The sequence below is a fragment of the Salinibacterium amurskyense genome (genome assembly GCF_002797685.1).
In the GTDB taxonomy this organism is placed as follows: Bacteria; Actinomycetota; Actinomycetes; order Actinomycetales; family Microbacteriaceae; genus Rhodoglobus; species Rhodoglobus amurskyensis.
The window spans coordinates 1377382-1435052 of sequence record NZ_PGFH01000001.1; the positions used below are offsets into that span (position 1 = coordinate 1377382).

General features: G+C 61.9%; 53 protein-coding genes (2 of these 53 only partly in view). 38 read left to right on the forward strand and 15 right to left on the reverse strand.

All coding sequences use genetic code 11. The annotated features are described in order from the left end of the window. On the reverse strand, positions 1-552 hold the start of the coding sequence (locus CLV85_RS06600; RefSeq protein WP_100388760.1) for an SDR family oxidoreductase. 927 nt of this gene lie to the left of the window's left edge; only the first 552 of its 1479 coding nucleotides appear in the window; the start codon lies at positions 550-552; its stop codon lies off the left edge, out of view. Positions 553-621: 69 nt separating this feature from the next. Here CLV85_RS06600 and CLV85_RS06605 point away from each other — a divergent pair, with 69 nt between their 5' ends. The 3 genes from CLV85_RS06605 to CLV85_RS06615 all read left to right on the forward strand — a co-directional run bounded on the left by CLV85_RS06605 (position 622) and on the right by CLV85_RS06615 (position 5613). Next, positions 622-1515 (forward strand): EamA family transporter, encoded by an 894-nt coding sequence (locus CLV85_RS06605; RefSeq protein WP_100388761.1) that lies wholly within the window; start codon positions 622-624, stop codon positions 1513-1515. An 83-nt stretch (positions 1516-1598) separates the two neighbouring features. Beyond that, entirely contained in the window at positions 1599-4148 is a 2550-nt protein-coding gene (locus CLV85_RS06610) for a DEAD/DEAH box helicase (RefSeq protein WP_100388762.1), read from the forward strand. A 79-nt stretch (positions 4149-4227) separates the two neighbouring features. Further along, the gene (locus CLV85_RS06615) at positions 4228-5613 is read left to right on the forward strand and encodes a DHA2 family efflux MFS transporter permease subunit (RefSeq protein WP_100388763.1); all 1386 of its coding nucleotides are present in this window, start codon (positions 4228-4230) and stop codon (positions 5611-5613) included. Positions 5614-5617: 4 nt separating this feature from the next. Here the strand turns inward: CLV85_RS06615 and CLV85_RS06620 are convergent, their stop codons facing one another. Further along, on the reverse strand, positions 5618-6439 hold the full coding sequence (locus tag CLV85_RS06620) for a UbiA family prenyltransferase (protein ID WP_100388764.1): 822 nt from the start codon (positions 6437-6439) through the stop codon (positions 5618-5620). A gap of 68 nt (positions 6440-6507) precedes the next feature. Between CLV85_RS06620 and CLV85_RS06625 the strand changes: the two genes are divergently transcribed. After that, positions 6508-6978 carry a hypothetical protein gene (locus tag CLV85_RS06625; RefSeq protein ID WP_229820270.1) on the forward strand — a complete coding sequence of 157 codons (471 nt, stop codon included), beginning with the start codon at positions 6508-6510 and terminating at the stop codon, positions 6976-6978. A gap of 33 nt (positions 6979-7011) precedes the next feature. Then, positions 7012-8202: a glycoside hydrolase family 3 N-terminal domain-containing protein gene (locus CLV85_RS06630; RefSeq protein ID WP_100388766.1), complete on the forward strand. Its 1191-nt coding sequence runs from the start codon at positions 7012-7014 to the stop codon at positions 8200-8202. On the opposite strand, the gene CLV85_RS06635 is transcribed toward CLV85_RS06630, so the two are convergent. The 4 genes from CLV85_RS06635 to CLV85_RS06650 form a co-directional block, all read right to left on the reverse strand. Beyond that, positions 8203-9246, reverse strand: coding sequence for an FUSC family protein (locus CLV85_RS06635; protein ID WP_100388767.1), 1044 nt, complete (start codon positions 9244-9246; stop codon positions 8203-8205). It lies immediately after the preceding gene. Then, the gene (locus CLV85_RS06640) at positions 9243-11039 is read right to left on the reverse strand and encodes a glycoside hydrolase family 15 protein (RefSeq protein WP_100388768.1); all 1797 of its coding nucleotides are present in this window, start codon (positions 11037-11039) and stop codon (positions 9243-9245) included. The genes CLV85_RS06635 and CLV85_RS06640 overlap by 4 nt, the downstream gene beginning before the upstream one ends. Positions 11040-11120: 81 nt before the next feature. Then, positions 11121-12173, reverse strand: a complete 1053-nt coding sequence (locus CLV85_RS06645; RefSeq protein ID WP_100388769.1) for an App1 family protein phosphatidate phosphatase — start codon at positions 12171-12173, stop codon at positions 11121-11123. 59 nt (positions 12174-12232) lie between these two features. After that, positions 12233-12916: an SOS response-associated peptidase gene (locus CLV85_RS06650; RefSeq protein ID WP_100388770.1), complete on the reverse strand. Its 684-nt coding sequence runs from the start codon at positions 12914-12916 to the stop codon at positions 12233-12235. Positions 12917-13019: 103 nt separating this feature from the next. Here CLV85_RS06650 and CLV85_RS06655 point away from each other — a divergent pair, with 103 nt between their 5' ends. The 5 genes from CLV85_RS06655 (at position 13020) to CLV85_RS06675 (ending at position 16964) form a co-directional block, all read left to right on the forward strand. Beyond that, entirely contained in the window at positions 13020-13670 is a 651-nt protein-coding gene (locus tag CLV85_RS06655) for a TetR/AcrR family transcriptional regulator (RefSeq protein ID WP_100388771.1), read from the forward strand. Positions 13671-13799: 129 nt separating this feature from the next. Beyond that, on the forward strand, positions 13800-14627 hold the full coding sequence (locus CLV85_RS06660; protein ID WP_100388772.1) for an ABC transporter ATP-binding protein: 828 nt from the start codon (positions 13800-13802) through the stop codon (positions 14625-14627). After that, a complete protein-coding gene (locus CLV85_RS06665; protein ID WP_100388773.1) occupies positions 14624-15301 on the forward strand; it encodes an ABC transporter permease in 678 nt (225 codons plus the stop codon). The genes CLV85_RS06660 and CLV85_RS06665 overlap by 4 nt, the downstream gene beginning before the upstream one ends. Next, entirely contained in the window at positions 15298-16050 is a 753-nt protein-coding gene (locus tag CLV85_RS06670; protein ID WP_100388774.1) for an ABC transporter permease, read from the forward strand. Before CLV85_RS06665 ends, CLV85_RS06670 begins: the two co-directional genes overlap by 4 nt. 2 nt (positions 16051-16052) lie before the next feature. Then, positions 16053-16964 (forward strand): ABC transporter substrate-binding protein, encoded by a 912-nt coding sequence (locus tag CLV85_RS06675; RefSeq protein ID WP_100388775.1) that lies wholly within the window; start codon positions 16053-16055, stop codon positions 16962-16964. An 83-nt stretch (positions 16965-17047) separates the two neighbouring features. Here the strand turns inward: CLV85_RS06675 and CLV85_RS06680 are convergent, their stop codons facing one another. Together CLV85_RS06680 and CLV85_RS06685 are read right to left on the reverse strand one after the other, a co-directional pair. Next, positions 17048-17743 (reverse strand): DedA family protein, encoded by a 696-nt coding sequence (locus CLV85_RS06680; protein ID WP_229820482.1) that lies wholly within the window; start codon positions 17741-17743, stop codon positions 17048-17050. A 58-nt stretch (positions 17744-17801) separates the two neighbouring features. After that, on the reverse strand, positions 17802-18566 hold the full coding sequence (locus tag CLV85_RS06685; RefSeq protein WP_100388777.1) for an aminotransferase class IV: 765 nt from the start codon (positions 18564-18566) through the stop codon (positions 17802-17804). A gap of 11 nt (positions 18567-18577) precedes the next feature. Here CLV85_RS06685 and CLV85_RS06690 point away from each other — a divergent pair, with 11 nt between their 5' ends. The 6 genes from CLV85_RS06690 (at position 18578) to holA (ending at position 28733) form a co-directional block, all read left to right on the forward strand. Beyond that, complete coding sequence (locus tag CLV85_RS06690) at positions 18578-20008, forward strand: anthranilate synthase component I family protein (protein ID WP_100388778.1); 1431 nt, start codon at positions 18578-18580, stop codon at positions 20006-20008. 175 nt (positions 20009-20183) lie between these two features. Beyond that, positions 20184-22790: a leucine--tRNA ligase gene (gene leuS, locus CLV85_RS06695; protein ID WP_100388779.1), complete on the forward strand. Its 2607-nt coding sequence runs from the start codon at positions 20184-20186 to the stop codon at positions 22788-22790. Positions 22791-22852: 62 nt separating this feature from the next. Continuing rightward, positions 22853-23443, forward strand: coding sequence for a ComEA family DNA-binding protein (locus tag CLV85_RS06700; RefSeq protein ID WP_100388780.1), 591 nt, complete (start codon positions 22853-22855; stop codon positions 23441-23443). Next, positions 23440-25815, forward strand: a complete 2376-nt coding sequence (locus tag CLV85_RS06705; protein ID WP_100388781.1) for a ComEC/Rec2 family competence protein — start codon at positions 23440-23442, stop codon at positions 25813-25815. Before CLV85_RS06700 ends, CLV85_RS06705 begins: the two co-directional genes overlap by 4 nt. 147 nt (positions 25816-25962) lie before the next feature. Next, the gene (locus CLV85_RS06710; RefSeq protein WP_157847483.1) at positions 25963-27597 is read left to right on the forward strand and encodes a DUF2142 domain-containing protein; all 1635 of its coding nucleotides are present in this window, start codon (positions 25963-25965) and stop codon (positions 27595-27597) included. Positions 27598-27704: 107 nt separating this feature from the next. Next, on the forward strand, positions 27705-28733 hold the full coding sequence (gene holA / locus CLV85_RS06715) for a DNA polymerase III subunit delta (RefSeq protein WP_100388783.1): 1029 nt from the start codon (positions 27705-27707) through the stop codon (positions 28731-28733). Positions 28734-28846: 113 nt separating this feature from the next. On the opposite strand, the gene rpsT is transcribed toward holA, so the two are convergent. Beyond that, positions 28847-29107: a 30S ribosomal protein S20 gene (rpsT, locus tag CLV85_RS06720; RefSeq protein WP_100388784.1), complete on the reverse strand. Its 261-nt coding sequence runs from the start codon at positions 29105-29107 to the stop codon at positions 28847-28849. 480 nt (positions 29108-29587) lie between these two features. Here rpsT and CLV85_RS13485 point away from each other — a divergent pair, with 480 nt between their 5' ends. From CLV85_RS13485 to CLV85_RS06735, 3 genes are all read left to right on the forward strand, one after another. After that, entirely contained in the window at positions 29588-30127 is a 540-nt protein-coding gene (locus CLV85_RS13485; protein WP_205030340.1) for a DUF4190 domain-containing protein, read from the forward strand. 110 nt (positions 30128-30237) lie between these two features. Continuing rightward, on the forward strand, positions 30238-32106 hold the full coding sequence (gene lepA / locus CLV85_RS06730; protein ID WP_100388785.1) for a translation elongation factor 4: 1869 nt from the start codon (positions 30238-30240) through the stop codon (positions 32104-32106). A gap of 4 nt (positions 32107-32110) precedes the next feature. Continuing rightward, positions 32111-32707, forward strand: coding sequence for a DUF1990 domain-containing protein (locus CLV85_RS06735; protein WP_100388786.1), 597 nt, complete (start codon positions 32111-32113; stop codon positions 32705-32707). A gap of 42 nt (positions 32708-32749) precedes the next feature. On the opposite strand, the gene CLV85_RS06740 is transcribed toward CLV85_RS06735, so the two are convergent. Next, positions 32750-33421 (reverse strand): HAD family hydrolase, encoded by a 672-nt coding sequence (locus CLV85_RS06740; RefSeq protein ID WP_229820480.1) that lies wholly within the window; start codon positions 33419-33421, stop codon positions 32750-32752. A 104-nt stretch (positions 33422-33525) separates the two neighbouring features. On the opposite strand from CLV85_RS06740, the gene hemW reads away from it, so the two are divergent. Continuing rightward, entirely contained in the window at positions 33526-34776 is a 1251-nt protein-coding gene (gene hemW, locus CLV85_RS06745) for a radical SAM family heme chaperone HemW (RefSeq protein WP_100388788.1), read from the forward strand. A 32-nt stretch (positions 34777-34808) separates the two neighbouring features. Here hemW and CLV85_RS06750 read toward each other — a convergent pair whose 3' ends face one another. Together CLV85_RS06750 and CLV85_RS06755 are read right to left on the reverse strand one after the other, a co-directional pair. Continuing rightward, positions 34809-35183: a DUF4870 domain-containing protein gene (locus CLV85_RS06750; protein WP_229820268.1), complete on the reverse strand. Its 375-nt coding sequence runs from the start codon at positions 35181-35183 to the stop codon at positions 34809-34811. A 91-nt stretch (positions 35184-35274) separates the two neighbouring features. Continuing rightward, on the reverse strand, positions 35275-35673 hold the full coding sequence (locus CLV85_RS06755; protein ID WP_100388789.1) for a DUF4870 domain-containing protein: 399 nt from the start codon (positions 35671-35673) through the stop codon (positions 35275-35277). 211 nt (positions 35674-35884) lie between these two features. Between CLV85_RS06755 and hrcA the strand changes: the two genes are divergently transcribed. From hrcA to leuA, 9 genes are all read left to right on the forward strand, one after another. After that, positions 35885-36907, forward strand: a complete 1023-nt coding sequence (gene hrcA, locus CLV85_RS06760) for a heat-inducible transcriptional repressor HrcA (protein WP_100388790.1) — start codon at positions 35885-35887, stop codon at positions 36905-36907. Between the two features lie 23 nt (positions 36908-36930). After that, positions 36931-38031, forward strand: a complete 1101-nt coding sequence (gene dnaJ / locus CLV85_RS06765) for a molecular chaperone DnaJ (protein WP_100388791.1) — start codon at positions 36931-36933, stop codon at positions 38029-38031. Between the two features lie 6 nt (positions 38032-38037). Continuing rightward, positions 38038-38769, forward strand: a complete 732-nt coding sequence (locus CLV85_RS06770) for a 16S rRNA (uracil(1498)-N(3))-methyltransferase (RefSeq protein ID WP_100388792.1) — start codon at positions 38038-38040, stop codon at positions 38767-38769. A 17-nt stretch (positions 38770-38786) separates the two neighbouring features. Then, entirely contained in the window at positions 38787-39137 is a 351-nt protein-coding gene (locus CLV85_RS06775) for a histidine triad nucleotide-binding protein (protein ID WP_100388793.1), read from the forward strand. After that, entirely contained in the window at positions 39127-40176 is a 1050-nt protein-coding gene (locus CLV85_RS06780) for a PhoH family protein (protein WP_100388794.1), read from the forward strand. The genes CLV85_RS06775 and CLV85_RS06780 overlap by 11 nt, the downstream gene beginning before the upstream one ends. Before the next feature lies 1 nt (position 40177). Continuing rightward, positions 40178-40636 carry an rRNA maturation RNase YbeY gene (gene ybeY / locus CLV85_RS06785; protein ID WP_100388795.1) on the forward strand — a complete coding sequence of 153 codons (459 nt, stop codon included), beginning with the start codon at positions 40178-40180 and terminating at the stop codon, positions 40634-40636. A 9-nt stretch (positions 40637-40645) separates the two neighbouring features. Next, a complete protein-coding gene (locus CLV85_RS06790) occupies positions 40646-41956 on the forward strand; it encodes a hemolysin family protein (protein ID WP_100388796.1) in 1311 nt (436 codons plus the stop codon). Next, complete coding sequence (gene era, locus CLV85_RS06795) at positions 41953-42852, forward strand: GTPase Era (protein WP_100388797.1); 900 nt, start codon at positions 41953-41955, stop codon at positions 42850-42852. The genes CLV85_RS06790 and era overlap by 4 nt, the downstream gene beginning before the upstream one ends. Positions 42853-43071: 219 nt before the next feature. Then, positions 43072-44850: a 2-isopropylmalate synthase gene (leuA, locus tag CLV85_RS06800; protein ID WP_100388798.1), complete on the forward strand. Its 1779-nt coding sequence runs from the start codon at positions 43072-43074 to the stop codon at positions 44848-44850. Between the two features lie 95 nt (positions 44851-44945). On the opposite strand, the gene CLV85_RS06805 is transcribed toward leuA, so the two are convergent. Both CLV85_RS06805 and CLV85_RS06810 read right to left on the reverse strand, forming a co-directional pair. After that, on the reverse strand, positions 44946-45602 hold the full coding sequence (locus CLV85_RS06805; protein WP_100389291.1) for a trimeric intracellular cation channel family protein: 657 nt from the start codon (positions 45600-45602) through the stop codon (positions 44946-44948). A 361-nt stretch (positions 45603-45963) separates the two neighbouring features. Next, entirely contained in the window at positions 45964-46710 is a 747-nt protein-coding gene (locus CLV85_RS06810) for an SDR family oxidoreductase (protein ID WP_100388799.1), read from the reverse strand. 191 nt (positions 46711-46901) lie between these two features. Here CLV85_RS06810 and recO point away from each other — a divergent pair, with 191 nt between their 5' ends. From recO to CLV85_RS06845, 7 genes are all read left to right on the forward strand, one after another. After that, positions 46902-47630, forward strand: coding sequence for a DNA repair protein RecO (gene recO, locus CLV85_RS06815; RefSeq protein WP_100388800.1), 729 nt, complete (start codon positions 46902-46904; stop codon positions 47628-47630). After that, a complete protein-coding gene (locus CLV85_RS06820) occupies positions 47627-48439 on the forward strand; it encodes an isoprenyl transferase (protein WP_100388801.1) in 813 nt (270 codons plus the stop codon). The genes recO and CLV85_RS06820 overlap by 4 nt, the downstream gene beginning before the upstream one ends. A gap of 81 nt (positions 48440-48520) precedes the next feature. Continuing rightward, complete coding sequence (locus CLV85_RS06825) at positions 48521-49237, forward strand: NUDIX hydrolase (RefSeq protein WP_100388802.1); 717 nt, start codon at positions 48521-48523, stop codon at positions 49235-49237. Further along, positions 49224-50513 (forward strand): quinolinate synthase NadA, encoded by a 1290-nt coding sequence (nadA, locus tag CLV85_RS06830; protein WP_100388803.1) that lies wholly within the window; start codon positions 49224-49226, stop codon positions 50511-50513. Before CLV85_RS06825 ends, nadA begins: the two co-directional genes overlap by 14 nt. A 2-nt stretch (positions 50514-50515) precedes the next feature. Then, positions 50516-52081 carry an L-aspartate oxidase gene (nadB, locus tag CLV85_RS06835; RefSeq protein WP_100388804.1) on the forward strand — a complete coding sequence of 522 codons (1566 nt, stop codon included), beginning with the start codon at positions 50516-50518 and terminating at the stop codon, positions 52079-52081. Continuing rightward, complete coding sequence (nadC, locus tag CLV85_RS06840; RefSeq protein ID WP_100388805.1) at positions 52078-52935, forward strand: carboxylating nicotinate-nucleotide diphosphorylase; 858 nt, start codon at positions 52078-52080, stop codon at positions 52933-52935. The genes nadB and nadC overlap by 4 nt, the downstream gene beginning before the upstream one ends. Then, positions 52935-54149: a cysteine desulfurase family protein gene (locus CLV85_RS06845; protein ID WP_100388806.1), complete on the forward strand. Its 1215-nt coding sequence runs from the start codon at positions 52935-52937 to the stop codon at positions 54147-54149. The genes nadC and CLV85_RS06845 overlap by 1 nt, the downstream gene beginning before the upstream one ends. 34 nt (positions 54150-54183) lie before the next feature. Here the strand turns inward: CLV85_RS06845 and CLV85_RS06850 are convergent, their stop codons facing one another. Further along, positions 54184-55134: a LysR family transcriptional regulator gene (locus tag CLV85_RS06850; RefSeq protein ID WP_100388807.1), complete on the reverse strand. Its 951-nt coding sequence runs from the start codon at positions 55132-55134 to the stop codon at positions 54184-54186. Between the two features lie 81 nt (positions 55135-55215). On the opposite strand from CLV85_RS06850, the gene CLV85_RS06855 reads away from it, so the two are divergent. Then, positions 55216-56262: an aminotransferase class V-fold PLP-dependent enzyme gene (locus CLV85_RS06855; RefSeq protein WP_100388808.1), complete on the forward strand. Its 1047-nt coding sequence runs from the start codon at positions 55216-55218 to the stop codon at positions 56260-56262. 55 nt (positions 56263-56317) lie between these two features. Beyond that, positions 56318-57671, forward strand: partial view of a glycine--tRNA ligase gene (locus CLV85_RS06860; protein WP_100388809.1) — the 5' portion only. The gene runs 32 nt beyond the window's last position; only the first 1354 of its 1386 coding nucleotides appear in the window; the start codon lies at positions 56318-56320; its stop codon lies beyond the right edge, outside the window.

Sequence of the window (57671 nt, forward strand, 5' to 3'; positions counted from 1 at the left end):
CCGCGGAAAGCGCGTCGTGATGGTCGTGTGCGCGCCATCCCGCAGCAAACGCAGCGCGATGTACATACCGATCTTGGCGCGGCCGCCGGTGAGCAGCGCACGCTTGCCCGTGAGATCAGTGCGGGCGTCACGCTTAGCGTGATTGAAGGCCGCACAACTCGGGCAGAGCTGATGGTAAAACGCATCGACGGTGGTGTACGGCTGCTTGCAGATGTAGCACGGGCGAGCCTTGATCAGTTCGCCGGCGGTCGGCGTCGTCGTGCTGGTGGAGATGGGGATGCCGCGGGTCTCATCATCTATACGGTCAGTCGCGCCCGTAGCGGTTGCTGCAATCACTTCGCGGTCGGCGTCAGCGATGGCAGCACGCTTCTCGAGGCGGCGCTCTTTCTTGACCGCCTTAAACATGGCGGCGGTCGCCCGGCGCACGGTCACAAAGTCGGGGTGCTCTTCATCCATGCCCACCATCTGATTGAGCACTTTGAGGGCAACCTCAAGCTCGGCGGGGTCAAGACCGCTGGGGCCGTGGTCGGGGGCGGATGAAGAATTAGGCACACCCGATTCTACCCGCGCGTCCGGGCGCACCGTGCTCTCGGCGGTCTCGGCTGGCTCTATGCTGACGAGATGATCCTCAGCGTCGTTCTCGCCCTCGCCGGCTCGCTGTTTTACGGCGTCTCCGACTTCTTTGGCGGCTTGAGTACACGACGCCTGCAGGTGGTGCCGGCGACCACGATCATCCACGTCTTCGCCACCGTGTCCTTGCTCATCGCGATGCTGTTCGTCACCGTGAGCTTCGAGCCAGGCGCCATCCTGTGGGGTGGTATTGCCGGAGTAGCCGCCATCGTCGGGTTGCTGACGTTCTACGCGGCGCTCGCCGATGGGCCGATGAGCCTCGTTGCTCCCCTCATCGCGGTCGTCGGAGCCGTCGTGCCGGTCGCCTTTGCCGTGGTGTCGGGCGAACGCCTGCCCGTGCTCGCGTGGGTCGCCATCGTGTTGGCCATCGTCAGCGCTTTACTCGTGTCGGTCACCCGTTCGGATGCCGCTGCGCGCGTTCGCCCGCGAACGGTCGTGGTGGGCGTTGTCTCGGGCATCGGTCTCGGTACAGCTCTCATTGCGCTCGACCAGGCCCCGGAATCTGCGGGTCTCGCGACCGCCGTCGTCGAGATCGCGGTCGGCCTCGCCGCCATGCTGGTCCTGCTCGCGCTCACTCGCCTCAGCACGCCCATCCGCCGCTTCTTTGCGCAGTTCGATCACCAGCCCGAGGGCGGTGCCGTCGTGAGTGTGAGTCGGGCCCGGATGCTGGCTGCCGCCGGTGGTGTTCTCGTCGGAGCATCCAACGCCTTCGTGCTGTTTGCGCTGCAGGCCGGAAGCCTCGCTGTCGTCTCGGTGCTTGTGAGTCTGTACCCGCTGGCGACCATTGTGTTGGCACGCTTCACGCTGCACGAGAAGGTGAGCCGGGTGCAATTGCTCGGAATGGCGCTCGCGCTCGTCGCCTCGGTGATGCTTGCTCTGAGCTAGTGAGGTGCTGGTTGCGCGCTCGGTACCTGCGCGTTGCGTGCTCGCCGTGCTCCGATGTCCTGTGACCCGGCTACGGTGGAACAATGCCCTCACTCTTGGATGCGCTTCCGACGCCCTTTGACGCAGACGCAACCTATGACGCTTTCGTCGGCTGGGCAGCCGGCCGAGGCCTCGATCTTTACCCTGCTCAGGATGAAGCGGTCATCGAGCTCGTCTCGGGTGCCAACGTCATCTTGTCCACGCCCACGGGCACGGGAAAGTCGCTCGTAGCGATTGCCGCCCACGCGATTGCGCTTGCCCAAGGGCAGCGCACGTTCTACACCGCGCCCATCAAGGCTCTCGTGAGCGAGAAGTTCTTCGCGCTTGTTGAGGTCTTCGGTGCCGAGAACGTCGGCATGGTCACGGGGGATTCCTCGGTAAACGCCGATGCGCCCATCATCTGCTGCACCGCGGAAATCTTGGCGAATCTCGCGCTGCGCGAGGGGGCGGATGCTCGTGTCGATCAGGTTGTGATGGATGAGTTCCACTTCTACGCGGATCCCGATCGCGGCTGGGCCTGGCAGGTACCGCTGCTGATCCTGCCCAAGGTGCAGTTTGTGCTGATGTCGGCGACGCTCGGCGACATGCAACCGCTGGCGGATGACCTGAGCCGCCGTACTGGCCGCGAAACAAGCCTCATTACGGGTGTCGAACGCCCCGTGCCGCTGCACTACTCGTGGGCCCTCACTCCTATCCACGAGACGGTGGAAGAGCTGCTCTCCACCGGCCAAGCGCCGATCTACATTGTGCACTTCTCGCAAGCCGCCGCTCTTGAGCGCGCGCAAGCGATGACCAGCATCAAGGTTGTCTCCCGCGAACAGCGTGACCAGATTGCTGACGCGATCGGTGATTTCCGCTTCACGACGGTATTCGGCAAGACGCTCTCGCGCCTCATCCGCTCCGGCATCGGCGTGCACCACGCGGGCATGCTGCCCAAGTACCGCCGCCTCGTCGAGCAACTTGCTCAGCGCGGGTTGCTGCGCGTGATCTGCGGAACCGACACTCTCGGCGTGGGTATCAACGTGCCCATTCGTACCGTGCTGCTGACGCAGCTCACCAAGTACGACGGCACCCGAATGCGCCAGCTGACCGCCCGTGAGTTCCACCAGATCGCGGGGCGGGCCGGTCGCGCTGGTTTCGACACGGCAGGAACCGTCGTCGCTCAAGCCCCCGAGCACGAGTCGGAAAACGCCAAGCTCGTCGCCAAAGCCGGTGACGATACCAAGAAGCTACGCAAGATCGTGCGCAAGAAGCCTCCCGAAGGTTTTGTCACGTGGAGCGAGACCAGCTTTGAGCGCATGATCGCCGCAGAGCCCGAACAGCTCACAAGCAACATGCGCATGAACCACGCGATGATCCTCAACGTGATCGCTCGCGGCGGCGACGTGTTCTCCAACGTGCGCACTCTTGTCGAAGACAACCACGAACCCCGTCACAAGCAACGTGAACTCGCAAAGCAAGCGCTCGCGATCTACCGCACTTTGCGCACCGCTGAGATCGTCGAAGAGCACCGCGTTGCCGACACGATGATCGTGGATGGCGAAGAAGTTGAGAGCTTCGACGAACGCACCGAGATTCGCCTCACGGTCGATCTGCAAGCCAACTTTGCGCTCAACCAACCGCTCTCGCCGTTTGCTGTGGCGTCGTTCGATTTGCTTGATCGCGAGTCGCCGACCTATGCCCTCGACATGATCTCCGTGCTCGAAGCGACGCTCGATGACCCGCGCCCGATCCTCTCGCAGCAACAGTTCATGGCTCGTGGCGAGGCCGTCGCGGCGATGAAAGCCGAAGGCATCGAGTATGACCAGCGCATGGAGCTGCTCGAAGAAGTCACGTGGCCCAAACCGCTCGAAGAGCTGCTGGATGCCGCCTTCGACATGTACCGAGCGAGCCAGCCGTGGATCGGCGACTTCGCCCTCAGCCCCAAGAGCGTCGTGCGTGACCTCTACGAACGCGCGATGACCTTCGCTGACTTTGTCGGCTTCTACGGCCTGGCCCGAAGCGAAGGCCTCGTGCTGCGCTACCTCTCCGACGCCTACCGTGCCACCCGTCAGACCATTCCGGATGACGCCAAAACCGACGAACTACTCGACCTCATCGAGTGGCTCGGCGAACTGGTTCGCCAGGTCGACTCGAGCCTCATCGACGAGTGGGAGGCCATGACGAACGGGGTCGACTCCGCCACTAGTGGTGAGCCGGTCTTGCCGCCTGCTCCGGCATCCGTCGTCACGAATGCTCGCGCGTTTCGTGTTCTCGTGCGCAACGAAATGTTCCGTCGCGTGCAACTCGCGGCTCGCGACGACGCGGTCGCTCTCGGCGAGCTGGATGCCGCAGCCGGCTACGACGAAGAAGCGTGGGGCGAGGCGCTCGACCGCTACTTTGACGAGCACGACTCTCTCTCCACGGCGGGTGATGCGCGGGGTCCCGCGATGATCACCATCACCGAGGAGCCGGGGCAATGGCACGTGCGGCAAATCATCGAAGACCCGGAGGGCAACCACGACTGGTCGATCAACGCGACCGTGGATCTCGCTGAGTCCGCTGCCGAAGGTATCGCGGTCGTTCGCGTGACGGGTTTCAGCCGCCTCGACTAGTCGGCGTCGAGAGCAGAAGTGACGTCAGCGGCGGTACCAGCTGGGCATAACGTGTCGTTCGCGGGTGTTGAATAGAACCATGACCCGCGATCAACGTTTTGTGCTGACCATCGCGATTCTGGCGTCGTTTGTTGCCTTCCTCGATGGCTCCGTGATTAACGTTGCGCTTCCTGCGATTAGCTCGGAATTGGGCGGTGGACTGAGCACCCAGCAGTGGGTTGTCGACGCCTATCTGATTACGCTGGGCTCACTCATTCTGCTCGCGGGTTCCCTCTCCGACGTGTTTGGTCGGCTCGTTATTCTGCGGATCGGTCTCATCGGCTTTGGCGTTGCATCGCTGCTCATCGCCCTAGCGCCCAACGCCGAATTGCTCATTGTGTTGCGCGGCGTGCAGGGCATCGCCGGTGCGTTGTTGGTGCCGAGTTCCCTAGCCTTGATCATGTCAACGTTCCGCGGCACAGCGCAGGCTCATGCCATTGGGCAGTGGACGGCCTGGACGAGTGCCGCGTTTATCGTGGGCCCCGTGCTCGGCGGTGCCTTTGTCGACCTGCTCAGCTGGCGCCTCGTCTTCGCCATCAACGTCGTCCCGATCGCAATCACGCTGTGGCTGCTCGTGAAGCTCGGTCACCGGGATGAACGCAAAGCACACACGCGCATCGACTTTCTCGGCGCCGCCCTCGGAATCGTCGGGCTTGGCGGCCCTGTCTTCGCGCTCATCGAGCAGGGAAATTTGGGCTGGGGTAGCCCCGCCGTCTACGTACCACTCGTGGTCGGCATCCTGAGCTTCATTGCTTTTATCGTGTGGCAGCGCCGCGCGACGCAGCCGATGCTGCCGCTCGAGTTGTTCCGCCACCGCAATTTCAGCATGGGGAATATCGCGACATTCTTTATCTACGGCGCGCTCGGTCTCGGCGGTTTCATTACGGTCGTGTACCTGCAAGAGGTGGCTGGATACTCGGCCACCTTCGCGGGCTTCGCGTTCTTGCCCTCGTCGCTCGGAATCATTCTGCTCTCCTCGTTCTTTGGTCGTTTGAGCGGCAAGTACGGTCCGCGCTTGTTCATGACGCTCGGTCCGTTTCTCGGCGGAGTCGGCTACGTGACGTTCTTAGGGCTAGGGGAGTCAGTCAACTACGTGACCGAAGTGCTGCCCGGTGTGCTGCTGTTCTCGGTCGGGCTCTCGATGACGGTCGCCCCGCTCACCTCTGCCATCTTGGGAGCGATTTCGGCCGAGCAAGCGGGGATCGGCTCAGCCGTCAACAACGCGGTGTCACGGATTGCCGGGCTCGTCACAGTCGCGCTCATCGGAGTGATCACGGTCGGTTCGCTTTCGCCCGACAACTTTCACCGCGTCGTGATCGTGACAGCGGCCCTGCTGTTCGCCGGCGCTCTCACCTCGCTGCTGGGCATCCGCAAACCGGCTGCCGCGGCAGACGAACCGAGCGATATCGCCCCGCCGTTGGCGTAGAGCGTTAGCTCAGTTGCGGTGCCGACAGCACGAGAAGCGCGGCCGTGATGGCGGCGGCGGCGATCGTTAAGCGGAAGAGCAATCGCTGAAGTGTTCCCCGCGCGATCAGCACCACGCTCACTCCCGCAATGGCGATGATGGCGACGAAGCCGATAAGAGCAAGAGCGCTCGGAGCGGTGCCGGGCCCGAACACCACCGCGATGCTCGCGCCGATCAGCCCGACGGCGATCGCAGTGGCGGAAAGCCGGGTGCCCAGAGCGTGCGGCAACCCGCGCACCCCGGTGCTCGAATCGTCGTCTAGGTCGGGCAGTACGTTGCTGAAGTGGGCCGCAACTCCCAAGAGCGCTCCAGCCGCAATCGCCCATGGTGCAGCAAGCTGCGGAGTACCGGCAGCAAGCGTCACGATGGCGGGCAGAGATCCGAATCCCGCGATGTACGGCACAACGGAGAAGAGTGTCGCCTTAAGCCCTAGGTTGTAAAGCCAGCCGCTGGCAAGAAACACTGCATGGGCAAGAGCCGCAAGCGGCCCGAGAAGCAACGAAAGAACAATGGATGTCGCGGCAAGCCCAAGGGCGATGCCCGCAACCCGCGTGGCGGAGATTTCGCCGGACACGACGGGTTTATCAGTACGGCCGGAGGCACGGTCGCGCTCAGCGTCAAGCCAGTCATTCGAGAGTCCTACCGACAACTGATTGGCCAGAATCGCGGCGGTCAGGATGGCGATTCGCCACCCCTCGAGGCCGTAACCCCACGCGAGTGCCAACACGATCACGGTCACCGCGGCAGTGGGGCCGGGGTGAGACGACCGGAGGAGAGCGCGCATCATGCGCCAAGAGTAGTCGCAGACTCGAGTCGTGATGCGGACTCTCAGCCGCGGTGTTCTATGTTGAACTCGTGAGTGAAGTTTTTGATGCTTCGGTGCTAGCCGCCAAGCTGCCCGGCACCTGGTGCGTTGAGGCGACCAATTTTCCGATGTGGCTCGATGGAACGCGCCATAACCCGGAGTTTAGCTACGAGACCGCCGAGGGTGACGAGCTCACTTTCGCTGACACCGTGAGCTACACGACTCGCGATGGCGACCAGAAGACCATCGTGGGTACCGACCGTTTGCGGGGCGATGAATTCGTCTGGCGCGGTCAAGGCTGGTTGAAGGTGCTCACGAGTCGCTGGCAAGTTGTCGGGGCTGACGATGCTTTTGACACCATCGTGCTGCGGTTTTCACGATCGCGCCTCACGCCCGCCGGTATCGACGTTCTCACGCGCAAGGGCGTGGAAGTGCCTGTCGTACGAACAACCGTCGCTCACGCCACCGATCAGTTCGGTCTCACCGCAGAAGATTTCGCTTCGTTGACCTGGCTCTCCTGACCCTCTCGCGTCGAAGCCGGGTACGATCGCTGCATGATGATCGCGCGACGAATCCCTGCGATCGCCGCCGCTGTAGCCGCGACGCTCGTACTCGCGGGGTGTACTGCCGCTGCTCACCCCGACGTTGTTCCTGCTCCGACCTTCGCGCCGCGACCTGAGGCACGACCGGTAGATCCGATCGCTCAGTACGCGACTGACCGACTCTCCACCATGTCGCTCCGCCAGAAGGTGCTCAGCATGCTCATGGTGCACGTTCCCGGCGAATCACCGGCCGAGCGAGTGAGTAGCGCTCTCGACGGCGTCGGCGGTTTCATTCTCATGGGGGATAACATCCCGGGCAGCTTGGGCGAGTTGAAAGCCGATACGGCCGCGCTGAGCTCAGAGGCGGGCTTGCCTGTGCTGGTCGCTACTGACCAAGAGGGCGGCATCGTCCGCCGTGTTCCAACGGACGACGCAGCATCGGCGCTACAACTTCGCTCTCAAGCCCCCGACGCAGCCTTCGAGGCCTTCGCCCAGCGCGGCGCCTTGCTCGAATCTGTCGGCGTCTCGGTGAACTTCGGCATTGTCGCCGATATTGCCAGCGACTCGTCCAGCTTCATTTACGAGCGATCGTTCGGAGCAACGGGCGCGGATGCCGGGGCGCGCGTTGCGGAGGCCGTGCAGGGGGAGTCGATGGTGCTCTCAACTCTCAAACACTTCCCGGGCCACGGAGCGGCCGCGGGAGACTCGCACTCAAGCATCCCGACGACGTCGCTGTCCTTCGCCGACTGGGAAAAGACGCACGCTGTTCCTTTCGAGGACGGCATCGAAGCGGGCGCACCCCTGGTGATGTTCGGCCATCTGAAATTCACTGCGGTGGATGAGGAACCGGCGACGTTCTCGACCCGCTGGCATGAGATTCTGCGTGACGATCTCGGTTTCGACGGCATCGCGATCACGGATGACATGGGCATGCTGGAGCGCTCCGGCGTGGCCGAATACTCCAACCAGATCAGCAACGCGGTGCGGGCGATTGAAGCCGGAAACACGATGCTGCTCTATGTCGGAGCAGTCGATACCGAAGGAATCGTCGCCGCCGTCACCGAGGCCGTCGACGAGGGCGAACTCGATGAGGCGCTCATCGACGATGCCGCGGGGCGATTGCTTGAGCTGCGGCGCGAACTTTCCGGTGAGACGGGGCGCTTCGTTGCCTGTCTCGCGCAGTGCAGCGCGCTCGTCAGCTAACTAGCTCGTGCCGTCGTCGCCCACGATTTCTTCATGAACTCGGCGGACGTCTTCGAGCAGTGAGCCGATCAGAATCCAGTGCTGCGGATGCGGGGTCAATACCGTCAGCGGAGCGGTGAGCGTCAGCAGTTCCCGCGTCGGTGGCGCAGCTTCTCGTTCGCTGGGGGAACGGCCGCGCAGCCTCAGGTCATGAGCGGCCCTTTCCAGTTCTTGCGCGATTGACAACGCCACGGGGTCGGTCGCAAGGTCGGAGTCGTAGCGGTCGTGAATAGCGCGCGCCATTCCGAGGGTGCGTGTGACCAATACGGTGAGCATCGCGAAGAGTTCGCGGTCGCGGTGCAGAATTCGGTGGTGCTTGCTGCGTCGCGGATTCAGCGTGAGACTGTCGGCGCCCTTGCGCAGGGCGGCGGAGGCCACGTCGCGCAGCTCCTTGAGGTGGCGAGAGTCGGCGAGCAGAACGTCAAGTTCAGCATCCGTTTTGGGTACACGGAGGGCTGACGCCAACGACTCGAGCGCGGCCGCCGTGTGCTTGGTGAGAAGTAAAACTGCGGTGTGCGCGGGGCTCACGATAACGGGCGCGACGATGGCGAGATTCACGATCAAACCGATCATGGCGCCAATGATCGTTTCTATGATGCGATCAACGGCATATTCGGCATTTTGCCCGCCGAGAGCGATCACGAGCATCGCACTGATGGGAATCTGGTTGGCAGATCCGGCGCTCAGTTTCAGCAGCCACGCGACGAGAACCGCCAGAACGATCACCATCAAGATGACCCAGCTGGAAGTGCCAAAGATCTGGCCGGCGCCGAGCGCAATGACCACGCCCGCAACGACGCCGATACTGCGCTCGAGGCCCTTTTCGATCGACTGCGTCACGCTAGGCTGCACGACGAGAAGCGCAGCAATCGCGGCAAATATCGGTAGCGGTTGTTGCACGACGAAGCCGGCAACGACCCACGCGACTACCGCGGCGACAGATGTTTTGAGCACCTGAAGCAGCGGTGAACGACGCGCAATCACCAGCGTCGTTACAAACTTCACTGCGGTGTCTTTGCTTCCGAGATCGCGTCGGCGGCGCGCACGAGGGCCAAGTGGCTGAGCGCTTGCGGAGTGTTTCCGGCCTGGCGATTGTTGGTGGTGTCGTATTCCTCACTAATGAGCCCGACATCATTGGCGAAACCAACGAGGCGATCCATGAGCACGGTCGCGTCATCGACGCGGCCCGAGGAGGCGTACTGCTCTACCAACCAGAACGAACACGTCAAGAACGGGTTCTCGCCGTCGGGCAAGCCGTCGACGCCACTCTCGGTGCGGTACCGCAGCACGAGGCCATCGTGCAGCAATTCTTCTTCGATGGCAGCGACAGTGCCGAGCATCCGCGGGTCGTCAGCTTTGAGGTAGCCGACCTGAGGCAGTTGCAACAGCGATGCGTCTACGCCGGTGCCGCCGTAGTACTGCGTGTACGTGCCGCGTTCGGCATCCCAACCATCGCGTTCGATCTCTTGACGAATTTCTTCGCGGATGCCGATCCACTTGTCGACGGGGCCTTCGAGTCCGAACTCTTCCACGGCCGTGATTGCACAGTCCATCGCAGCCCAGAGCATCACTCGGGAGTGCGTGAAGTGGCGCTCGGGACCACGAATTTCCCAGATGCCGTTGTCGGGACGGTTCCAGTTGTCTTCGACGTGAGACATCAGGGCGCGCTGAAGCGGCCAGGAGAAGTCATTCTCGTGAACGCCGGAACGTCGTGCAGCCTGCAGCGCGATCATGACTTCGCCAAAGACATCGCCTTGGAACTGGTCGAAAGCGCCGTTGCCCACGCGAACGGGGGAAGCGCCTTCGTAGCCCGGCAACGAAGTGAGCTCGCGCTCTTCAAGCCAGCGTTCACCCGAGAGGCCGTACATGATCTGCACGTCGGCGGGGTCGCCCGCGATCGCGCGCAGCAGCCAGCGGCGCCACGCTTCAGCCTCGGCAACGTAGCCGTGGTCGAGAAGAACGTGGAGAGTGAGGGCAGCGTCGCGCAGCCAGACGTAGCGGTAATCCCAGTTGCGGGTGCCACCGAACCACTCGGGGAGGCTCGTCGTTGCCGCAGCAACGATTCCGCCAGTGTCTTCATGAGTGAGTACCCGAAGTACGAGCAGCGATCGCTTGACGATCTCGCGGTACTGTTCGGTCGGTTCGCAGTGCGCCGACCAGTTGAGCCACCACTGGCTCGTGGTTTCGAGCACAGCATCCACGTTGACCTGGGGCGGGGGATTGCGGTGCGCGGGGTACCAGGTCATGGTCAAGTCGCGAACCTCGCCCGCGCTCACCGTGAACTCGCCGCGGTGAGTGTGCTCGGAGGCGTGCATTTCCACACCGCGTGCGACGATCGCATCGGGGCCAGCAACACCGATGATGGCGTGGCCGCCTGATTCGGGTGCCTGGTGCAACCACGGCAGGGCAGTGGCATAGCCGAAGCGGATCAGCATCTCGGCGTACATCTCGACCGTGCCACTGATGCCGCGGACGCGACGGATGACATCGGCTCGACGGTTGCCGTGAGGCATGAAGTCAGTGACTTCGACTTCGCCGGTCTCGGTCACCCAATTGGTGACGAGGATAAAGGTATTGGGTTGGTACTTGCGTGTCACCGTGACGGTGGCGGGAGCATCCACACTCGCTCGCGGAGCCACTAGCCAGCGGCCATGGTCTTCGTTGCCGAGCAACGCTCCAAACATTGAGGCGGAGTCGAAACGCGGGAAGCAGAGCCAGTCAATGCTCCCGTCTTTTCCGATGAGGGCAGCAGTCTGACAGTCGCCGATGAGGGCATAGTCTTCGATTGGTAACGCCATTAGTCAATCATTGCAGCGTCGCGGCTCGTGTTCCTGTACATCGCGGCATTCGTGCGCGAAATTTAACAAAGCGATTCTGCTTTAGTCGTTGATCAGGCCCAGCTCGCGAAGTTCGATCGCCAAACGGGCGCCATCGGGGGCATACCGCCACGGAACGGATGACTCACGCTCGCGTTCCGCAATCTTGCTGCGGCCACCCGCGAGTACAGCTTCACCGGTCGAGAGCTGACGGATGGCGACGGCAGCAACGTTCTCGGGGTGGCTCGCGACGAACTCGCCATAGATTTCTTCATCGTGCTGGCCGTCATCGCCGACCAGTAGCCACTTCACATGCGGAAATTCAGAGGCGAGGCGCCGAAGGTTGGCGCGCTTGTGCTCTGCGCCACTGCGGAACCAGCGATCGTGAGTGGGGCCCCAGTCGGTGAGCAACATCGCACCGCGCGGGTACAGGTTGCGGCGCAGAAAACGCGTCAGCGTCGGGGCAACGTTCCACGCGCCAGTAGAGAGGTAAATCACGGGAGAGTGGGGATTTGCCCGGGTGATGCGGTCGTACAGCACGGCCATGCCGGCGACCGGACGTCGTGCGTGCTCGTCGAGCACGAAGGTATTCCATGCGGCGAGCAGCGGGCGGGGGAGTGCGGTCACCATGACGGTGTCGTCGACGTCGGAGATCACGCCAAACTCTGTGGTGGGATCAACAACGAAAATATGGGCCGTGGTGGGGTCAGAGCCTGCCGAGTCGAGGGTGGCAGTTTGCCAGCCCGGAGACTGAGCGACCTCAACCTGTTCGTCGATCACTCCGCCACGCCCGGGCGTTAATTGCACCTGAATTCCACCGATGGTGACGGTGACCACTTCAGAGTTCACGGGGATGCTGAAGAAGCTGCGCCAGCCGCGTACCTTCTCAGCGCGCTTCTTAGAGGCTTCGGTACCGCGCGTCAGAACGACGCGACAGAGAACTCGAGCCCATCCCTCTGTCGCATAGCTGCTGTACGGAATGATCGTGGTGGTGAGCCCGCGCTTGCGGCCGCGGCGTTCACGCCAGCGATGGAAGGCATCCTCGATTCGAGCGGCTCGATGAAGAATCTCACCCGCTGTTTGGCTAGGGGAGTGGGACTTGCCGGTTCGAGCCATTACTCCAGCCTAGGCTCCAGCGCGCCCCTCGTGTGCTCACGACGACTGTCGACGAGCGCTCAACTCTGGGGTTCGGCGTGCAACTGTTCACTCAGTGTTGCGGATGCGGCTACCGTCGCGTCAACGAGCAGACGGTCGCCGCGCGTGCGGGGATCGACCCATTCGTCGATCGAATCGTGATCGAGGATGACCGGCATCCGGTCGTGGATGTCAGCAAGAGCCCCGGTTGCCTGCTGGGTCAGCATGGTTGTGGTGAGATGCCAGCGCGCTGGATCGTCGGGGTCAGCGGCGGGATCCTTCCACCAGGAGTAGAGCCCGGCGAAGTAGAGGAGGCCTTCTGGCGGTGCGATGTAGTGGGGAACCGGCGTGGGCCCCGACTTCTGAGTTTCGAAGTATCCGATGGCGGGAAGCACCGCGCGCTGACTGACGATGGCCGAACGAAACGTGGGCTTCTCGGTAACGGTCTCACTGCGCGCATTGAAGGTGGGGTACTTGCCGCGCAGTACAGGGGAGAAGGGAGGAGTCAGCCACCACTGCGCGAGGGCCGCGCGTGGTACCAATTCGGACGAAGGATCGTCGCGGTCTTCCAGCGTCTTGAGCAGGATTGGCACCTGATCGGTGGGGCGCACAATCGGTGTGGCGAGCCAGTCTGCCTGCCACTCTTCGGGCGGCCGCCCGGTCGCCGTTACAAATTCGGTGACCATCTGGTTCACCGTGTCGTCCATCGCAAATCGACCGCACATATATGAACTTTACGGTCTTCTTTCAGAAAAAGTGAGCTTCTACCCAGCGTAGAACAATCGTTCTAAAGGTTAGGATTGATCAGACACCGAGAAGGGGGCCATTGTGTCCGCACAAACAACAACCATTGAAATCGCGGCTGAACCAGCAGTCTCGCTTCGCAACGAGCCGGTGCAAGCACGTAGCACCGCGCGTTTAACCGCACTACTTGATGCAGCAGCATCCATCGTCGACGAGGTCGGCATTGAGCGACTAACCACCGCTATGGTCGCCGAACGCGCGGGAGCGTCGATCGGCACCGTTTACCGTTATTTCCCTGACCGCATCGTTTTGTTGCAGGCTTTGGGATCGCGCAACTTTGAGCGCGTGATGGCTCGTATTACTGAGGCCATCAACGATCCAGCACACGCTGACTGGCGAGCTGCGCTGAGCAACTCGTTCGCCACTGTGATCGACACGTACCGCACCGAGCCCGGCTTCCGTGGTCTTCGCGTTGGCGACCAGCTCGACTTGCGCCCGCTGCCTAATGGCCGCACGTTCAAGTCGTTGGTCGCTGAGCGAATCGTCGAAGCCCTTTCGGCGCGATTCGGCGTTGAGAACTCGGCAGCAACGCGCTTCACGCTCGAAGCCAGCCTTGAAATGAGCGATGCACTTGTCGCTCGTGCGTTCTTGATGAACCCGCAGGGTGACGAGGAATTCATTTCGGTGAGCACCTCGTACGTTCGCGGCTTCATTGTGGAGAACATCGGCTGGTAGCTGATTTCGCTCTATGCGAATTTGCCTGAGTTATACCCAATCGGGAATGACAGCGGCGTCGAATACTGTTTAGCTATTAATGCTGGCAAGTGTCGATCCGCGCATGGGCGCGAGGAATGAGCCGAAATCATGATTGAATTTCGTGCAGTAACCAAGCGTTTCCCCGACGGGACCGTGGCCGTCGAAGACTTTAATCTCGTGATTCCGTCGCGAAAGATTACAGTCTTCGTCGGGTCATCGGGCAGTGGTAAAACCACACTGCTCCGAATGATCAACCGAATGGTCGATCCCACGGATGGCGACATCGAGATCGATGGCGACAGCATCATGAGCAAAGAGCCGGTGGCTCTGCGACGCAGCATCGGCTACGTCATGCAGAACTCCGGGCTTCTTCCGCACTTCAAAGTGATCGACAACGTCACTACAGTGCCGATGCTCAATGGCGTGCCTAAAAAGCAGGCTCGTGAACAAGCTCTCGAGCTGCTCGATACCGTGGGCCTCAGCCGTAGCATTGCCGACCGCTACCCGAGTCAACTGTCGGGCGGCCAACAGCAGCGCGTTGGTGTGGCACGCGGCCTCGCCGCTAACCCCAACATCCTGCTGATGGATGAGCCGTTCGGTGCGGTTGACCCGATCGTGCGCGCGGAGCTGCAACAGGAGACAATTCGCCTGCAGCATGAACTCGACAAGACGATCGTCTTTGTCACGCACGATATTGACGAAGCCTTCTTGCTCGGCGATCAGGTCGTCATCTTGGAAAAGGGCGCCAAGATCGCTCAGGTCGGTAGTCCGAACGAGATCATGGCTGCTCCGGCGAGCGACTTCGTGGCGAACTTTATCGGCACCGACCGTGGCAAGCGCGCCCTCACTCTCAAGAAAACGGAAGCTGGGACGATCCTGGTCGACAGTGAAGGCCGCGGCGCTGGCGTTCTTGTCGGGGGATCGGAGTCGGCGTGACTTGGATCATCAATAATCTTGATCTGATCTGGGGCCTCACGCTTGAACACATTCGGCTGAGCATCCCGCCGATTGTTATCGGCTTCCTCATTTCTATCCCGTTGGGCTGGCTGGCGTATCGCTTCAAGCTCACTCGCGGCATCCTGCTGACCCTTGCCGGTTTGCTGTACACGATTCCGTCGCTCGCGCTGTTCGTGATCCTGCCGCCGCTGTTAGGCATCAGCTTCCTTAGCGAGCTCAACATCACCATTGCGCTCACGCTCTATGCCGTGGCCATCATGGCTCGTTCCGTGGCGGATGCTCTGGCCTCAGTCGATCCGGCGATCCGTCAATCGGCCACCGCTGTTGGGTTTGGCGGCTGGCGTCGATTCTGGACCGTCGACTTCCCGCTCGCGGGCCCCGTGGTGCTCGCGGGTCTCCGTGTCGCTGCTGTGTCGACGGTGAGCCTCGTGACTGTCGGAATTCTCATTGGAGTGCAGAGCCTCGGCTACCTCTTCACTAACGGCTTTCAGCGCCGAATCTTGGAAGAGATCTTCGCCGGGGTCGTGATGACAGTGATTGTCGCGTTGTTGATCGACCGCGCTCTGGTACTGCTGGGCCGGATGCTGATGCCTTGGACGACGGTCGCCAAGCAAAAGGCGCCCGCTCCCGCACTGGAAGGAGCGCCCGCGTGAACTTCCTCATAGAAGCAGTGCAATGGCTCTTCTCTCCGGAGCGACTCGAGGGTAGCAATCCGATTCCGCTCAGGCTCGAAGAGCACCTTTTCTACACCTTCTTTTCGGTGATCGTTGCGGCGCTCATTGCGATTCCCCTCGGTTTCTACATCGGGCACACGGGTAAGGGGCGCGACTTCGCCGTCGGGTTGTCGGGAGCTGCACGCGCCCTGCCTTCGTTTGGTCTCATCCTGCTTCTCGTGCTGCTGATTGGGGTAACTCAGGTTCAACTCCAGCTCGCAGCGATCACAGCGTTCGTACTTTTGGCCATCCCGTCGATTCTGGCGGGAGCGTATGCGGGAATAGAAGCGGTAGACCGCCGCGTTATTGATGCTGCGCGAGCGGTCGGTATGACGGAGTGGCAAATCCTGTGGAAGGTAGAAGTTCCGCTGGGGCTTCCGCTGCTCATTGGCGGCCTTCGCGCGGCAACGCTGCAGGTCGTCGCTACCGCGACACTCGCGGCCTACGTGGGGCTTGGCGGCCTAGGAATTTACATTTTCCGCGGCCTCCCTCTCCAGCGTTATGACGAGATGTTAGGCAGTGCGTTGCTGATTGCAGCGCTCGCTCTGGTTCTCGATGGAATATTTGCGCTCATCCAACAATTTGCGGTTCCCCGCGGAGTTTCGGCTGGGCGTGCTAAAGATGTCCGCACGTCATCAACTCGACGACGTGCGGTGGCAGCAAAACCTGCCCAAGAAAGAAGAGGATAGAAATGTTCACAGCTAAGAACAAAGGCCGGCTCGCGCTTGGCGCCGCCGCGGTCGGGGTTGCAATTGCCCTGTCAGGGTGTGCAACTGGTGATCCCCTGGACTCCGGATCGAGTGACGAGAACACCAACAGCGACACCATCGTTGTCGGCTCGCAGGCTTACTACTCGAACGAAATCATTGCCGAGATCTACTCGCAGGCACTGGAGAACGCTGGCTTCGAGGTCGAGCGTCAATTCCAGATCGGCCAGCGCGATGCTTACCTGCCCGCTCTCGAGAGCGGCGAAGTAGACATCATCCCCGAATACACGGGAAACCTCCTCCAGTTCTACAGCGCTGACACCACGGCAACGGCCTCAGAGGATGTCTACGCTGAACTCGCTGATGCTCTGCCCGAGGGCCTCACGGTTCTCGAACAGTCGTCGGCTACCGACCAAGACTCCTACAACGTGACCGCTGACTTCGCGGCAGCTAACTCGTTGACGAGCCTCGCGGACCTCGCCGATGTCGCGGACCTTAAGCTCGGCGGAAACGCTGAACTCGAAGAGCGCCCCTATGGTCCTGCCGGACTCAAGGACGTCTACGGCGCCACGGTCGGCTTCACCGCGACCGGTGACACCACCGTTGCGGCACTCGTCGAGGGAACCATCAACATGGCTAACGTCTACAGCGCCGACCCGCGCATCCAGACCGAAGGCCTCGTTACCCTGACCGACCCTGAGGGCCTGTTCTTGGCCTCGAACGTCGTGCCTCTGGTGAACGCAGACATCGCTGACTCGATCGCCGATGTTATCAATGCCGTCAACGCCAAGCTCACCCCTGAGGGCCTCGTTGCTCTCAACGTGGAAAGCACCGTTGACAAGATGTCGTCTGACGACATCGCCACCGCATGGTTGAGCGCCAACGGCCTCAGCTAACACTGGCTACAACAGAACACACTGCTGGCTAGTCCAGCACCGAGGGGCGGATGCACGTGCATCCGCCCCTCGGTCGTTAAGAGTTATTCGGCGTCGTGGTGTTCCATGTGACGCTGTTGCGAGCGATGCAGCAGCTTCTTCGCGATCACCGTGACGATCGAAATGACGGCGACGATGGCGACGAAGATGTAGCCCGCGTAGTGCAGTTGATCGAGCAGTTCCCGAAAACTACCCGCGGTGAGGGCCCCGACAGAGACGTACGCGATTGACCAAATGCTGGTGGCGGGAACGGTCCACGCCATGAAAGTGCGGTACCGCATCGTGCTCATGCCCACGGTCACCGGGATGAGCGAGTGCAGCACGGGCAAAAAGCGTGAAATGAACACGGCAATTCCACCTCGGCGTCCCAGATAGCGTTCGGCCTGCACCCAGTGCTGTTCGCCGATGCGCTTGCCAAGTCTCGAGTGCCGAATTTTGGGACCAAAGTAGCGGCCAAGGGCGAAGCCCACGCTCTCGCCGATCAAGGCTCCCACGATCACGACCGCGATGAGGATGGCGGCCTCGAAGACGCTCCCCACTGCTGTACTTGCAACCAAGACCACGGTGTCGCCGGGCACGAGAAGCCCGACCAATATCGACGTCTCCAGCATGATCGCGACGCCCGCGAGAATCGTGCGGAGCACCGGATCGACCGACTGCACGGTGTCAAGAATGTAGCTCAGCGCATCGTTGACCCACTGTCCGAAGCCGCCACTGGCAGCACTCGGTTCAGCGCTCAGAATGAGGTCTACGGGATCCACGGAACGAGCCTAGCGAGCAAAACCGAAAGCTCACTGGCTAAATGGGGCGTGCCAAAGTAGCGAGTCGGGTGCGCCACTGTTCGAGCCGACCAGGCTTCTCGGCAAGCTCCGGGCCATCGACCCACTTCGAGACAATGCGGATGCCGTGCAGCGCATTCACGACCCAGACTTCGGTGCCCGCGAGCTCCGCCGGGGTGACCGCTTCTTCGTGGGTATCGAGCCCAAGCGCGCGGGCTAACGTCAGCACGCTGCGGGCGGTAACGCTATCGACACGCTCGAGCTCTGCCGGCGGACCGCAGAGAATCTCTCCACGCCACCACAGCACAGCGCTGTACGCGCCTTCGATGACGAATCCTTCGTCGGTGAGCAGAATCGCCTCGTCGGCACCGTGGGCACGCGCTCCCGCCTGCAGCGCGCCCATCGCGTCGATATCGGGGCCTTTGACCGCAGGCACGGTGCGCGGGTCGGCACCCCGAAAACTTACGGCCGTGGCCGAGCGCTTCAATTCGGGGTTCGCGCGCAAGCGCAGAAAGAACTCGGCTCCGCGCAGCTCGACACGCGGAAACCAGGCGCCGGCGCGGGGGAGAGCGGCGATCGCAGCTGTGAAGAACTGGTCGGCAGTTTCTCGCTGGGCGGCGGGTACGGCATCCAGAAACCGTTGGCGATGCAGATTGAGGGCGAGCACTGAGCCCGAGTTCACGAGCCAGGAATCGGCGACGGTCATCGGGGTCGTCGGCACCTTGTCGGGGGAGATCTCGAGAAGTTTGTCGTTCTGCCACCGATAAATTGCGTCCGCACTCATAGGCTTAGGTTATGCGCTCTCGCGTCTTGACTGCTGCCTTGCCGCGCTGGGTTGACCCCGCGGCGGTGTTTAGCGAACTCATGGCGCAGCAGGCGTCGGATGCCGCTGGTGCCGTCTGGCTCGACAGCGGAGCGGCGGCTAATTCGGGGCGCAGCTACCTCGCCGTTTCGACTCGGGCTGTGCTGAGCACGGAGCTCAACGAACCGGTCTTCGAGTGGATGCGCCGCGAGTTCGCAGCGACGGAGATCGATCACTCTGCTGCACCCGCAGGCTTTCGACTGGGCTGGGTCGGGTGGCTCGGGTACGAGCTCCGCCGCGAATCGCTCGGCGTCGAGGTGACAACGCCTGCAGTGACCCCGGATGCCGCCTGGCTGTGGGTAGATCGTGTGATCGTGGTCGACCACGGGTCTCGCTCGCTCAGCGTGCTCGCGCTCGGCGACAGTTGGACGGGCGAGCTCGCGCAGTGGCGCGACAGTATCGTGGCTCTCGTGGAGGCAGCGGCAGCCCGCACCGCAACCACAGCCCCAACCCGCACCGCAACCCCAACCGCAACAACCGCACCGACGACCTCCCTGACAGCCTTCACCGCGCCCCAGCCCGCCCCCACCGCGGTCTGGCGCGACTCCGACGCCGACTACCTCGAGATGATCGCGGCGTGCCAGCAGTCGATCGTCGAAGGCGACGCCTACCAGTTGTGCCTCACGACGAGCGTGCACGTCGACCACGGCGACAGGCCCGCTGATCCGGTCGCTACGTATCTCGCTCTGCGCCGCGCCAACCCCAGCCATCACGGCGGCTTCATGCAGGTGGGCGCGATCTCGCTGCTCAGCTCCACTCCCGAGCAGTTCTTAGCGATCGATCCCTCGGGACTCATCGAGACGAAGCCGATCAAGGGCACGCGTCGCCGCAGCGCTGACGCCGCCGAAGACGAGCGCCTTGCCGCCGAGCTGCTGGCCAGCGATAAAGAGCGCGCCGAAAACCTCATGATTGTCGATCTCATGCGCAATGACCTCGGGCGCGTGTGCGAGGTCGGCTCCGTCACCGTACCGAAACTGTTCGCCGTGGAAAGCTACGCGACCGTGCATCAGCTCGTCAGTACCATCCGGGGTCAATTGCGCGCTGACGTGAGCGCCGTCGATGCCATCAAGGCTTCGTTTCCGGCGGGATCGATGACCGGCGCCCCCAAACACTCCGCGACTCTCATTCTGGATTCGCTCGAGCGTGCCCCGCGCGGCATCTACTCTGGCGTCTTTGGGTACGTGGGGCTCGACGGTGCCGTTGACCTCGCCATGGTCATCCGTTCTATCGTCATGGATGCTCGGGGCTCAACGATCGGCGCCGGCGGCGGAATCACGGCCCTCTCGGTGCCCGAAGAAGAGCTGGCCGAGGTCAAGTTGAAGGCAGCAGCGCTGCTGCGAGTGCTGGGTGTTTCGAGCGACTAAGCGGTCGCGCATCCGCTCTCGGTCGTAGTGAACAACCGGTCTACCCTGTTGCTGTGTACTGTGAGATGCGTCAACTCATAGACAATGGAATAACCCGACACTTTTTGGCCCCCTCGAGCGCGGCCGTGAGTTGGGTAATCTTAGATCTTCCCTGTAACGAATTGAGAGTGTTTACGTGACTGAGCAGCCCAACTTTGCTGGTGCACACGACGACCGCGAGAGTGGCTCGGACTACGATGTAGCCGCCATTCACGCTAAGTGGCAAGCCAAGTGGGAAGAGCTTAAGCCGTTCGCGACGAGCGACCCCGAAGACAAGCGCCCGCGCAAGTACATTCTCGACATGTTCCCGTACCCCTCGGGCGACTTGCACATGGGGCACGCCGAGGCCTACGCCTTTGGTGACATCGCGGCGCGGTACTGGCGTCAGCGTGGCTTCAACGTTCTTCACCCCATTGGCTGGGACTCTTTCGGTCTTCCTGCTGAGAACGCCGCCATCGAGCGCGGCATTGACCCTCGCGGTTGGACGTACGACAACATCGACCAGCAGAAGAAGAGCATGAAGCTCTACGGTGTCTCCTTTGACTGGGACCGCGTTCTGCACACGAGCGACCCCGAGTACTACAAGTGGAACCAGTGGCTGTTCCTCAAGATGTACGAAAAGGGCCTCGCGTACCGCAAGGATTCCTGGGTCAACTGGGACCCGGTAGATCAGACCGTTCTCGCCAACGAGCAAGTTCTGGCCGATGGCACGTCCGAGCGTTCGGGCGCGATCGTCGTCAAGAAGAAGCTCACGCAGTGGTACTTGAAGATCACCGACTACGCCGACCGCTTGCTCGACGACTTGAACCAGCTTGAGGGCGCATGGCCGTCGAAGGTGCTTTCGATGCAGCGCAACTGGATCGGCCGTTCGGTTGGTGCGGATGTCGACTTCGAAATCGAAGGCCGTGACGAGAAGGTCACCGTCTTCACGACGCGCCCCGACACTCTCTACGGCGTCACCTTCATGGTCGTCGCCCCAGATGGAGACCTCGCCGCTGAACTCGTTGAGGGTACCGACGACGAGACCAAGGCTGCTTTCGCGAGCTACCTCGAGCAGACTCAGAAGCAGACTGAAATCGAGCGCAAGGATGCTACGCGCACCAAGACCGGCATCCCGCTGAACCGTTTTGCGATCAACCCGGTCACGGGGGAGCGCATCCCGATCTGGACTGCAGACTACGTACTGGCCGACTACGGCCACGGTGCCGTCATGGCTGTGCCCGCGCACGACCAGCGCGACCTCGAATTCGCGATCAAGTTCGACCTACCTGTGCGTGTTGTTCTCGACACGAACGCGCCCATCACCGGTGCGATTCCTGTTCTGGAACTCGACGAAAATGGCATGGCGATTCTTCCGGATGACCTGCCGCCGCTGAACCCCCGCGACACCGGTCAGTCGTTGCAGGGCGATGGCCGCATGATCAACTCGGGTCCGCTCGACGGGCTCAGCAAGTCCAACGCGATCAAGAAGATCGTGGAACAGCTCGACGCTGCCGGCACTGGCCGCGCCGCGAAGACGTATCGACTGCGTGACTGGCTGATCAGCCGTCAGCGCTTCTGGGGAACCCCCATCCCGATCATTCACGGTTCGGATGGCGAACTGATTCCGGTTCCCTTCGAGCAGCTGCCCGTTGAGCTGCCATCGACTGAGGGCCTTGATCTCAAGCCCAAGGGCAAATCGCCCCTCGCGGCCGCCGAAGACTGGATCAACGTTGAAGACCCGCGCGATGGCAGCCCTGCCTTGCGCGACGCCGACACGATGGACACCTTCGTTGACAGCTCCTGGTACTTCTTGCGCTTCCTGTCACCGAACGATCCCGACAAGGCCTTCGACCCGGCTGAGGCCGAGAAGTGGGCTCCCGTCGACCAGTACGTCGGTGGCGTCGAGCACGCGATCCTGCACTTGCTCTACTCGCGCTTCATTACCAAGGTGCTGTTCGACCTCGGTTACGTGAGCTTCACGGAGCCCTTCAGCGCGCTGCTCAACCAGGGCATGGTCCTCTCTGAGGGCAAGAAGATGTCGAAGCGCAGCCGCAAGGCCGTCACGTTCTCGGGTGAAATTGCCGAGCACGGTGCCGATGCACTCCGCTTGACGTTGGCCTTCGCTGGCCCGCCCGAGGAAAACATCAACTGGGAAGACGTGTCGCCTGCGGCGTCGCACAAATTCTTGGCTCGCGCGTTCCGTGTAGTGCGGGATGTCACGAGTGCTCCCGAGATCGAGTGGAAGACGGGCGACACCACGCTGCGTCGCGCCACCCACCGTTTCCTCGCTGATGGCCCTGGCCTCGCTGAGTCGCTGAAGTTCAACGTGCTCGTTGCTCGCATCATGGATCTCGTCAACGTCACCCGTAAGGCCATCGACACCGGTGCTGGCGGCGGCGACGCGGCAGTCCGTGAAGCAGCTGAAGTCATCACGATCGCCCTGAGCCTGTTCGCGCCGCACACGGCAGAGGAGATGTGGGAGAAGCTCGGCTACGAGCCGACTGTCGCTCTCGCCGGTTGGCGCAAGGCCGACCCGTCGCTCCTCGTTGAGGAGTCGGTGACGGCCGTTGTTCAGGTGGATGGCAAGGTTCGGGACCGCCTCGAAGTTTCGCCCAAGATTGATGGCGCCGACCTCGAAGCTCTTGCCATGGCATCCGAAGCGATCAAGCGCACCGTCGGAGACCGCGAGATCGTCAAGGTGATCGTGCGCGCCCCCAAGCTCGTCAACATCGCGACTCGTCAACAGCCCACCGAAGGCTAAGTAAGTCCACACGTTATAACTGAGCGCGCTCCGAGCAATCGGGGCGCGCTTAGTTTGTGGGAGTGGAAGAGTTCGAGCAGGCCCGTAAGGCGCGGCTGCGGGTGCGCGTCGGCGCTGTCATCGTGGTGGTGCTCGTTGCGCTCGGTTGCGCCGTGCTCGCGACCGCACTCACAGGCAGCCCGACTGCCGTAGAGATTGCGCGCGGCGAACTGGGCTCGGGTGACGGAGCGTTCGCGGTGGAATCACCCGCTCTGTTTGTGCACGTCACGGGCGCGGTGGTGCGTCCGGGGCTCTTCGAACTGACCGAGGGATCACGCGTGATCGACGCGATCGCTGCCGCTGGGGGCTTCGCCGAAGATGCGAAGCAGGATCAACTCAACCTCGCGCGTGTGCTGACCGATGGAGAACAGTTCGCCGTGCCTGCCGTGGGCGACGAGGCTGCCGCGGCGACGGCATCCGATGGTCGAGTCAACCTGAATACCGCGGATGCCGCAGCCCTCGATACCCTGCCTCGTATCGGGCCAGCGATGGCTGCTCGCATTCTGGCGTGGCGTGAGGCAAATGGGCGCTTCACGAGCATCGACGACCTCCGTAACGTCGCCGGAATCGGAGACGCTACCTTCGACGGGTTGCGCGACCTGGTCACGGTATGAATCTCGACCTGCGGCTCAGCCTGCCCGTGGCGGCTGCGTGGCTTGTGGCCGTCGTCGTGATCGGGGTCCCAGCGTGGACGCCTGCGGTCGCCATCGCATTGTGGCTTGCTACCGGAGCACTAATCGCGGGTGCGCTGCTGAGCCAGCAGCGTTTTCTCGCGAGTGTCGCCTTGGGGTGCGCTCTGGCCGCGTTGTGCTCCACGTCTGTCGCTGTTCATGCTGAGACCCGTCAACCCCTAGCGCTGGGAGAACTGGCTGCGAAGCACACGACAGTGACTGCCATCGCAACAACCACCTCTGCAGTCAAGGACAGCGCCGACTTCTTTCAGGCAATCATCACCACTCTCGAGGCCGACGGCGAATCAATCCAACTCGAATCGCCCGCTCTGATCTTCACGGAACGCGGCGGTTTTGGCGCGGTCGATGCCGAACCTGATGAACCGCAGCCGGGTCTAGACGCATCGGATGCCGACGGCGAACCGTGGGGGATTGGCGTCACATTCGCGGTCACGGGCACCTTGGCGAGCACTTCCCCGGAAGATGGGCGGGCCGTGCTGCTCTTCGCTACTGACCCGCCGGAATGGCGGGCCGATCCCGGCTGGCAATTCGACTGGGCGAATCAACTGAGACGTACCTTTGCCGCCGCCACTTCGTCGTTGCCGGGCGGTGGCGGGGAACTTCTGGGTGGGCTCGCCATCGGCGATACCAGCGCCGTGAGTGACGACTTGGATGCTGCTATGAAGACCAGCTCATTGAGCCACCTCACGGCAGTGTCGGGCGCCAACTGCGCGATCGTCGTCGGGCTAATCATGGCTCTCGGCGGCAGGGTCGGAGCCCATCGGATACTGAGGATCGGCCTCTCCATTCTTATACTGCTCGCCTTCGTAGTCGTGGTCACTCCCGACCCCAGCGTGCTGCGGGCAGCGCTCATGGCCACGTTCGTGTTGATCGCACTCGGCAGCGGCAGGCCGATCCGAGGAATGGCGGTGCTGTCACTCGCAACGATCGCCCTCCTCGTCTTCGACCCATGGCTATCACGCAACTTCGCGTTCGTGCTCTCGGTATTTGCCACGGCAGGTCTCCTTCTTTTTGCCGAGCCGCTCGCGCAGTTTCTAGCGCGTTGGATGCCGCGGTCGCTGTCACTGGTGATCGCCGTGCCGTTGGCTGCTCAGCTGGCCTGCCAGCCCGTGCTACTGCTCTTGCAGCCCTCACTGCCGACCTATGGTGTGATCGCCAACGTGTTGGCCGCACCGGCGGCGCCGATTGCGACCGTTGTCGGTCTGGCGGCCTGCGTGGCGTTGTCAGTGATCCCGGTCCTCGGGCTGGCACTGATGTGGGTCGCTTGGGTGCCGTCCGCCTGGGTTGCGGCCGTTGCTGATTTCTTTGCCGAGGCTCCGTGGGCGCGCATCCCGTGGTGGGAAGGCTGGGTGGGCGTACTCACGCTCAGCGTGCTCACGGTTCTTCTCCTCGCGGCTCTCGTGATCCGCGGTGCCTGGCGCACGCACGCGCTTACGTCTCTCGCTATCGCTTCCACGCTCGCGCTGGCAGTCGTTGCAGGGTCCGCGGTCAGTGCCGCGTTGACGTGGCCGAGGGATTGGCAATTTGCGCAGTGTGATGTTGGCCAGGGCGATGCGGTGGTTCTGCGCAGCGGAGAGGAAGTTGCACTCATTGATACCGGCGCCGAACCAGACCTGCTGAAAGCCTGCCTCGATCGACTCTCGATCGACCACATTGACCTACTCATCCTGACGCACTTCGATCACGACCACGTCGGAGGAACCGAGGCTGTCGTTGGCCGCGCGGATGTTGTTCTTGTCGGCCCCACCGGCTCGCCAAGCGATGAAGCGCTACTGGGCAGTCTTGCGGCGGGTGGCGCGCAGGTTCACCCTGTGAGCGCGGGGGACCGCGGCCAGTTCGGCGAGCAGCAATGGCGCGTGCTTTGGCCGCCGGCCCAGCGCTCGGGCATCGACCCCGGTAACGATGCGAGCGTCGTCGTCGAGTTTTTGCCGCGCTCCGATTGCCTGAGGCACTGTCTCAGCTCGGTGTTCCTCGGAGACCTTGGCGAGAGTGCTCAAGCTCGTCTCGGTGCGGCTAGTACATTCAGGCAAGTGGATGTCGTGAAAGTCAGCCATCACGGTTCCGGAGACCAGTACCCGGCCCTCTATGCCGAGCTGCAGGCCACCCTCGGGCTCATCGGAGTCGGAGCGGACAACGGCTACGGGCATCCGACCGCTGATGCCCTCGCAATGCTCGACGACGCCGGTACCGCAGTTGCTCGCAGCGACCTGAATGGGCTTATTTTGGTGTCATCCGGCGTTCGCGCTGGCGTGATTTCTCTCTGGTCAGAATCGGCTGAGGTCCGTTTCCCCTAACCCAAAGTGCGCGCTGGGCTGCGACGCAACCGCCGGATGCATTCCGTCATCGTTTCGGGACGGCGCGCAGCGGCCATCCGACTAAGCTTGGGGATGTTTTGGAACGACAGTGGCTGGCGTTCACACATCAAGGCTAGGAATCTGTGCGTGAGAGAAAGACTAATGGGCAACGAGCGCGTCTATCTCGTTCATATCGCGGCTGCAACGCTGCTTGTGTTTCTTGCCGGAGTTCTGTCTGCAATCACTGTGCCATTTTTCGGTGGTCCGGATGAAAAAAACCACTACAACTCGGTAGTTCGGGTTGTTGACGGGGGCGGTTGGCCCCTTCCTTACACGGCCCGGGTTATGCCAGCCGTAGACCTCGCGTGGCTGGAATCAGGGAGGGCGTCGGCGAGTGCTCCTGACTTCGACCAGGTTCCGCTCGCTGTAAACCGTTCCAGCGTGCTGGAAGAACCCAATTTCGCTCTCTTGTCGGCCGAGATCGACAACATGGTCCAGCATCCGCCGGCGTACTACTTTCTGACTGCGAGTGTCGTTGCGATGACCGACCTCGATAGTCTGAGGTGGGATCAAGCAATGCTTGTGATGCGGATCTTCTCCGCTTTCTTGGTCAGTTTGTCGGTGCCGGCTATCGCTGGAATAGTCCGTCTCGTCACAGGCTCCCGGTCGCTGGGGGCGGTCGGCGCCTACGCGCTTCTCGCGATCCCCTTCTTCACGGGATTCGGAGGGCTCGTGTCGAACGATACGCTTCTGGTCCCGACGATCAGCGGCGCCTTGTATTTCCTCATTCGCGCGTGGAAGTCGAATACGCGCACGACGTTTCTTCTCGTCGCTGCGGGCATTTTGCTGGGCGTCTCCCTGCTCACAAAGGGGTTCGCACTCTTCGCGATTCCACTCTTCGTGTTTCTTTCATTTGTTGCGGTCTTTTCCAAAAAGCCGACGAAGATGAGAGGCACCGTTATCGCTCTGATTGCACCGTCGATCGCGGCGCTCATCGGTGGATGGTGGTGGATACGCAATCTCATCTTGCTCGGCTCTGTTCAGCCCAGCGTGTCGGGAACGCTCCGAGTTGCCTTGGATGAGCCTCTTAGCAACATCAATGTTCTCAGTTATTTCGGGAACTTTTGGTTGCGGTTCAACTCGCTCTTTTGGGCTCGCGGCGTTCGACCGGTCGACGGCGGCAACGAGCTTCCGGCAGTGCTTCTTGGCGTTGCGGGAGTCGCATTCGTTGTGGCCTTTGTCGTCGTAGCGCTCTACTCTCGCAACCGAGGAATGACGTTTCTCTTACTATCGTTCCCGGCAATTATCATCGCGGTGCTCTTCGCAAACTCGCTCTCGGTGTACGAGACCTATGGGGTGGCTGATAGAGGCGTGCAGGGCCGCTATGTGTTTGCCGGCATCGCCGCGTACTCGCTAATAGTTGCTGGCTTTGTCGGAATCCTGGGCAGAAAGCTAACTCCCCGCAACCGAAATCGCCTTTTCGTCGGGGTCGTTGCCAGCAGCGCTGCGATTGCGTGGGCCAACATTGCGTGGCTGCTCATCAGCTCGTGGCCAAATGGGTACTCCGAGCAAGTTCCGGGGCTGGAAGCAGTGTCGGGCTACTTCGGAGTTTCCTTGCTCGTGTACGTGGCCCTCACAGGGTCAGCTCTCGCAGTCCTCATCGGTGCATACATCGCGCATTCCAAGCTTTCGCAACCGGAAGGGTTCGCGTCTGACTTGACTGATTTGGCGCCTATTCAGTCCAGTAACGCGCCGACTCAGCGAGGCACAACCGAGAAATAGCACTCGACGTTCGTCGCCCATGCCCGGAATTATGCACGCACCGCGGCGTTGCCGCGTTGTGGGCGCCCGGCATTAGGCTGGGTTTGCAGTTCAAAAAGAGGAGTCTTGTGGCCGCCAGAACCCCCGCCCGATCGCCGGCGAAGTCCAAAGTCGCGATCCCGCAATTGGCGTGGAACAAGGTGCGCCCCGCGCCCATCGTTCTTGTCAGCGGCACGGAAGGCTTTCTTGCGGACCGCGCTATCCGCATGCTGCGCGACACCCTCAAGGTCGAAGACCCCAGCCTTGAAGTCAACGACTTAGAAGCAGATCACTACGGCCCCGGCGAGCTCATCAGCCGCGCGAGCCCCTCGCTCTTTAGTGAACCGCGGATGATTCGCGTCACGAACGTTGAGAAGTGCACCGATGCGTTCATCACCGAAACCCTCGCGTACCTCGAGGCTCCGGCCGACGACACGTATCTCATTCTTCGCCATGCCGGGGGAGTGCGCGGCAAAAAACTGCTTGACGCGATTCGTGCGGGTAAGGGTGGCGGCATAGAGATCACGTGCCTCGAGCTCAAGAAGGATGCCGAGAAGTACGATTTCGCCTCCGCCGAATTCGCCGCCAAACGCCGCCGTGTAACGCCGGGCGCCCTTCGAACCCTCGTGTCCGCTTTCTCCGCAGACCTCGCAGAGCTCGCCGCCGCGTGCCAGCAGCTTCTCGCCGACGATGCCGATGAGATCAACGAAGCCACAGTGGCCCGTTACTACTCGGGCCGAGTCGAAACTAGCGCCTTCAAGGTCGCAGACTCAGCGATTGCCGGTCGCTCAGGCGAGGCGCTGGTGCTCTTGCGTCACGCTCTTGCCTCCGGTGCCGACCCGGTGCCGATCGTCGCAGCGTTTGCTGCGAAGCTGCGCACAATGGCGAAACTTTCCGGGGGGTCAATGTCGTCGGGGCAAGCCGCCAAAATGTTCGGCATGGCGCCGTGGCAGGCCGACCGGGCAATGAAAGATTTGCGCGGCTGGAGCGATGCGGGGCTGGGCTCCGCCATCGAGGCCATTGCCGATACAGACGCTCAAGTAAAAGGTTTGGGGCGCGACCCTGTCTTCGCGCTGGAACGAATGATCTCTGTGGTTGCAGCTCGCGGCATCCGCTAGCCCGAAGGGGCCAGTGAGCGATAGTTGCTCCTTGCCGCCACCCAATGACAAAAGCCCCTCACCGCGAACGGTAGGGGCTTTTGTGTGGTCGGCGTAGTGCCGATCAGAGAGCTTTAGAGAGCTGCAACCTGCTTGGCCATAGCCGACTTGCGGTTAGCTGCCTGGTTCTTGTGCAGAACGCCCTTGCCAGCAGCCTTGTCGAGCGACTTGGATGCTGCCTTGAGGCGCTCGATGGCGGTCTCTTTGTCGCCAGCCTTGATAGCTTCGCGCGTTGCGCGGATCGCGGTCTTGACCTGGCTCTTCACCTGGCGGTTGCGGTCTTGAGCCTTCTTGTTGGTACCAATGCGCTTGATCTGCGACTTAATATTTGCCACGTTTGTGTGCTTTCTTGTTTGTGGATCAGAGATGGTGGGCGGCCGTGGAAGAGAATCGGTGTTCTGATTCCCGGCCGCGATGCGCATACTGTTCGACAAAGAACCATATGCATAAGCCAACAGGCAACATTACCAGCGCGGTGGAGCTAAATCAATTGCGGAGCAATTGGCGACCCCAGCGCCGAACAAACTGTGTTTGTTCGGGCTTTTCCGGTGGAGCTAAATCAATTGCGGAGCAATTGGCGACCCCAGCGCCGAACAAACTGGTTTGCGCGGGTTTCGGGTCTTGCTTGGCTGTCGAATCTGTCTGTCAGCGGTGTTAAGACTAGTGACCGTAGCTGGGTGTGTTGGTCGCCACGCCTGACTGCGGCATTAAAGTCTCTGACGACATGGCCGGTTAGTGCCCAGAGGGGGCGTCCCCCTGCGCTTTCGGGGGTTACCCCGATACCCGCGTCGCACCGGTTTTTCTACCTTGGATACATGACCTCCTCAACTTCTTCTTCCTCTCCCGTTACCTCTTCGAAGGTCGATTCTTCGACAGCCGACTCTCCGACGTCGGTTGAAATGCCCGCTGCCGGCGCGACGTCGACTGCGCTTCTCTCGGACACGCTCGTCGATGACGAGCGGGCATCGTTCGCCGACGCTCCAGCAGCAGACTCGACGACACCGATGGGCGGCTCCAGTGCCCCATCAGGGACCGCAGCCTCAGCCGCATCCGCTCCCGAGGCCGCTGCCTCCGACCTTTCTGGTTTCGCCATGCCACGGCGTACGTCGACCCGCACCATGAGCGTGCTCGCGCTCAGTTTGGGTATCGCCTCATTCTTCTTCGCTCAGAGCATTGTGGTGCCGTTGGCAGCCGTGATTCTCGGTGTCTTCGGCTTGCGCGACGAGCCAACAGGCCGCGGCTTCTCCATTTGGGGAATCGTGCTTGCCTGCGTTGCAACCTTCGGATGGGTTCTCGTCGTTGCCGCTGGAGCGTTGGCTGTGCTGCCATTCGTGTTCCTAGCCGCAGCGTTCTAGCAGCTCTTTCTGCCCGCGGGCTAGCCGCGCATCCGCCCCTTTTAGGCTTTTGGCCTGTCGTATTGGGCGGGTGCGCGCAGGAACGTCGGCTTCATGGGAGAATTGGGCGGATGTCTCCTCGCGCCTCTTACACACTTGAGCCTGCTTCGACCGATCCTGCGTTTATCCGCAACTTTTGCATCATTGCGCATATCGATCATGGCAAGTCCACCCTCGCTGACCGCATGCTGTCGGTCACGGGGGTTGTTAGCGACCGCGATATGCGGGCGCAGTACCTCGACCGTATGGATATCGAGCGTGAGCGCGGCATCACAATCAAGAGCCAGGCAGTACGGATGCCGTGGTCGCTTACCGACGAGAACGGTAAGGAACAGTCGTACGCACTGAACATGATCGACACTCCCGGCCACGTCGACTTCACTTATGAGGTCTCACGGTCACTGGCGGCGTGCGAGGGCGCGATTCTTCTCGTCGACGCAGCGCAGGGCATCGAGGCTCAAACTCTCGCCAACCTGTACTTGGCGATGGAGAACGACCTCACGATCATTCCCGTGCTGAACAAGATCGACCTGCCGGCGGCAGACCCCGACAAGTACGCCGAAGAAATCGCGGGCCTTATCGGTTGCGACCCGTCGACGGTGCTGCGCGTTTCGGGCAAGACTGGCATGGGAGTTCCCGAACTTCTTGACGAGGCTACGCGCCTCATCCCGGCTCCGGTCGGTAACGCGGATGCTCCGGCCCGCGCCATGATTTTTGACTCGGTGTACGACGCCTACCGCGGCGTTATTACTTACGTGCGTATGGTCGACGGTCAGCTCTCGCCTCGCGAGAAGGTCATGATGATGTCGACTAAGTCGGCTCATGAACTGCTTGAGATCGGCGTGAGCTCTCCCGAGCCGACTCCGACGAAGGGCCTTGGCGTCGGTGAAGTGGGTTACCTCATCACGGGCGTGAAGGATGTGCGCCTCAGCAAGGTCGGCGACACGGTCACCAACCACGCTAAGCCGGCTGAAACCGCGCTCAAGGGCTACTCCGAACCGAAGCCGATGGTCTTCTCGGGTTTGTACCCGATCGACGGCTCCGACTATCCGGTACTGCGCGAGGCGCTCGACAAGCTCAAGCTGTCGGATGCGGCCCTGGTCTACGAGCCCGAAACATCTGTGGCTCTTGGCTTCGGCTTCCGGTGTGGCTTCTTGGGTCTACTTCACTTGGAGATTGTGCGCGAGCGACTCGAGCGCGAGTTCAACCTCGACATGATCGCCACCGCCCCCTCGGTTATCTACGAAGTCATGGGCGACGACAAGAAGCTCACGACTGTCACCAACCCAAGCGAGTTCCCCGGCGGCAAGATCGCCAGCGTGACCGAGCCCATGGTGAAGGCATCCATTCTGACCCCGAAAGACTTCGTGGGAACGGTCATGGAGCTCTGCCAATCGCGCCGCGGCACCATGCAGGGCATGGAATACGTCGGTACTGACCGCGTCGAGCTGCACTACACGATGCCGCTCGGTGAGATCGTGTTCGACTTCTTCGATCACCTCAAAAGTCGTACGCAGGGCTATGCGAGCCTCGACTATGAACCCAGCGGTGACCAAGAGGCAGACCTCGTCAAGGTCGACATCCTGCTGCAGGGCGAGGCTGTTGACGCGTTCAGCGCGATTGTGCACCGCGACAAGGCCTATGCCTACGGCGTGCTCATGACCGAGCGTCTCAAGACCCTCATTCCGCGTCAGCAGTTCGAAGTGCCGATTCAGGCTGCCATTGGTGCTCGCATCATTGCGCGCGAGTCGATTCGCGCTATGCGTAAAGACGTTCTTGCTAAGTGCTACGGCGGTGACATCAGCCGTAAGCGCAAGCTCCTCGAGAAGCAGAAGGAGGGCAAGAAGCGTATGAAGATGGTTGGTCGCGTCGAGGTTCCTCAGGCTGCCTTCATCGCTGCTCTTTCTGGCGAAGTCGAAGCCGGGAAAGACAAGAAGTAGACGAATGGATGCGCGCACCTACCCCAATGCTCCCGTCACGTACGGGGCGGTCGGTGCCACGCGTGGCAACACTTTCACGGTGCTGCCGCCTGCCGGGTTTCGTCGCGTTCAACGTAGCGCTCGAATCGGCCATGGTGAAGCACGGTGGGCTTTTGCGCGCGAACAGATCCTAACGTGGGGTGTGAAGCGACGCAGCGGTTTCGGCGTGACGCTTCTTCCGCGCGATCCTCACGGCGAGAATCTTGATCTGTCGATCGACAATGCCGATCATCCGCACGTGCGCCCCGGCGACACGATCGTGCTCTCCATCGGCAGCGGACGGTTCACAGCTCACGAGCCCGTGCGCGTCGTGTATGTCGTTGATGACCCGACTGTTGCGGGCTTTGCCTACGGCACGCTCGAAGGTCATCCGCTGCGGGGCGAAGAATCCTTCATGGTGGAGCGTCGTGACGACAATTCAGTGTGGATGACCGTGCGATCGTTCTCGCGCCCAGCGTCGTTCAAGTGGATGCTGGTGTCTCCCGCGCTGCGCGTGTTCCAGTACATCGTGGTCGGGCGCTACCTTCGCGCTCTCGCCGGAGCGATTCCCGCTCAGAAGTAGCTGCCTAACCGCGCCGGAGCGCGATGGTTTCTGGGGCCGCGCCTAACCGCGCTGAGCGAGCTCGGCGATCGTGCCGAGTACATCGTCACGACCGGCGACTAGGTCTTCGACAACGACGAGAGCGCTCGTGTCGCGCAGCTCAGCAACGGAGTAGGCGCCGGTTGCGACCGCGATAAACGGGATGCGGGCCGAATCGGCAGCCAGGCCATCGTTCGGGGTATCACCGATGATCACGCTGGGCTGCTCACCCAGAATGGGAGCGACGAGCGATGTCAGGTGATGACGGTCAGGGGAGCGGTCTCCAAAGAACGAGTTGGTCCAGTTGAAGTCGTCTTCGGCGTAACCCGCAGCGGTCAGCTTTACGCGCGAATGCTGCGGGCCGTTTCCGGTGAGCAGTGCGTTCGTCCAGCCTCGACCGCCAGCGTCTCGCAAGGCGTCGGGGCCGCCGACAACTGCTGTGCGAACGTAGCCCGTCTCGAGCAGCTTCTGGGTACGGGCATCCAACTCGGCCAGCACGTCGTCGAGCATGGTCGCAGGGTGGCCGTTGAGCTCGAGCAGGGCGGTAAGAATCTGACCTTCGGTCTGCCCGTGCGGGTTCGTGATGAACTTCTGCGGCTCTGTGCCCGTCACGTGGGTGAAGGCCTCGAGATAGACAGCAGCGCCGTCTTTCGAGTTGTGGATGAGCGTTCCGTCGATGTCCCAGAGGATGTGCATAGTCACCCATCAATGCTCCCACGCAAGAGGTGCGACAATTGACCAGTGCCCGTCGCTACGACAATGGGCACGTTTTCTTCACCGGTTGTTAAGGGGATTAGTTCGTGCCAGGTGCGTTGCCGATTGCTGATCCTGCTCCTCTCGACGGCGCCTTGCCTGCCAGCGTTGCTGTGGGCTCCCACGACCGCGACTGGAGTGTGTACATTCACGTTCCGTTCTGTCGCGTGCGCTGTGGCTACTGTGATTTCAACACATACACGGGTGAAGAACTGCGCGGAGCTAAGCGTGCGGATTACGCCGACGAGGCCATCGCAGAGATCGAGCAGGCAGCAATCGTGCTCGCGAACGCTGGTGTCGCGCCCCGCAAGGCATCAACGGTGTTCTTCGGCGGCGGTACGCCCACGCTGCTCCCTGTCACCGACCTCACTCGGATGCTCGCTGCAGCGCGAGACACGTGGGGTTTCACGGATGACGTCGAAGTCACTACTGAGGCGAACCCTGATTCTGTCGACCGCGATTACCTTCTCGCACTCAAAGAGGCCGGTTTCACTCGCGTGTCTTTCGGAATGCAGTCGGCGGTGCCGCACGTTCTCGCCACGCTGGAGCGCACACACGACCCCGAGAAGGTTCCGCATGTGGTGAAGTGGGCGCGCGAGGTCGAGCTCGACGTCAGTGTCGACCTGATCTACGGCACGCCGGGGGAGTCATTGGCCGATTGGGAGCGCTCGCTCGATCACGCCATCGCGCAGAACCCCGACCATATCTCGGCGTACGCGCTCATTATCGAGACCGGTACGAAGCTGGCGGCGCAGATTAAACGCGGCGATGTTGCTCCGGTGGATGACGATCTGCAGGCAGACATGTATGAGCTGGCCGATAAGAAACTCGCAGCGGCGGGCTACGACTGGTACGAGGTCAGCAACTGGGCGAAGCACGACGAAGACCCTGCCGTCAGCCACGCAAGCCGTCATAATCTTGGCTACTGGCTAGGCAACGACTGGTGGGGTGTTGGCCCGGGGGCTCACAGTCACGTCGGAGGCGTTCGTTGGTGGAACGTCAAGCATCCGGCCGCCTACGCTGATCGAATCGCCGCTGGCCATTCCCCGGGAGCCGGGCGCGAAACACTCGCGGACTCCAGCAAATATCTTGAGCATGTACTTCTGCGGGCGCGTGTTCGCGGCGGTTTGAAAACGGCAACGCTCGATGCTGAAGGTCGCACGGCAGTCGCCGGGCTCATTGCCGATGAACTGGTGGATGCTCCCGCGGCGTTCAAGGGAACTCTCACCCTCACGCTTAAAGGGCGCCTGCTCGCGGATGCCGTCGTGCGGCGATTGCTAGCAGACGCCCCTATTTAGAGCGAGAATTCGCGCTACGGCGAAAGTTCGAGCTACTTGATGAATTCGATGGTCAACGGGTACTTGTACGCCTGACCGTTGTTAGCGGCGACGGCGGCAATGATGCTGAAGATGAGAATGACGATTCCCGCTGCAAGGATGATGAGAAATCCAATGCCGGCGATAGTAAGCAGACCGCCAACGAACATCGCGATGGTCATCGTGATCTGGAAATTCAACGCAGTGCGCGTGTGAGCCTGAACGAAAGGACCGCGGTCTTTCAGCACGAGGTAGCCCACGAGTGCGGGGATGAACGAGAAGAAGATTCCGCCAATGTGGATCAACGTTGCCCAGAGCTTCTCGTCGCTCGGACTCATCGGTTGGATCGGCGCGTACGGCGAGGCGGGGGGAGGTGTGGAATCTGACATGCCTCCATTAAAGCGCTAGTTGGGCAAAAAAGTAGCCCTGAGAGCAGAAGCTCTCAGGGCTAGCAGCTATCGAGCTAGTCGATAGCGGGAATTACTTGATGAGGCGCAAAGCGAAGGGGTAACGGTAATGGTTGCCCTCTTTGGCCTTCGTGAAGCCGATAATCGAGAAGATGATTGCGACAGCGACGAGCGCGAACCAGAGCAGGCCTTGGATGATGCCAAAGATACCGAAGGTGGCTGCCGTCAAGATCGAACCGAGGATTGCAAGCGCGATGTGCGCAATCGTTAGTGTGATCTGGAAGTTCAGGGCTTCCTTCGCTTCGGTGTTGGTGAACGCCCCGCGCTCCTTGAAGACCAACCAGATAATCAGCGAGGGCAGGAAGCTCAGGATTCCACCAAGGTGAGCGAATGATGCCCACTGCTTGTCCTCAGCCTCGGTCAGTTGAGCTGCCGGCTGCGGTGCTGCGGGCTGCGGATTTGCGTCAGTCATGTGTTCGTGCCTTTCAGGTGAACGAGGGAACTTCCCGGGTTTCATCAAAGTGCTCGGTGTCACACCTGAGCATTTCCACAAAAAGGTAGCGCTCAAGTACACAGACACGCTAGCGCTATGACTCGCGCGGTGCAACGGCTGTGTCGTGGTGTGTCGAGTAAGATTGGCAGTCGAACGGATTGAGTGCCAATCAAGAGAGGTGGGTGGTGGAATGGTTTCCGCCCGCGGACTTGACGTGCTTCGAGTCATTGTGCAGGACTACGTTGCTACGCGCGAGCCTGTCGGATCTAAGTCAATCGTTGAGCGACATTCCTTCGGGGTGTCCGCAGCAACGATTCGCAACGACATGGTCTTGCTTGAAGACGAAGAGCTCATCACGGCGCCACACACGTCATCGGGGCGTGTGCCGACCGACAAGGGCTACCGCATGTTTGTAGACCAGTTGGCCGACCTGCGCCCGCTGACGAGCGCTCAGCGTCAAGCCATCGAGTCGTTCCTCGGCCAGGCCGACGACTTGGATGACGTCCTTGCGCGCTCGGTTCGCCTGCTGTCGCAACTGACCAACAGTGTGGCGCTCGTGCAGTACCCCTCGCTGGCGACCGCTCGCGTGCGGCATGTGGAACTTGTTCCGTTGCATGCCACACGCATCATGACGGTGTTCATTACCGACTCTGGTCGAGTCGAGCAGCGCCTCATCGACGTCTCTGACCCCGTGGACGAGGCGTTCTTGGGTGAGGTTCGCGCCAAGCTGAATTCTGCTCTCACTGGGCAATCTCTGCCCGAAGCGGCCGATCGACTCGCAAGTTTTGCGCAGATTTTTCCCGCAGAAAGACAGGCATTCGTCGGCCAAATTGCTACAAGTTTGATCGAGCAGGTGCTGGCCAACCGTGCCGACAAGCTCGTTCTCGCCGGCACCGCAAACCTCGCTCGCACCGAGCAAGATTTCACCGGAAGCATCTTTCCTGTGCTTGAGGCAATAGAAGAGCAAGTAACGTTGTTGCGCCTCTTTGGGGAGATGGAAGTAGCAAATGGATCAGTTTCAACTCGCATCGGGCGAGAGAACGCAGAATTTGGGTTAGAAGAGACATCGGTCGTCACGGGCGGGTATTCCTCATCCGGCGGCGGTGTTTCGCGCTTGGGCGTGCTTGGCCCCACGCGCATGGACTATTCGAACAACATGGCGGCGGTTCGCGCAGTGGCGCGATACCTCTCGCGACTTTTGGAAGACAACTGAGCTCGTAAGGAGCAATCGGAACTTTGGCAGATCACTACGAAGCCCTCGGCGTTGCGCGCGAAGCGACCCCGGAGGAAATCAAGAAGGCGTACCGCAAGCTCGCACGCGAGTTGCACCCCGACGTCAATCCCAGCGCGGATGCGTCTGAGCGCTTCAAGACAGTCACTCATGCCTATGACGTGCTGAGCGATCCGCAACAGCGTCAGCAATACGACATGGGCGGCAGCGGCGGCTTCGGCGGCGGTGCCAACTTCGGTTTCGGCGACATCTTCGAGACGTTCTTCGGCGGTGGGGGTGGCGGTCAGACCGCTGGTCCGCGGTCACGCCGCGAGCGGGGTCAGGATGCGCTGCTGCGTATCGAGGTGAGCCTCAAAGACACGATGTTCGGTGTCACTCGCGACATCGAGGTCAACACTGCAGAACTCTGTGAGACGTGTGAGGGCAGTTGTGCTGCCCCCGGCAGCTCGCCCGTTCGTTGCGACATTTGTCAGGGCAGCGGCCAGATCCAGCGCCAGGTGCGAAGCCTCCTCGGCAACGTCATGACGTCGAGCCCCTGTGGCACGTGCCGCGGTTACGGCAACATCATCGTGAACCCCTGCGCTACGTGTGCAGGTCAGGGTCGAGTTCGTGCGCAGCGCACTCTCTCGGTCGACATCCCGGCCGGCGTTGAGACGGGGCTGCGTCTGCAGATGCCCGGCCAGGGCGAGGTTGGTCCCGCGGGCGGCCCCAATGGCGACCTGTTCCTCGAGATCAAGGTGCGCCACCACGACATCTTCAGCCGTGCCGATGACGATCTACTGGCCACCGTTGAGGTCGAAATGATCGACGCAATCTTGGGCACAACAGTGAAGCTCGATGGCCTCGACGGAGAAATTGAAGTGGTCATCAAGCCCGGTACCCAGAGCGGTGAAGTGCTCACGATTCGCGATCGCGGAATTACGAGCCTGCGTGGCAACGGCCGCGGTGATCTGCGCCTCGGCATCCAGGTCGTCACGCCGACGAAGCTTAGCGGTGCAGAACAGACCCTCATGAAGCAGCTCGCCGCCGTGCGCAAGAGCAAGCAGCCGCATTTTGCCGAGTTCCAGCAGGGGCTGTTCGCGAAGCTTCGCGACCGTTTCCTGTAGGCACTCATGGCACATCTCTATATCGATGAAGAACTCGGCGACGTCGGCGTTGGCGCCTCGGTTTCCTTGGGCAACGCCGAAGCGCGCCACGCTGTCACGGTTTCGCGCCTGAAAGTGGGCGAGACGATCGCGATCGGTAACGGTGCTGGCCTGATCGTTTCTGGTCCTATCGTCACGGCGGAACACACCGAGCTCACCATCGAAGTAGCGGATGTTCAGCAGTCGCCGCGGCGAACCCCGGCCGTCTTCTTGGCTCAGGCCCTCGCCAAAGCCGATCGCGACGAACTTGCGGTTCAGGTCGCCACCGAACTCGGTGTCGACGGCGTCATCCCGTGGTCGGCGGCGCGCAGTATTTCGCGCTGGCAAGGCGCGAAAGTTGCCAAGGGCCGCGATCGCTGGGCAGCAATCGTTCGCGAAGCGAGCAAGCAGTCGCTGCGCAGCTGGATCCCCGACGTCCTCGATCTGGTGACCACGAAGCAATTGGCGACTTTCGCTTCCACGACGCGGATGCTCGTGCTCGAGCCCACGGCAACGGAAACCTTGGCCGAACTCGAAGTCGACGACCGTGACATCCTGCTCGTGGTGGGTCCGGAGGGCGGAGTTGCGGATCACGAGCTCGATCTCTTGACGGCGGCGGGAGCATCCACGATCCGACTGGGCAGTGAAGTGTTGCGCACGTCGACTGCGGGCCCGGCGGCCTTGGCAGCGTTGAACGTCAAGCTTGGCCGTTGGAGCTAGAGGTTTAGGCTAGAGACATGTCTGATTCCCCATCGATCTTTACGAAGATCATCGCTCGCGAGATTCCCGCGGATATCGTCTTCGAGTCAGACGCGGTAATCGCGTTTCGCGACATCGCGCCTCAAGCACCCGTGCACTTGCTCGTTGTGCCTAAAACCGAAGAGTTCGCCAACGTTACGGAGCTTGCCGCAGGCAACCCGGCGCTACTGGCTGAACTTGTCTCGGTCGCCCAATCGCTTGCCGACGAATATGCAGGCGGGCAGTACAGACTGATCTTTAACACTGGCGAAAACGCTGGTCAAACTGTTTTCCACGTGCATGCTCATGTGCTCGGCGGAAACCTCGAGGAAGGCACCCTTGGTCACTAGTGACTCCGAGTCCGCAGGTTCGACAGAGCGCGAGAGCGTCTCGATTGAAGTAGACGGTGTCGCCATGGTGCGACTTCTTGGCCCTCACGATCGACTTCTCAAGGTCGTCGAAAGCAAATTCCCGAACGTTGAAATGCACGTTCGCGGTAACGAAATCACCCTGACGGGCGATGAGTCGTCGGTTGAATCCGCTAAGGAACTTGTCGACGAACTCGTCACGATGGTGCGCGACGGCCACGACCTCGGCGAGATCGAGGTCGATGCGTCGGCAAAAATTCTGCGCGGCAACCAGGGCAGCCCTCAACAGTTGCTCGGGCAAACCATCCTTACGGCGCGGGGCAAAGCAATTCGTGCCAAGACTCTCGGTCAGGCGCAATACGTCGATGCGATGGACAACAACACCATCGTGTTCGGCATCGGCCCGGCCGGAACGGGAAAAACCTACTTGGCGATGGCGAAAGCCGTGCAGGCTTTGCAGCGCAAAGAGGTTGAGCGCATCATTCTGAGCCGCCCAGCGATCGAAGCGGGGGAGCGTCTCGGATTCTTGCCGGGATCGCTCACCGACAAGATCGACCCCTACCTGCGCCCGCTCTACGATGCCCTCAACGACATGATGGATCCCGATCTCGTGCCCAAGCTTCTCGCCGCCGGCACCGTCGAGGTCGCACCGCTCGCCTATATGCGCGGTCGTACTCTCAACAACTCGTTCGTGGTTCTTGACGAAGCTCAGAACACCACACCCGAGCAGATGAAGATGTTCCTGACCCGTCTCGGCTTCGATTCGCAGATGGTCATCACCGGTGACATCACGCAGGTCGACCTTCCTGAGGGGGCGAGCGGGCTCAAGCTCGTCTCGAATGTTCTGCGGGACATCGACGACATCCACTTCGCAGAGCTGTCGAGTGCGGACGTCGTTCGCCACAGCCTCGTGGGTCAAATCGTGGATGCGTACACCACCTACGACGCCGAAAAGCAGCGTGACGAATACAACCGCAACAACCGGCCGCCCAAGCGCAGCCGCAATCACGAGGGGCGCTAACGTGTCGATCGAAATCAACAACGAATCGGCCGTCGAGGTAGACGAGCACGCCTTCCAGCGACTCTGCACTTTCGCCCTTGACCAGCTTCACGTGCATCCGGATGCCGAACTGGGCATCGTCTTTGTCGACGAGGCCGCCATGGAGCAGCTTCACGTGCAGTGGATGGACGAGCCGGGTCCCACAGATGTCTTGAGCTTTCCGATGGACGAACTTCGCCCCGGAACTGAAGACCGCCAGACGCCCGCCGGCTTGCTCGGCGACATCGTCGTGTGCCCGCAAGTTGCGATCTCGCAGGCCGAGACCGCGGGCCACACTCCGCTGGAAGAAATGCTTTTGCTGACCACTCACGGTCTGCTGCACTTGCTCGGCTTCGACCACGCCGAACCCGACGAGGAAAAAGAGATGTTTGGCCTCCAGCGCGAAATTCTGTTGGGGTTCGCCCTGGCAGAACGAAGTTAGTAGTCGGTTGTGCTGATCGGTATTTTCATCACCGTAGCGATCCTGCTGGTATCGCTCGGTGGTCTGCTCGCCGCTGCTGACTCTGCGCTGACAGTGTTGAGTCGCAGCGACCTCGTCGAATTGGCGGGGCGCAGTCGTGCCCACAAGTCGATCTTGGCCATTTCGCAAGACACGGGCGCGCATATCAATGCGCTCAACTTCATGCGAATCGTCGTGGAAACGACCGCGGCCGTGCTCGTTACGCTCGTCTTCGCCTCCGTCTTTGAGCAGTGGTGGCTCGTGCTGCTGTTGAGCGCGCTCATCATGACCGGGGCATCGTTCGTGCTCGTCGGCTCCAGCCCTCGCAGCGTCGGGCGTGCCCACTCTCGCAAGGTGTTGCAGCTCTCGGCTCGGTTCGTTCGCGGCATCCGCGTCATCCTCGGCCCGATTGCGGATGCACTCGTCGCCATCGGCAACCGCGTCACCCCCGGCCGTCCGCGCACGGCAACGTTCTCGAGCGAAGAACAGTTGCTCAGCATGGTGGATGAAGCCACCGAGCACGAAGTTCTCGATCAAGACGACCGCGACCTCATCCACTCCATCTTCGACTTCAACAGCACCGTGGTGCGAGAAGTGATGATCCCGCGCACCGACATGGTGACGGTTGAAGCGGATGTCACGGCCAGCGCCGCGATGGGTCTCTTCTTGAGCCGCGGAGTCTCCCGGGTTCCCGTGATTGGCGACGACATCGACCAAGTGATGGGCGTGCTGTACCTGCGCGACATCGCGCGAGTCGTCTACGAGCAGCCGGCCGAAGCAGACAAGCTCACCACTCAAGCACTCGCTCGCCCCGCACTCTTCGTACCGGAATCGCAGCGCGCCGACAGCCTGCTGCGCCAGATGCAGCTCGAATCGAACCACTTGGCGATGGTTGTCGATGAATATGGCGGCATCGCCGGGCTAGTCTCGCTTGAGGACCTCATCGAAGAGCTCGTCGGAGATATTTCCGATGAGTACGACCGTGAAGTTGCCGAATTCGAACAGCTGGAAGATGGATCGTTCCGCGTGAGCGCCCGTCTCCCGATCGACGAACTGGGAGACCTGTTCGGTCTCGAGCTCGATGATGACGAGGTCGACTCCGTCGGTGGTTTGATCATGAAGACCCTGGGACGACTGCCCGAAAGTGGCGCAGTCGCGCACTACTCAGGCCTCGTTCTCACGGCAGAACGTACCGAAGGCCGTCGCAAACGCATCAGCACTGTGCTGGTGTCAGTCGACCCCACCTTCACCAACCAGCACGACTCACGCCCGAATGAACGAGAGAACGGTGAATCACAGTGACCGACACCAGTGAATTCAGAGCAGGATTCGTGACCTTTGTAGGTCGACCCAACGTGGGCAAGTCCACGCTGACCAACGCGCTCGTAGGTGAGAAGGTCGCGATAACGTCGTCGAAGCCTCAAACCACTCGCCGCGCCATCCGTGGTCTCGTGCACCGCAAAGACGGCCAACTCATCATCGTGGATACTCCGGGCATGCACCGCCCGCGCACTCTACTGGGGGAGCGCCTGAACTCGATCGTGCAAGACACTCTCGGTGAAGTCGACGTCATCGGCCTGTGCATCCCGGCAAACGAGAAGATCGGTCCCGGCGACCGCTACATCAACGAGCAGCTGGATGCCTTCCCGCGTGCCAAGAAGGTCGCCATCGTCACCAAGATCGATGCTTCGTCGCGTCCCGGCGTCGCAGAGCAGCTCAAGGCCGTGGCAGAACTGCGCGACTGGGACGAAATCATTCCGATCTCGTCGTTCGACGACATCCAGCTCGACATTCTCTCGACTGAACTTGTGAAGCTCATGCCGGTCTCGCACGCGCTTTACCCGGATGACGCCGTCACCGATGAGTCGACAGAGTCGCGGGTGGCAGAACTCATTCGTGAGGCCGCGCTTGAGGGCGTTATGGATGAACTTCCGCACTCGATCGCCGTCACGATCGACGACATGATCGAGCGCGACGACAAGAACCTTCTCGAAGTGTTCGCGAATATCTTCGTCGAGCGCGACAGCCAAAAGGGCATCATCATCGGTAAGGGCGGGGAGCGACTGCAGGATGTCGGAGCTCGCGCCCGCGCTGAGATCGAGAAGCTCGTCGGCAAGCAAATCTTCCTCTCGCTTCGCGTGAAGGTCGCCAAGGAATGGCAACGCGACTCCAAGCAACTCGGTCGCCTCGGTTTCTAAACTTTTATTGCCGCATCGCTGCAGCGCGGTAACAGTTGGAGAACCAGTCCTGCAGGGCGGCGCCCGCAGTGCTAGGGTGAAATTGTGTTCTTCGGTCTGCTCCTCCTTAGCTGCCGCGACGAGTCCTAACCCAGGCCTCACTCGTCGCGGGGTTTGTCATTGGCTGACCAGATTCGTTGCGAGTGGCCCATAAGGCCTTGAGAACAGCAGGAGCTTCACATGAAAAACAATCAGTCCGCATCATCGATGCCGGTTCACAAGTACCGTCCGTTTCACGAGATCATTTCTGTCGATCTGCCGGACCGTACGTGGCCTTCGAAGCGCATCACCGAGGCACCCCGCTGGTGTGCCGTTGACTTGCGCGATGGCAACCAAGCGCTCATCGACCCCATGAGCCCCGAACGCAAGCGGATCATGTTCGATCTGCTTGTGAAGATGGGCTACAAGGAGATCGAGGTTGGGTTCCCCTCGGCCAGCCAAACTGACTTTGACTTTGTTCGCTCGCTGATTGAAACGAACGCGATTCCGGATGACGTCACCATTCAGGTGCTGACGCAGGCTCGCGAAGAACTGATCGTGCGCACCTACGAATCGATCAAGGGTGCCAAGCAGGCAATCGTTCACCTCTACAACTCCACGAGCGTTCTGCAGCGCGATGTCGTGTTCCGCAAAGATAAGCAAGGCATCATCGATATTGCCCTCAACGGTGCTCGCATCTGTAAAGCTTCCGAGGCGATGGTCCCGGAGACCGACGTTTACTACGAGTACTCGCCGGAAAGCTACACCGGTACCGAGCTCGAGTTCGCGGTTGATATCTGCAACCAGGTGCTCGAAGTCTTCCAGCCCACGCCGGAGCGCAAGGTCATCCTGAACCTGCCCGCCACCGTCGAAATGGCTACCCCCAACGTGTATGCCGACTCGATCGAGTGGATGTCGCGCAACGTGAACCACCGTGAAAGCGTCATCATTTCGCTGCACCCGCACAATGACCGGGGAACCGGAATCGCGGCGGCGGAGCTGGGCTACATGGCCGGTGCCGACCGCATCGAAGGTTGCCTGTTCGGAAACGGTGAGCGCACCGGAAACGTCGACCTCGTTGCTCTGGGCCTCAACCTCTTCACGCAGGGCATCGACCCGCAGATCGATTTCAGCGACCTAGACGAGATCCGTCGCACGGCTGAGCACTGCAACCAGCTGAAGGTGCACGAGCGCAGCCCTTGGGCTGGTGACCTCGTCTACACCGCCTTCAGCGGATCGCACCAGGATGCGATCAAGAAGGGCTTCGAGTCCATGGCGGCTCAGGCCGAACGCGAAGGCAAGCACGTCAACGATCTGGTCTGGGCTGTTCCGTACCTGCCGATCGACCCCAAGGACGTTGGCCGCGGCTACGAAGCAGTCGTACGTGTGAACTCGCAGTCCGGCAAGGGCGGCGTCGCCTACCTGCTCAAGACCGACCACAGCCTCGACCTGCCTCGCAAGCTGCAGATCGAGTTCAGCGGTGTTGTTCAGTCGAAGACGGATGCCGAGGGTGGCGAAGTTTCGAGCGAGCAGATCTGGACGGCCTTCCAAGACGAATACCTGCCAGCATCCGCCGAGCACGCCGAACAAAAGTGGGGCCGCTACGAGCTGCTTTCTACTCGTACGACAAGCGCGAACGATGGCGAGGTTAGCCTCGAAGCGCGCCTGCGAGTAGACGACGCCGAACTGGAAGCCCAGCACGTCGGTAACGGCCCGATCGATGCATTCCTCGGCATGCTGTCCGCACAGGGTCAAGGCATCGGCGTCAAGCTCTATGACTACGTTGAGCACACCATGAGCGAGGGCAGCAATGCCCAGGCTGCCGCCTACGTCGAGCTCGACATCAACGGCCAGCGCCTGTGGGGCGTCGGCATCGATGGTGACATTTCGCGGGCATCCCTCAAGGCGATCGTGTCAGCGGTCAACCGCTGGGTACGCGCTTCGCAGAATGCTCCTGAATCTGAGCTGGTCGCTGGCTAGTTCTCGATTTCGCACATGCCCCGCAGCGAGAGCTGTGGGGCATGTGCTCGTTAACGGCGGTGACCGCGAGGGCGACGGAGCGGGCCGGGCGCGAGTTAGGGCCGGCGAAATTTGGGCAGGCGACTAATGGTTCGCTGCTCTGGCAAGGTCCAGTTAAAGAGGACGGCGAGCACTCGAACGCCCACCGTGATGGCGACACAAATTGATGCGGCCAGAAGAACGGGCACATCGAAGCTGCGCATGATGACGAGACTTGTGGCGCCGGACACAGCGGCGACGGCATAGAGCGACCCCACGTGCATGAGCGCGATCGGCATGGAGAGCAGCATGTCGCGCAGGATCGAGCCGCCGACGCCCGAAATGGCGCCGACGAAGATCGCTGGCACCTCGGGAAGCCCCATCGCGAGTGCTTTAGTCGTGCCGATTGCGCCGAAGAGCCCAATAGTCAGCGCGTCGAGAACCGTGATGACCGGGCCCATCCGGGCGATGAGCCGTTCCAGCAGCATCCCGAAGAGCGCTGCCCCCGTGGCCACGATGAGATACCAGTTGGTGGTGAGAACTGCAGGCACCTCAGAGAGCACGACATCGCGCACGATTCCGCCACCAAAGCCCGACGCTAGGCCGATAATGGCGACTCCGAGAAGGTCAAGGCGGCGATCACGAAACTGGGCCGCGAACATCGCCCCCTGCATGGCGCCGACGCCGACCGCTAACAGCCCCGCCCACAGCGGAATCTCGAAAGTCTCGTTCACGCACCATTCGTACCACGCGCGGGGCGGGCGGCGCGGTTGTGCTCCGGGCAAGCCCGCAATCGTGCCGCCTGCGCTGCCGCCCGTGTTGGTGCCCGCGCTGCCTGCTCCGGTGCCTGCTGTGCTGCCCCGCACTGCCGCCTGCGCGCCTACCCTTCGGAAATTCAGGAAAAGCGCCGTGATCTCGTTCGCGAAGTCTGTGCTGCTGCGGCTTGAGGCACTGGGGTCGCGCGAATCTCCTGAGTTCCAACGCGGCAGGCAGCCTGTACATTCGGCGTGCACAAGAACGGAAACGTTCAAGCTGGAGGTCTAGTCGTGAGGTGTTGTCGCTGAGGCTCTCGCGCCGAAAGTTTGGCGCGAAAGGTCAGCGTGAGGCCGCGGCGTGCTCCGCGTACTGAGCGAATGTATTGTGACCAGCACCGGGAAGCGTGCTGAGGTGGTCGCCGCGGGCGAAGGCCCGCCCGACCGCACCGGGCAAGGGCAGCGACCACACCGGGCGCCGGCGGCCATGGGCGAGATTCCACTGCTGGGCGAGCTCGCGAAATGGCAGTTGTTCGGGGCCGGCAAAGTCAGCAACACGCTGAGCTGAGCTCGCAGCCACGATCTCAACCAGTCGCTCAGCGACTTCCTCAACGGCGACAGGCTGCATTGTGAACGAGGGTACGACAGTCACCGGCGACCAGCGCTGTGCCCGAAACAGGTCGGCGAGGAAGCTGTGAAACTGAGTGGCGCGCAGAATCGAGTGCGGCACTCCCGAAGCAGCGATCAGCTGTTCGCTGAGGTTTTTGTCGCGGTAGTACGCGAAGGCGTGTTTATCGACACCGACGATCGACATGAAGATGAGGTGCTCGACGGGGTGCGCGGCGAGGGCTTCGAGGAGAATGCGCGTCTGTTGCGAATCCCGGGCATTCGCACCCGAGGCGAGATGCACGACCGTGGAGACTCCCACGAGGGCATCCGAGAGTCCGGCACCAGTGGAGAGATCGGCGACCACGCTGTTCGGGTCGTCGCTGGCGCGCCGGCTGAGTGAGCGCACGGGATAACCCGCAGCACGCAGTAGCTCTGCGGTCGGGCTGCCGAGGGTGCCGGTTGCGCCGGTAACGAGAATCATCAGATTGCCTCCCTGCGCCGACGGGCCGCGGGCATCGGGCGCCCGGGATTCCCGTTGTGCACATGTACTCTGCACAATCTACTGCGAGCGAGGCTGCGGGGCGTGACGCGGCAGCGCAGCGCGCTCAGCGAAAGAAGGCGCGTGCGGGTCGTCGCTCAGCAAACTCGCGACAAGCGGAGGATACTTGTCGGGTGCCTACCTATCGTGATGAAGCCGTCGTGCTGCGCACCCACAAGTTGGGTGAAGCCGACCGTATCGTGACGATGCTCTCGCGTGAGCATGGCAAGATCCGCGCGGTGGCCAAAGGGGTGCGTCGCACGGCCTCGAAGTTTGGGTCGCGACTGGAACCCTTCATGGTCGCTGACATCCAGTGTTATGTCGGTCGCAGTCTCGACATCATCCAGCAAGCGGAGTCGCTTGGTTCGTACGGCTCGAACATCACGGCCGATTACGCGAGCTACACCGCCGCGAGCGTGATGGTCGAAACGGCTGACAAAGTCACGGATGACGATGGCTCGTTGCAGCAATACCTTCTGCTGGTGGGTGCGTTGCGGTCTCTGTCGCGGCGCGAGCACAACCCGAGCCTGACCCTCGACTCCTACCTGTTGCGCAGCTTGTCGATTGCCGGTTGGGCTCCCAGCTTTGTGGATTGCGCGGTGACCGGTGCTCCTGGGCCGCACTCGGTTTTCGTGGCGCAGATGGGTGGTGTGGTGGCCGACGAGGTTGCGCCACCCGGTTCGCCCCGACTGAGCCCCGCGACTCTCGAACTTCTTGGTGCTTTGCTCGCCGGTCAGTGGGATGTCGCCGAGGCAGCTGACGAGCGGTCACGATCGCAAGCCAGCGGCGTTGTCGCCGCGTACACCCAGTTTCATTTGGAGCGCAGTCTTCGCTCCATTCAGCATGTGGATCGGAGCGCATGAGCCGCGTAGCAAAAACTCACAAAGATGCCGAGGAATTTCGTCCGCTGGACTGGACTGGCATCTATCCTCCCGCGATGCCCAAGGGGTCTGTTCCTGAGCACATTGCGCTCGTGATGGACGGTAATGGGCGCTGGGCGAACGCGCGCGGTCTCACGCGTGTAGAGGGCCACAAAGCGGGGGAGGCGAGCCTGCTGGATGTCGTGGCTGGCGCCATCCAAATCGGTGTGAAGCACATCAGCGTGTATGCATTCTCGACCGAAAACTGGAGCCGTTCGCCCGAAGAGGTTCGCTTTCTCATGGGCTTCAACCGCGATGTTCTGCACCGTCGCCGCGATCAACTCAACGAGTGGGGCGTGCGCGTGCGCTGGGCTGGGCGACGCCCGCGCCTGTGGACCTCGGTGATCAAAGAACTGCAGTTCGCCGAAAAGCTTACCGAGAACAACAGCACGCTGACCCTCACAATGTGCGTGAACTATGGCGGCCGTAACGAGATCGCGGATGCCGTGCGCTCCATTGCCGATGATGTTGCGGCGGGCAAGCTGAAGCCCTCCGCTGTCTCGGAGAAGCTCATCCAGAAGCGTCTCTATCAACCGCAATTGCCCGATGTCGACCTGTTTGTGCGGTCGTCGGGGGAGCAGCGGATGAGTAACTTCATGCCCTGGCAGAGTGCCTATGCCGAGATGGTCTTTCTCGACACTCTGTGGCCAGATTTCACCCGGGAAGACCTGTGGGAGGCGATTCGTATTTATGCGAGCCGCTCGCGCCGTTTCGGCGGCGCGGTGGATGCCCCCGCGCCATCTCCCGCCTAGCCTCGCCGCCCTTTTGGTCAGAGTGACTTTAAGGTGTATTCTGTGTTCAGGTCAGCATGACTCTTACTGAAGGGAGTGGCGATGGAACAGAGTGAACAAGCAATCTCGCTTGCGGTATCAACCGTGATTTTTGCCCTGCGTCCCATTCCCGAGTCGGGTCAGAGCGCGCTGTGGATTCCTCTCGTGCGACGCACCCGCGAGCCGTATGCCGGCCAGTGGGCGCTGCCCGGTGGTTGGGTCGGCAACGACGAAAGTCTTGCGGATGCCGCAGCTCGCAACTTGCTTGAGACCACTGCGCTCGAACCTGCCTACCTTGAGCAGCTCTACGCCTTTGGTGACGTGGAGCGGTCGATCGGTGGGCGTGCCGTGTCGGTGGTTTATTGGGCGCTCGTGCGTCAAGAAGAGGCCGATCGGGCGACCGAGGGCGAGAACGTGCGCTGGTTCCCTGCAGATGACCTGCCGGAACTTGCTTTCGATCACAACGTGATCATCGACTACGCCCTGTGGCGGCTGCGCACCAAGATGGAGTACTCGCGCATTGCTCGCGCCTTCTTGGGTGAAACGTTCACTCTCAGCGAGTTGCGCATCGTTCATGAGGCCGTGTTGCAAAAGCAACTCGATCCCGCCAATTTCCGTCGTCAGATCGAGAATTCAGGTTCACTGGTTCCCACTGACCACGTTGTCTCGGGAGGGCGTCACCGGCCTCCGAGGCTGTACCGCTATGACGAGGGCGTTGAGCTCGTCGACAACGGCCCGCTCGGCCACCTAAAGACAGGGAGCACTCGTGTCATCCATTGATTCGACTATTCAGCGCATCACCAAGACGGGCGACGGGGAAACCTGCGCTCCTGAGTTGGCCGATGGCCCCTGGACCTTTGACCTCGGTGTTCCGAGCTACGGCCCCGGTGCATCCATGGGCGATGTGATTCCCACCGGAGCACCTCGTCAGGGTCAGTTGCCGCTGGAGTACCAGCAGGCCTCCAACGAAGACCTCCACGCCCGCATCATCGCCGCCAAGGCCACGCTGGGTGACCGTGCGGTAGTGCTCGGGCACTTCTACCAGCGCGACGAGGTCGTGCAGCACGCTGACTTCCTCGGCGATTCCTTCCAGCTCGCCAATGCGGCGCAAACCGTGCCGAATGCCGAAGCGATCGTGTTCTGTGGCGTTCACTTCATGGCCGAGACGGCCGACATCCTGGCTCGCGAGAACCAAGCGGTGATTCTGCCGAACCTCGCGGCTGGCTGCTCGATGGCTGACATGGCCGACATCGATTCGGTCGAAGAGTGCTGGGAACAGCTCACCGAAATCTACGGAACCGAGCCGGATGCCGATGGCCGCGTGCCGATCATCCCCGTGACGTACATGAACTCCTCTGCTGCGCTCAAGGGCTTTTGCGGTCGTAACGGCGGCATCGTCTGCACGAGCTCGAACGCAACGACCGTTCTGGAGTGGGCGTACGAGCGCGGTCAGCGTGTGCTGTTCTTCCCCGACCAGCACCTCGGCCGCAACACGGCAAAGAAGATGGGTATTCCGACCGATCTCATGCCGATGTGGAACCCGAACAAGCCTCTTGGTGGCAACGACGCTGAGACCCTCAACGAAGCGAAGGTTGTGCTCTGGCACGGCTTCTGCAGCGTGCACAAGCGCTTCAACGTCGGCCAAATCGAGCAGGCTCGGGCCGAGCACCCCGGTGTTCGCGTGATCGTGCACCCCGAGTGCCCGATGCCGGTAGTGGATGCCGCTGACGAGGCGGGGTCGACCGACTACATCCAGAAGGCTGTTGCTGCGGCGACCGAACCGACAACGTTCGCGATCGGTACCGAGATCAACATGGTCAACCGCCTCGCTGCCGAGTACCCGCAGCACACGATTTTCTGCCTCGACCCGGTCGTGTGCCCGTGCTCAACGATGTACCGCATTCACCCCGGCTACCTCGCGTGGGTGCTCGAAGGCCTCGTTCGCGGTGAAGTACTCAACCAGATCACTGTTGCTGACGATGTGGCAGTACCGGCTCGCGTGGCCTTGGAGCGGATGCTCGCCGCGAAGCCGCCGGTAACGACGAAAGAGGCGTAACCATGGCACGGGTCATTGTTGTCGGCACAGGTATTGCCGGTCTCATCACCGCCTACCGCGCAAGTGCTCACCACGAAGTGGTTCTCGTGACCAAGTCGGAGCTCGCGGAGAGCAACACCAAGTACGCCCAGGGCGGCATCGCTGCTGTTCTGTTCCCCGACGACACCGTGGCCAGTCACGTCTCCGACACGATGATCGCGGGCGCGGGACTGTGCGAGCGGGATGCCGTTGAAGTGTTGTGCAGCGAGGGCCCCTTGCGCGTGCAAGAACTCATCTCTCTCGGGGTGGAGTTCGACCGCATTGCCAATGGTGAGCTCGCTCGGGGACACGAAGCGGCGCACTCCTCGCGGCGCGTCATCCACGCGGGCGGAGACGCCACCGGGCTTGCGATCGAGGTCGCCCTGTTGCGGGCGGTTCGAGCGTTGGCCGTCGAGACCTACGCGTACACGTTCATGCGCGATCTGGTGACGGAGGCGGATGCCGACGGCACGCCGCGCGTCACCGGTATCGACGTCATTGCCCCAGACGGCAACTCGCGCGTCATTGACGGCGACATTGTCGTTCTCGCGAGTGGTGGAGCTGGCCAGCTTTACAAGCACACGACGAACCCGTTCGTCACGACGGGTGACGGTGTTGCTGCCGCCTACCGCGCTGGTGCAGCTCTCGCCGATGTCGAATTCTTCCAGTTCCACCCGACATCGCTCGCGGTGCCCGGCAACCCGCTCGTCTCCGAGGCGGTTCGCGGCGAGGGCGCAACCCTGCTCGACGAGAATGGCAAGCGCTTCATGTTCGACGTGCACCCCGATGGCGAACTCGCCCCGCGCGATGTCGTCGCTCGCGGCATTGCTCGCGCCATGGAAAAGCAGGGCGGACGCCCCATCATGCTCGACGCGACGGCACTGGGTTCTGAGTTTCTCGCCAAGCGCTTCCCGGGAATCTCCGAAGTGTGCGAGGAACACGGCTTCGATTGGGGAACGCAGCCGATCCCGGTGACCCCCGCAGCGCACTACTGGATGGGCGGCATCCGCACCGACATCGACGGCCGCACGAGCGTGCGTGGTCTCTATGCGGTGGGGGAGGCATCCTGCACCGGCGTGCACGGCGCCAACCGCCTCGCTTCCAACTCCCTTCTCGAATCGCTCGTCTTCGCCTGGCGAGCCGCGGATGCTCTCAACCTGCCTCAGCGGGCGATCGAGGTTGACGCGCTTGAGCCCCAGTTCGAAATCACGGGCAAAGAGCCGTTTACGCGTGATCAGTTGCGCGAACTCATGTGGAGCCACGTCGGACTCGAGCGTGACGCGACTCGTCTCGAGGAAGCATCCGCGATCTTGGCTAGCTGGCACTCCGAGCCGAACACCGTCGAGGGCGCAGAGAACGCGAACCTGCTCGACCTTGCACGTCTCGTTGTTGTCGCTGCGCTCCGCCGCAAGGAATCACGCGGGGCCCACGAACGTACCGATTTCCCCGAGACACGCCCGGAGCTTGCGTTCTCCACGCGCTGGGCGGCCGTCAACGTAGCGGGCGACTTCATCCCGGCAGAAGACCAAGCAGAAACGATCAAGCGATGAATCAGCAGCTCGTTGACAACGTCATCCTGATGGCCCTCGCCGAAGACGCGCCCTGGGGGGACATCACGAGCGACGCTTTCGTGCCCGCAGACGCCACCGCCACCGCCGTGCTCAACGCGCGGGAGGCGGGGGTCGCCAGTGGCCTTGATGTCTTCGCTCGAACCTTCCAGCTGGTGGATGCTCACGCTGAGGTCACGCTGCAGGCCAGTGATGGCGACTCGTTCACCGCCGGCCAGCAACTCGCTTCGGTCTCCGGTAACGCCCGCGCCGTTTTGCGGGCGGAGCGCATCGCTCTCAACCTCAGCCAGCGGATGTCGGGAATCGCCACCCAGACGGCGGCCTACGTCGCGCAAGTGGCGGGCACGCACGCGCGGGTGGTCGATACACGCAAGACAACGCCGGGGCTGCGCGCTCTCGAACGTCACGCTGTGCGTTCAGGGGGTGGCCACAACCACCGCTTCAGTCTCTCGGATGCCGTGATGGCCAAAGACAACCACTTGGCGGTTCTCGCTGCGGCCGGTATCGAACTCGGCGAGGCCATTCGTCTCGCTCGTGCCCGGATCGGTCACACCACTCACCTTGAGGTCGAGGTAGATCGGCTCGACCAGGTCGAGACTGTCGTTTCTGCTGGCATCGACACCATCATGCTCGACAACTTCTCGCTCGATGACCTTCGTGCCGGCGTCGAGCTCGTGGCTGGCCGCGCCATCGTCGAGGCCAGCGGGGGCGTGAACCTCGACACCATTGCGGCGATTGCCGCAACCGGCGTTGACGTCATCTCGGTAGGGGCCCTCACGCACAGCGTTCGTTCGCTCGACCTCGGGCTCGACATTGCGGTGAGCGCAGCACACTAATGATCTTTCTCGACTCCGCCGCAACCACACCCGTGCGCCGTGAGGTGCTTGAAGCGATGTGGCCGCTGCTGACGGGAGACTTCGGTAACCCGTCCAGCCATCACGAGCTGGGGGAGTCCGCAAAGCGGGCCCTGGATGCCGCCCGCACGAGTGTTGCCGCCTCGCTGGGGTGCCGGGCATCCGATGTCGTCTTCACGTCGGGCGGCACGGAGTCAGACAACCTCGCGATCAAGGGCCTCGCGCTGGCCGAGCCACGCGGACGCCACATCGTCACGAGTGCGATCGAGCATGAGGCCGTGCTGGAGTCCGTTGACTATCTCGCGCGCATCCACGATTTCGAGGTCACGGTGCTGCCGGTGGACGCTCAAGGTCTCATCAACCTTGACCAGGCTCGGGATGCCCTGCGCCCCGACACCACGCTTTGCACGGTCATGTATGCCAACAACGAGATCGGTGCCGTGCAGCCCATCGCTGCACTAGCCGAACTCTGCCGAGCGCACGGGGTGCCCCTGCACACGGATGCCGTGCAAGCCGCCGGCTGGCTTTCCCTCGACGTTGCCGGGCTGGGAATCGATGCCCTCAGCCTGTCCGGACACAAGCTCGGAGCGCCCAAAGGTATCGGTGTGCTGATGGTCAAGGGGCGTCGCAGTCTCGAGCCCGTGTTGCACGGGGGAGGTCAAGAGCGCGGAAAGCGCTCCGGCACCGAGAACGTTGCCGGTGCCGTGGGGTTCGCGCACGCCCTCGCGCTCGCCGAGACAGACCGGGCTGAGCGTGCGGTCAGGATCGCGCAGCTACGGGATGACTTCGTCGCTGACGTGCTGGCCCGGGTTCCCGCTGCGATCTTTACGGGGCCAGCGTTGGCGGGCGCTCAGGCTGGCGCTGACTCTCACGCTCGCGCCGACGGGGACGCTTCCGCACGCACACCCACACCCACCCGTCTCCCGAACAACGCCTCATTCTGCTTCCCCGGCACCAGCGGAGAATCGCTTCTGCTCGAACTCGGTCGCGCTGGCGTCATCTGTTCAGCAGGTTCGGCGTGTGCCGTCGGCAGCGATGATGTCTCGCACGTGCTGACCGCGATCGGTATTGATGAAGCGATCGCCCAAACGGCGGTGCGGTTTAGCCTCAGTGGGGATACGACGGCGGAACAGCTCGCCACGGTCGCCGCCGAGATCGAGACGGCCTACCGCGCGGTGCGCTCACTCTCTCAGTAGCGCCTCGGTAGTACCGCATGCTCCAGTTTCGTAGTTACCCCTGCGCCGGGTAGTCCTTCAGACCCCAGACGTCTCCGCCCAGCGCGGTCAACGTAGCAATAGTCGTCGCCACGCTCGGGATGCGCGTCGCCCCCGGCTGAATCACGTACTGAATGGTGCGCTCACTCGAGGGCTGCGGGGCATGGATGCTCACGCCCTCCGGCAGCGTCAGCGACGACAGCGCCAGTTGGGGGAGAAGCGCCACCCCCAGCCCTCGGGAGACAAAGCTCAGAACCGCGAGAGCGTTATCCGTCTCCAACCCGATCTCTGGCGCGAAACCCTCGATATTGCACAGGGCCAGCAAGTGACCGCGACAGAGGGCGCAGCCCGCAATCCACGCGTCGTTGGCAAGATCGGCCAAGCTCACGCTGTCGGCCTTCGCTAGGGGATGAGTATCCGGCAGCACGAGCACTACAGGCTCCGTGAACAGCGGGACGGTCGTGTGGCTGCCATCACGCGACAAGTGCGGGTCGGCACGGTCCTCCGGGTAGGAGAACGTAATCGCCAGATCCGCAGAACCGTCCCGCAACAATTGCAGCGCCTGTGGAGGTTCAGCCTCGACATAATTCACCGTCAAATTCGGATGCTGCTGCCGCAACTGACGAATCAACCGCGGCACGAGCGTCGACGACGCCGTCGGGAAAGCCGCGATGCGGACAGTGCCGCTCGAGAGGCCGGCCAGTTCTGCGAGTTCGGCGCTCGCCGCATCCACTGCATTGAGCACGGTCACGGCATGGCTCGCGAGGGCGCGACCAGCTTCGGTGAGGCGCACCCCACGGCCGGAACGCACGACGAGCGCGAGCCCCAGTCGCGACTGGGCGCGAGTGAGGTGCTGGCTCAGGGCAGGTTGGCTGTAGCCGAGAACGCGGGCAGCTTCGCTGATCGTGCCGTGTTCAGAAATCGCACGAACGATGCGCAGCGAGAGAAGGTCTGGCGTGGTGTCCATGGAGTAAGCATAACTAAACGTGATCTTTGGTATCCCAATCATGCTCTTGTCGCATGTATCGCGGCGCGGGAACATGAGGGCATGACCTCCCCAGCTCTGGCCAGCGCCATCGACAGCTTCGCGAACACACGCGGGTACCTTTCCGCTGCCACCATGGGACTCCCGACCTGCGCCGCCGTCACCGAGATGAAGGAAAAGCTCGGGCAGTGGGCTACCGCCACCTGCAACCCCATGAACTACGGCGACATCGTCGAGCGCACGCGCGGCCACTACGCCCGTCTTGTCGGCGTAGATACCAGCCGCGTCGCCATCGGTTCGCAAACCTCGGTTATGGCCTCATTGATCGCGTGCTCGCTGCCGGCCGGTTCCGAAGTGCTCGTCGTCGAATCCGACTTCACGTCAATCGTGTTCCCGTTCCTGCAGCACCGCGACCTTCAGGTGCGCTCGGTGCCGCTGGCCGAACTCGCGGATGCCATCACCGACACCACCGCGCTCGTCGCTTTCTCGCTCATCCAATCGTGCAACGGCAAGGTCGCCGATGTGCCGGCGATCCTTGCCGCTGCTGACCGCCACGGAGCTCGTACGCTCTGCGACGTGACCCAGGCCGCCGGCGTTCACCCCGTGGACGCCAGCCAATTCGACGCGACCGTGTGCCACGCCTACAAGTGGCTGTGTTCGCCCCGCGGCGTCGCGTTTCTCACAATCTCCGAGGATTTCGCCGAGCACATCACGCCCGTGCAAGCGGGCTGGTATGCCGGAGATGATGTCTGGGGCAGTGTCTACGGCACCGAGATGAACCTCGCGAAAGACGCTCGCCAGTTCGACGTGTCACCAGCGTGGCAGGCCTGGGTGGGAGCCGAGCATCCGATCGCCATGTTTGCCGACCTGGATATCTCGGAGGTCTGGGAACACTGCACGGGGCTCGCCAACCTGCTCTGCGATGAGCTCGGAATCGAACGTCAGAATCAAGCCATCGTCACGTGGCCGGATGAAACTGGTGCTGACCTCGCCAAGCTGACGGCGGCAGGAATCACGGCCTCCGGTCGCGCCGGACGCCTTCGCGCCGCATTCCACCTCTGGAATACCGAAGAGGACGTCGCGGCGGTTATCGCTGCGCTGCGTGTCTAGCTAAACTGGTCGTCCGCCGACCGTGCATCCAGCTCGGCTGACTATTGGAGTTTCTGTGGCTACGCCTAACCCCCTCGACGCCGTTATCAACCTCGCCAAGCGCCGAGGTTTTGTCTTCCAATCGGGAGAGATCTACGGCGGTTCACGCTCAGCTTGGGACTACGGCCCGCTGGGAACCGCCCTCAAAGAGAACATCAAAAAGCAGTGGTGGCAGACCTTCGTTCAAGGTCGCGAAGACGTAGTCGGGCTCGACTCGGCCGTCATCCTGCCTCGCAAGGTGTGGGAAGCATCCGGGCACGTCGAGGTCTTCTCTGACCCGCTCGTCGAATCGCTGCACACCCACAAGCGCTACCGCGCCGACCACCTTCTTGAAGCCTACGAAGAGAAGCATGGTCACCCTCCCGTGAACGGGCTTGCCGACATCCGCGACCCTGACACCGGTCAGCCCGGATCGTGGACCGAACCGCAAAACTTCTCGGGGCTCCTCAAGACGTACCTCGGCCCCGTCGACAACGAAGAGGGCATGCACTACCTGCGCCCCGAAACCGCTCAGGGCATCTTCACCAACTTCGCCAACGTCATGGGCGCTGCTCGCATGAAGCCGCCCTTCGGAATCGGCCAGGTCGGAAAGTCATTCCGTAACGAGATCACGCCCGGAAACTTCATTTTCCGTACTCGTGAATTCGAGCAGATGGAGATGGAATTCTTCGTCGAGCCCGGCACCGACGAAGAGTGGCACCAGACCTGGATCGACGAATCCATGAAGTGGTACACCGACCTCGGTATCAACCCCGAGAACCTGCGCTTCTACGAGCACGCTCAAGAGAAGCTGTCGCACTACTCCAAGCGAACCGTGGATGTTGAGTACCGTTTCCGCTTCGCCGGTAGCGAGTGGGGCGAGCTCATGGGTATCGCTAACCGCACCGACTTCGACCTGCGCACGCACTCCGAAGCATCCGGTGCCGACCTGTCGTACTTCGACCAAGCCAAGGACGAGCGTTGGACGCCGTACGTGATCGAGCCCGCATTTGGACTCACCCGCGCACTCATGGCCTTCCTCATCGATGCTTACGCTGAAGACGAAGCGCCTAACGCTAAGGGTGGAGTCGACAAGCGCACCGTTCTGCGCCTTGACCGTCGTCTCTCGCCGGTCAAGGTCGCCGTTCTGCCGCTGTCGCGCAACGAACGCCTCTCTCCGATGGCGCGTGGCGTTGCTGCTGACCTGCGCAAGTTCTGGAACGTTGACTTCGACGACGCCGGTGCTATTGGCCGCCGCTACCGTCGTCAAGACGAGATCGGAACCCCGTTCTGCGTCACGATCGACTTCGACTCGCTCGACGACAACGCAGTTACAATCCGTGAGCGCGACACGATGGAACAGAAGCGCATGCCGATTGAAGAGCTGCGCG

Bases quoted from the DNA above. Each gene is read 5' to 3' on its own strand.
- CLV85_RS06605 (WP_100388761.1), top strand. From the start codon at position 622: ATGATCCTCAGCGTCGTTCTCGCCCTCGCCGGCTCGCTGTTTTACGGC.
- CLV85_RS06610 (WP_100388762.1), top strand. From the start codon at position 1,599: ATGCCCTCACTCTTGGATGCGCTTCCGACGCCCTTTGACGCAGACGCA.
- CLV85_RS06615 (WP_100388763.1), top strand. From the start codon at position 4,228: ATGACCCGCGATCAACGTTTTGTGCTGACCATCGCGATTCTGGCGTCG.
- CLV85_RS06620 (WP_100388764.1), bottom strand. From the start codon at position 6,439: ATGATGCGCGCTCTCCTCCGGTCGTCTCACCCCGGCCCCACTGCCGCG.
- CLV85_RS06630 (WP_100388766.1), top strand. From the start codon at position 7,012: ATGATGATCGCGCGACGAATCCCTGCGATCGCCGCCGCTGTAGCCGCG.
- CLV85_RS06640 (WP_100388768.1), bottom strand. From the start codon at position 11,039: ATGGCGTTACCAATCGAAGACTATGCCCTCATCGGCGACTGTCAGACT.
- CLV85_RS06645 (WP_100388769.1), bottom strand. From the start codon at position 12,173: ATGGCTCGAACCGGCAAGTCCCACTCCCCTAGCCAAACAGCGGGTGAG.
- CLV85_RS06650 (WP_100388770.1), bottom strand. From the start codon at position 12,916: ATGTGCGGTCGATTTGCGATGGACGACACGGTGAACCAGATGGTCACC.
- CLV85_RS06660 (WP_100388772.1), top strand. From the start codon at position 13,800: ATGATTGAATTTCGTGCAGTAACCAAGCGTTTCCCCGACGGGACCGTG.
- CLV85_RS06675 (WP_100388775.1), top strand. From the start codon at position 16,053: ATGTTCACAGCTAAGAACAAAGGCCGGCTCGCGCTTGGCGCCGCCGCG.
- CLV85_RS06685 (WP_100388777.1), bottom strand. From the start codon at position 18,566: ATGAGTGCGGACGCAATTTATCGGTGGCAGAACGACAAACTTCTCGAG.
- CLV85_RS06690 (WP_100388778.1), top strand. From the start codon at position 18,578: ATGCGCTCTCGCGTCTTGACTGCTGCCTTGCCGCGCTGGGTTGACCCC.
- CLV85_RS06705 (WP_100388781.1), top strand. From the start codon at position 23,440: ATGAATCTCGACCTGCGGCTCAGCCTGCCCGTGGCGGCTGCGTGGCTT.
- CLV85_RS13485 (WP_205030340.1), top strand. From the start codon at position 29,588: ATGACCTCCTCAACTTCTTCTTCCTCTCCCGTTACCTCTTCGAAGGTC.
- lepA (WP_100388785.1), top strand. From the start codon at position 30,238: ATGTCTCCTCGCGCCTCTTACACACTTGAGCCTGCTTCGACCGATCCT.
- CLV85_RS06735 (WP_100388786.1), top strand. From the start codon at position 32,111: ATGGATGCGCGCACCTACCCCAATGCTCCCGTCACGTACGGGGCGGTC.
- CLV85_RS06740 (WP_229820480.1), bottom strand. From the start codon at position 33,421: ATGCACATCCTCTGGGACATCGACGGAACGCTCATCCACAACTCGAAA.
- CLV85_RS06750 (WP_229820268.1), bottom strand. From the start codon at position 35,183: ATGTCAGATTCCACACCTCCCCCCGCCTCGCCGTACGCGCCGATCCAA.
- CLV85_RS06755 (WP_100388789.1), bottom strand. From the start codon at position 35,673: ATGACTGACGCAAATCCGCAGCCCGCAGCACCGCAGCCGGCAGCTCAA.
- hrcA (WP_100388790.1), top strand. From the start codon at position 35,885: ATGGTTTCCGCCCGCGGACTTGACGTGCTTCGAGTCATTGTGCAGGAC.
- CLV85_RS06770 (WP_100388792.1), top strand. From the start codon at position 38,038: ATGGCACATCTCTATATCGATGAAGAACTCGGCGACGTCGGCGTTGGC.
- CLV85_RS06775 (WP_100388793.1), top strand. From the start codon at position 38,787: ATGTCTGATTCCCCATCGATCTTTACGAAGATCATCGCTCGCGAGATT.
- leuA (WP_100388798.1), top strand. From the start codon at position 43,072: ATGAAAAACAATCAGTCCGCATCATCGATGCCGGTTCACAAGTACCGT.
- CLV85_RS06810 (WP_100388799.1), bottom strand. From the start codon at position 46,710: ATGATTCTCGTTACCGGCGCAACCGGCACCCTCGGCAGCCCGACCGCA.
- CLV85_RS06820 (WP_100388801.1), top strand. From the start codon at position 47,627: ATGAGCCGCGTAGCAAAAACTCACAAAGATGCCGAGGAATTTCGTCCG.
- CLV85_RS06825 (WP_100388802.1), top strand. From the start codon at position 48,521: ATGGAACAGAGTGAACAAGCAATCTCGCTTGCGGTATCAACCGTGATT.
- nadB (WP_100388804.1), top strand. From the start codon at position 50,516: ATGGCACGGGTCATTGTTGTCGGCACAGGTATTGCCGGTCTCATCACC.
- nadC (WP_100388805.1), top strand. From the start codon at position 52,078: ATGAATCAGCAGCTCGTTGACAACGTCATCCTGATGGCCCTCGCCGAA.
- CLV85_RS06845 (WP_100388806.1), top strand. From the start codon at position 52,935: ATGATCTTTCTCGACTCCGCCGCAACCACACCCGTGCGCCGTGAGGTG.
- CLV85_RS06850 (WP_100388807.1), bottom strand. From the start codon at position 55,134: ATGGACACCACGCCAGACCTTCTCTCGCTGCGCATCGTTCGTGCGATT.
- CLV85_RS06855 (WP_100388808.1), top strand. From the start codon at position 55,216: ATGACCTCCCCAGCTCTGGCCAGCGCCATCGACAGCTTCGCGAACACA.